Source organism: Nocardia sp. NPDC059180 (genome assembly GCF_042754945.1).
Lineage (GTDB): Bacteria > Actinomycetota > Actinomycetes > Mycobacteriales > Mycobacteriaceae > Nocardia.
Genome location: NZ_JBHZBU010000008.1, coordinates 1 through 56,410, shown reverse-complemented (window position 1 = coordinate 56,410; position 56,410 = coordinate 1). Strand labels below are relative to the sequence as shown.

The following is a 56,410-nucleotide window of genomic DNA, read 5'->3' as shown; positions in this document are numbered from 1 at the left end:
ATCCAGCGGCCCGGACGACGACAGCCCCTCGGCCTCGACGGCGATCATGGATCCGTCGAGCTCGAGCACACCCTCGGTGATCCGGTAGCCCTCGAGCAACACCGGCTCGGCGATATGGACCGGATCACGGTCCAGGGGAGACACCGCCGCGGCGAGCGCACCGGGCAGTTGCACCCTGGCCGTGACGAACGGGTCGGCATGGTCGCCGACGCCGGCGCGCGCGTCGTCCCACAGCAGGTCGCCGCCCGCCATCACCGGCATTTCGGTCAGGTCGAGTGATCGGTGCTCGGCCAGGGCGGTGAGTAGCTGCGGGTGCGCAGTGAGCACCTGCCACACGGCCGGGCCGACCACGGTATCGACCTTTGGCGCCGAGACACTGATCCTGACTCGCCGCGCGGCTGTGGCGTCGGAAGGCTCGAACACCCCGTACACCTGCGCCTGGACCGCTGTCCCGTGCTCCTGCATATCGACACCGACGATGAACAATCGCCCGGAGACCGTGGCGCAGTTCGACGCTGCCGGAAGATCGGGCCCACGCCAGGTGAGCAGCATGGCCCGGCTCCACAGATCGGCCCAGCGCCGGACGGGAACACGCGGCAGTGTCGCGATCGGCACACAGGCACGCAGCTCGGCAGCGAATCCGTCGATCAGAAAAGCCAGACGACGCTGATCCGGTAGGGCGAGCAGAGTCCCGATTGCTTGATCGACAGCTGCCACCAGATCGTGATCGACGCCGCGCCAACCAGTGATCGCGAGCTCCTGGAGCCAGGACCGGCCGGCGAGGGCCGCACCGTCCGGAGCCGCACCGACGGCGGGCTCCGACCACACCAGGCGTTCACGCCCGGTGGCGGTGTCGAACCGGTCCAGCAGCGCATCGTGGATTGCACCGAGCAGTGCCGCACGGGCAGCGGCGAGCGCGGTGAGATCTTCGGGTGTCGGTGCGGCGGTACCGAGGGCCACCACCGCTGCTGCTGCCGCTGCGCCGAGCGGGGACCCGGCGACGGCACCGGCGAGCGCGTGCGCCGCATCGATGGTGCCCGCGTCGAGCCGGGCCAGCCCGTCGACCAGCGCGTTATCGAATCCGGCGACGAGCTCCAGCGCCTCGGCGACACCGGTGGGTGTTTCGGCGGTGAGTTCGCCCAGTTGGACGGCAAGCATCAGCGGTTGCCTCCCGTGGCCGGGAACCAGTGCATCTCCGGGATCGGTGCCGTGGTGCCCGGCAATTCGAGGTAGGCGAGGTGGCGCAGGAACCTGCTGAACACCACGGCGGCGGGCGCCGGTTCGTGGACGGGCGTGAGGGCCTGAGCGACGGTCTCGCCCTCGGCCACCTCGACACCGAGGTACCGCGCGACCCGATCGGCACCGTATTGCACGACCGCCTCGTCGATCAGCGCCTGCACATGTTTGCACGGGTAGGCACCGCGCAGGCCGCCGCACGGGCGATTGTTGTTCGTGCTGCAGCTGAGCCCGTGCGTGGCCGCCGACACCGACGACACGTAGACCCGCCCGATATCCGAACCGCTGGACACGACCCCCTGGAGCCGGCCGTCGGCGAGTTCGACGAAGGGCACCTTCGCGAGTTTGCGTGGCGCGACCGCGGGAACCACCCGCACCACCGACGCACGTTCGTACTCCTGGTCGGTACTCGATTCCGGTGGATTCACCACCGCGACACCAGACATCAACGCACTCCTCCCCGTCCGATCGACATGGCCATGAACCTACGTGAGCCCACTGACAAGTTTCTGGCCGCGCGGCGCACCGTCGCCGACCTGTGCGAAGCTTCCGGCTGGGCTCGATCCGTGCTATCGAGAAGCCATGACATCGACGCGCTCGACCTACGACGTGGTGATCGTGGGTGGTGGTCACAACGGCCTGGTAGCCGCCGCCTATCTGGCCCGTGCGGGCCGCTCGGTGCTCGTGCTGGAGCAACACTCCGAGGTGGGTGGGGCGGCGGTGTCGGCGCGCGTCTTCCCCGGTGTAGACGTGCGGTTGTCGCGCTATTCGTACCTGGTGAGCCTGCTGCCGCGGCAAATCGTCACCGACCTCGGCCTGCGGTTCGAGACCAGGCGCCGCAGCATCTCGTCCTACACTCCGGTCGGCGACAGCGGGCTGCTGGTCGACACCGCATCCGAGGCGCGAACCAGGGACAGCTTCGTCCGCCTGACCGGGTCGGATCGGGAATTCCAGGCGTGGCAGCGGTTCTGCGCAATGACGGGAACCCTGGCTCGGCGTGTCTTCCCGACTCTGACCCGCCCACTACCGACCCGCACGGAACTGCAACGCGCAGTGGATGATTCGCACACCTGGGACGCGCTGTTCGAGCAGCCGCTGGGTGAAACGATCGAGGCCTGGTTCGCCGACGACACCGTCCGTGGTGTCGTCTTCACCGACGCGTTGATCGGCACTTTCACCCACGCCCACGATCCGACGCTGCGCCAGAACCGGTGCTTCCTCTATCACGTGATCGGCAACGGCACCGGTGACTGGGATGTCCCCATCGGCGGAATGGGCGCTCTCACTACGGCTTTAGCCGACGCAGCTCGAAGCGCCGGTGCGCAATTGCGCACCGGGTGCAAGGTCACCGGCATCGACTCCGACGGCACACGGGCCGAGGCCCGGTGGGATGGGGGTGCGGTATCCGCGCGGCATGTGCTGGTGAACGCGGCGCCGTTGGAGCTGGCCCGCCTACAGGGTCAGGATGCCGACCCGAAACCCGAAGGTGCGCAGTTGAAGATCAACATGGTCTTGCGCAGGTTGCCCCGGTTACGCGACCCGGCCGTCGATCCCCGCGACGCCTTCGCCGGGACACTTCATGTGGCCGAGTCCTACTCGCAGCTCGAGCACGCTTACGCGGAGGCCGCCTCGGGCCGGATACCGTCGGCGCCACCCGCTGAGATCTACTGTCACACGCTCACCGATCCCAGCATCCTCGGTGCCGAGACAGCCGGCCTGCACACCCTCACCCTGTTCGGACTACAGACGCCCGCACGGTTGTTCGCGGACGCACCGACGGCCGCGAAGGGCGAATTGGTCGCGGCGACGCTGGCACAGCTGGATGCGGTGCTCGCCGAACCGATCCGCGACTGTCTTGCTGTGGACGCCGACGGCAACCCATGCTTGGAGGCGAAGTCACCGCTCGATCTCGAGGCTGAGGTCGGCTTGCCGGGCGGGCACATCTTCCACCGTGACCTGGCCTTCCCGTACCGGCCCGCCGACGACACGCGGGACGACCCGGCGGCCAGATGGGGTGTGGCCACCGGGCAGCCGAATGTATTCCTCTGCGGTGCAGGCGCGATCCGTGGCGGCGGTGTCAGTGGTATTCCCGGTCACAATGCCGCGATGGCTGTACTGGAAGCCACCAACGCCGGTAGGTAATTCGGTGAGAAGCAATTTCTTCCTATTATTTCCACCCGAGTATCGAGCCCGCGAATATAGCGGTATGGTTGGCGCCCGGGGCGGCGTGGATGCCGTCCGTTCCGTTGATCCGGCGCCGAGGAGAACAGGTGGAGCTCGATACCGTCCGTGAGGAAAAAGCGATACGGGACTTGGAGAATCGCCTGGTCGACAGCTTCACCGAGGCCCACTCGGCGGAGCAGGTCGGCAGTGCGGTGCAGGATGCGCACCAACGATTCGACGGGCGGCCGATCCGGGACTTCGTGCCCATTCTGGTAGAGCGGATCGTGCGCCGGGAACTCGACCCGGAACCGGTTGTGGAAAAGGTCGTCACGCGAATCGAAACGCCGCCGGAGAATTCCGATAACGAAATTGTCGACTCGAATTCTATTTCTCGTCACCTGCCGGAAACCTTGCGCGCGGCCCTGGTCTCGCGCGGTCGTCTGGTCCCGGTGCTCGGGGTCGTCGGCGTACTGGTGGTCGCCGCGGTCGCCGTAGCGGCAGTGCGCGATCCGGAGGCGGCGCCTGCTGCCGCGGCTGCGCCGTTGACGGTCGTGGAGGGTGTCGTCGGGTCGGAGAAGATGGCGTTCTTCGATGATCCGCGGGTGGTGGCCGCGCTGGCGAAACACGGCCTCGATGCCGACGTGCGGTCGGCCGGTTCTCGCCAGATCGCGACGTCGGTGGAACTCGACACCGTGGATTTCGCCTTTCCGTCGAGTCTTCCCGCCGCGGAACGGATTCAGCGTGAAGCCGGGGTGAGTGCGCAGTACACGCCGTTCTCCTCGCCGATGGTGATCGCCACCTTCCAGCCGATTGTCGATCTGCTGACCCGTGTGGGTGTGGTGAAGCCAGGGCCGGTACCGACCTTCGACGTGTCGGCCTACCTGGACATGGTCGCGCGCGGTGTGCAGTGGGATCAGATCGAGGGCAATACCACCTACCCGGTGCGTAAGAACGTCCTGGTGTCCACCACCGATCCACGCAGCTCCAACTCCGCGGCCATGTACCTGGCGGTCGCGAGCTATGTCGCCAACGGCAATGCCGTCGTACGTGGCGGAGCGGCGGAAGCGCATGTCCTGCCACTGCTTTCCCGTTTGTTCCTGGCCCAGGGGTACACCGAGAACTCCTCCGAAGGCCCGTTCGGCGAATACCTCGCCGCGGGCATGGGCCCCGCCCCGATGGTGTGGGCTTATGAGGCACAGTATGTCGCGGCGGCGGTCGATGACCGCATCAAACCCGAGATGGTCCTGCTCTACCCGTCGCCCACCGTATTGTCGCGCCATGCCCTGGTGCCGCTGAACGAGGACGGTGACCGGATCGGCCGGCTGTTGTCCACAGATCCGGAACTGCAGTCGCTGGCCGCCGAACACGGTTTCCGCACCGGTGACGCCGCGAAGTTCACCGCCGTCGCCGACGCCAACGATGTTCCCGTCACCCGCGAACTCATCGATGTCGTCGATATCCCGGCCTACGAAACACTCGAGAATCTCCTCACCGGGGTCGCGAACTCCTACAACTGACCGCCGCGTGATACCGGTTGCGGATGTTCCGCAGCCGGGTCGGCGACGCTCAGCGCGACGGGAAGCGAAGAATCCGATCGTCGCCGGTGCGGATATCCCCGCGGCCGTCGGTGTTGGATGTGGTGAGCCACAACGCACCGTCGGGCGCGACCACGACGGTGCGCAGACGACCGTATCCGTCACGGAAGTGATCAGCGGGCGTACCGGTGCCGCTGTCGGTCAACGGGACAGTCCACAGGCGTTCGCCGCGTAATGCCGTGACATACACGGTGTTCGCCGCAATCGCGATGCCAGACGGGGAGGCCTCATCGGTGGACCAGGTCACCAGCGGATCGGTGAATCCGCGACCGGACCCACCGGTGCCCTCGACAGCGGGCCAGCCGTAATTGCGTCCCGGCTCGATCAGGTTGAGCTCGTCGAAGGCGTTCTGCCCGAACTCCGCGGCGAACAGTCGTCCTCTCGAATCCCACGCCAGACCTTGGACATTGCGGTGACCGAGTGAGTAGACGGGGGAGTCGGCCCGGGGATTGCCCGGAGCGGCGCCGCCGTCGGGGGTGAGGCGCAAGATCTTGCCGTTGGGGCTGTCCGGGTCCTGCGAGTCGGCGCGCCGACCCGCGTCACCGGTGCCCACGTACAGCATCCCGTCGGGCCCGAACGCGATACGACCACCATTGTGGTTGCCCGCCTTCGCGATCCCGTCGAACACGACTTCTGGAGGCTCGCCCAGCCGGAACCGGACGATACGGTTGTCGGAGGCGGCGGTGAAATAGGCGTACACGTAGCGATCCTCGGTGTACCGAGGTGAGATCGCGAGCCCGAGCAGACCGCCCTCGCCACCCGCAACTACGCCGGGCACCTCGTAGACTTGCTCCGCGGGTCGGCCCGGGACGATCCGCAGGACTTGTCCGGTATCGCGCTCCGCGACCAGCGCGGCACCGTCTGGCAGGAAATCCAGGCCCCAGGGAACATCGATACCGCGGACCACTTCTTCGGCGGCTGCCAGATCCGGAGCACCCGCCGGTCGGCTCTCTTCTGTTGTGGTGGCAAGTGGTGGTGGCGGACTGCCGGGCTGATCGGTCGCTTCGTCACCACATCCGGCCACACCGCACGTCAGCAGAACGGACGCGAGAATCCAGCGCAGTGACACGGTCCTCCCGTGCGATCGCGCGGAGGTAATGGATCGGATCGGTAGTACTCGGCCCATCCGATGCCGTCCCGTGAGGTCGCGCCGCCGATGGCCCGACGCGGACAGGCCGCCGCTATCCGGGCCCCGCTCGCCGATCGGCGCGTCGGATGCCCTGCGTGCAGGAATGGTCGTTGTCGTCTGGAATGCGCGCATGATCTCTGACCTCCGGGCCGGGTAGCCGTCGGGTTCGATCGTGCCCGCAAGTGCGCCTCAGATCGAGCACCGGCTCGCCGTCGTCCTCGGCGGCAGGGCCAGTCGAGGGCGTCGGTCGGCTGTGTCGCCCGCAGCGTGCGTCAACCGACTCGCGTGATCTGTTTGTCCTCAACCACCTCGACGCTTGCGCCGGCTCGGTTCCTCCGCATCCGCGGCAATAGCCAGAACAACATGTACGTACTGATCAAGCTCAGCGCACAGATCCCGATCGCATAGAGACTGACCGCCACCGAGGATGAGCCCGCGGTCCAGAGCGCGGTAGCGATGAGCGGGGCTAGACCGCCGCCGAGGATGACCGATACCTGCACGATGAGCGAGGTGCCTGAGTAGCGGACGGCCGGCGGGAACAGCTCGGCCACGATGATGCCGCCGACACTGTGACTGATCGGCAGCACCACACCCATCCCGAGCAGCGCCACGTATACGACGACGGCGTTACCGGTGTTCAACAGCGGGAAGTAAGCCGCCGACCAGACCAGCAGTGCGGCCGTACCCGCGAGGAAGACGCGGTGGGTGCCGTAGCGGTCGGCCAGTGCACCCCACAGCGGCATGGTCAGACACCAGAGCACTGAGGACACGATCACTGCGAGCAGCAGGAAATCGCGGCTGAAATCCAGCTGCTTTGTGCCGTAGGTCAGCGTGAAGACCATGAAGATGTAGACCACCGCCGAGGTCGCGATCGCCGCGCACAAGATCAGCAGCAGCCGGGCCGGGCCGACTCGCAGCGCGTCCCGCAGTGGGAACGACGGCACCTCCCCACGCTGGACCAGGTCCGCGTACTGCGCCGATTCGGTGATGGTGAGCCTGACCGCGAGCCCGACGACCACCAGCACCACGCTGAGCAGGAACGGGATCCGCCAACCCCAGGACAGGAATGCGTTCTCGGGCATCAGCGCGCTGGTGCCGAGGAATACCGCGTTGGCCAGGATGAGTCCGGCCGGCGTCCCCATCTGGGGGAAGCTGGCGTAGCGGTTGAGCCGACCGCTCGGCGCGTGCTCCATCGAGAACACCACCGCACCCGCGCCCTCGCCGCCGAGCCCGACTCCCTGGATCAGCCGCAACACCACGAGCAGGACCGGCGCCCAGAACCCGATGGTGTCGTAGGTGGGCAGCACGCCGATCAGGGTCGAGCTCACGCCCATCAGGATCAACGACACCACCAGTGTGGTGCGCCTGCCGACCCGGTCACCGAAATGCCCGAACAGCAGCCCGCCGACAGGTCGCGCGCCGAACCCGACCGCGAAGGTGGCGAACGCGGCCAGCGTCCCGGCCGCCGGGCTCATCGAGGGAAAGAACTGCTTGCCGAGGATGAGCGCGGACGCGGTGCCGTAGAGCATGAAGTCGTACCACTCGAGTGTGGTGCCGACGAGGGTCGCCATCGCGACCTTGCGGTGGGTCGGCGCGACGGTCGAGCCGGAGGGTCCTTCGGTCACTACTATCCGTTCAGCGTGCGGCGCGAGCCGCGGTCATCGAGGGCGGGTCACTGCGACCCTCAGAGCTGCGCGCCCACCTGCTGTGCGATGAGCTCGAGGTGGTCGAGATCGGCCAGATCGAGGATCTGCAGGTAGATGCGCTCGGTGCCGAGTTCGGCGAAGCGGCCGATCGTGTCGACCACCTCGGCGGGGGAGCCTGCGAGACCGTTGGTCTTCAGCTCGTCCACCTCACGTCCGATCGCGTCGGCCCGGCGTGCGACTTCGGCGTCGCTGCTGCCGACGCAGGCAACCAGTGCATTGGAATAGATCATGCTGTCTGCGGGGCGGCCACGGTCGGCGACGGCGGCGCGGACCCGCTCGAATTGGGTGGCAGTCTCCTCGATCGAGGAGAACGGCACATTGAATTCGGAGGCGTAGCGCGCGGCCAGCCGGGGCGTGCGACGCGCGCCCGTGCCGCCGATCAGCACCGGAATGGGATCCTGCACCGGCTTGGGCAGCGCCGGCGACTCGGTGAGCTGGTAGTGGGCGCCCTCGAAGGTGAACTTATCGCCGAGCTTGGTTTCCCACAGGCCGGTGATGATGGCCAGTTGCTCTTCGAACCGCGCGAACTTGTCCTCGGGGAACGGAATCCCGTACGCGGCATGCTCTTCGGCGAACCAACCGCTGCCGAGGCCGAGCTCCACCCGTCCACCCGACATCTGGTCCACCTGCGCGACCTGAATGGCCAGCGGTCCCGGCAACCGGAACGTCGCGGCGGTGACCAGCGTGCCGAGCCGGATGCGTGTGGTCTCCCTGGCCAGTCCGGCGAGGGTGATCCACGCATCGGTCGGCCCCGGCAAACCGCTGGCATCACCCATCGCGAGATAGTGATCGGATCGGAAGAACGCCCCGTAGCCGAGGTCTTCGGCGGCCTTGGCGACCGCGAGGAGCGTGTCGTAGTCGGCGCCCTGTTGCGGCTCGGTGAAGATACGCAGTTCCATATCGCCATCGTGCCGCACATCAGGATCGCGGGTGCGGCCGGTACCGCGCCGGGTGTTCAGCTCCGGCGTTGCCCCGCCGTCATCATGGTCGGCCGGACCCGATCGGCCCATCCGCACGGTAACGAGCAGGTAGCCGTTACCCAGGTCTCTTCTTCGCCGTTGTCGAAGATGTGCTTGGTGGTCGCGGCGCGGGCGGGGTAGCCGCAGTCGCCACATTTACCGAAGTAGTTCAGGATCTCCTCGGTGTGGGTGATCGCCACGCGGCGATCGGGTTTCGTCATCACTTCTCCTTCGTTTGTTGTTCGGCAAATCCAGTGTGCCGAAAATGTGTCTGTCGTCACACCTGATCCGGTTGGGAGTTGTCATAGGGCTGGTCGGGCGGGTTTGGGGGAACGGCCAAGCGCGCGAACGGCTGTCGGCGCGAAAGCCGTGGTGAACATCGGGCAACAGGACTCGCGAGCGATTCCGGTGGCTCCGGCGACACCGAAAGGCAGTGGTGTGAACCACATGCCCGCTGTATTGTGACTGACGTTACACAGTAGCTACCCGCCGACCCGAGTTGTTCGTTGCGGGCCGACGAGAAGATGTACGCAGTTGGTTACCGACGTCATCGATGTGGTCGCTGAATTAGCGGCAAGCCGCGCGGCAGTATGGGATCTGCTGCTCGAAGCGCAAACCTATCCCCGTGTGTTCGCGGGTATCGGCGCCGCCGAACGGCTGGATGTGCCCGAACGGAATCCGGTCCTGGAACTGCGGGTCGGCACCCCCGACACCGGCATTCGCATCCATCAGATCCGAGTGGTCATCGGTCGCTGGTACGAGAGCATGGAACTACACAGTCCCATGCAGGGAAGTTTCGCCTCGGTCCGGTTGAGCGGGGAGGGCGAGCGCACCCGCGTCACCGTCACCTACTTCAGCCCGGCACGGATGCACCCGCGTCTGGCCGGGCTGTCCAACGGTGCCATCACCGAGTGGACCGAGAGCGGGTTGCGGCGCATCGCCGACATCGTCCGTGGCGCGCGCACCTCGGTGGTCGTCAACGGCGAGAATTCACCGGTCCGGCGGCAGGTCGGTGTGCTGCGACAGGTGATGACCACCGGCGTGGTGGCGACGACCCGGCCCGACGTCGCCGTGAAACAGCTTCGGTCACTGAACAAATGGGGTTTCAACCTGGCAGGCGGATACGCTGCGGGTGCCGCCCATTCACCCGACCGCATCGCCGTCGCCGACGACCGCGGCAGCCGCACCTTCGCCGAAATGCACGAGCGAACCAACGCCCTGGCAGGCGCCATGGGATCGCTGGGGCTCACCTCCGGCGACGCGATCGGGCTGCTGTCGAACAATCACGCGGGCATGGTGGAGACCATGGTTGCCGCGGGCAAGCTCGGCGTCGATGTCGCCCTGCTCAATTCGGGTCTGTCCGGCCGCCGCATCGAGGAGATCGTGCAGCGGCATCGTTTGTCGGCGCTGTTCGTCGACGGTGAGCTGGAACAGCTGGTCCGCTACCTGCACACCGATGTGCCCCGCTACAACACCGACGGCAGGCCGCCGATACCGGACCGCACCACCATCGACGACCTGATCGCCATGGGGCAGACCACGTTCCGGCGTCCGAGCCAACCCGGCCGGTTGATCGTGCTCACCTCGGGAACCAGTGGCCGCCCCAAGGGCGCGCGCCGTCCGCATCCCAAAGGCTTCGGCACCATTGCTGCACTTCTGTCCCGGATTCCACTGCGCATGGACGAGGCCATGCTCATTCCGGCACCCCTGTTCCATACCTGGGGTCTCGCGGGTTTGCAGTTGAGTACTGCCCTGCGCTCAACGGTGGTGCTGCCGGAACGGTTCGATGCCGAGGACTGCCTGCGCCGGATCGAACAGCATCGAGTGGTCACGCTGATCGTGGTGCCGACGATGGTGAACCGGATCATGGATCTGCCGGTGCATGTGCGGTCGCGCTACGACACCTCCAGCCTGCGTCACGTCGTCAGCTGCGGTGCGCCGCTGGCCGGGGCGACCGTGCTGCGGTTCATGGACCTCTACGGCGACATTCTGTACAACGTGTACGGCTCGACGGAGGTGAGCTGGGCTTCGGTCGCCACACCGGAGGATCTGCGCACTTCGCCGACCACGGCGGGCAGGCCACCGCTCGGTACGAAGGTCGCCGTGCTGGGTGAGAACCGCAAACCCGTCCCGATCGGCGCCGCCGGTCGCATTTTCGTCGGCAACCACATGCTGTTCGACGGCTACGTCAACGCGGCGCCGCCGGACGAGGCCGATGGCATGCTCGATACCGGTGACCTCGGCTATTTCGATGTGGCGGGCCGGTTGTTCATCGCGGGCCGTGACGACGAGATGATCATCTCCGGCGGCGAGAACGTCTTCCCGCGCCCGGTGGAGGAGGCGCTGTCGCATCTGCCGCAGATCAGCGAAGTTGCGGTGGTCGGCGTCCCGGACGATGAATTCGGCCAGCGGCTCGCGGCATTCGTGGTCAAGCGGGAAGGGGCCGGGCTGGATCCGGACATGATCCGCACCTACGTGCGGCACCGCCTCAGTCGTTTCTCGGTGCCACGCGATGTGACTTTCCTGAGCGCACTACCGCGTGGCGATACCGGCAAGATCCTCAAGCGCCTGCTGACCGACGCGGGCGGCCCCGGACGCCCACCTGCCATCGGAGGCCTGGCGCTACCCGGCCCGATGTAAGCGAGGTAGTTGCCCTCCGGACACGCGGGGGCATCGCGTAGGTTCGTCTACGCGAATGCCCGGCATGTTGGAAAGGCAGCAGTGATCGTCGTCTCGGTTCTGATGGGTCTCGTCGCGCTGGCGGTGCTCGGTGCACTGCACTGGTATCTGTGGCGACGCCTGGTACGCGACACCACCAGACCCGGATCGGTGGCCCGCTGGTGCGGGACGGGCGTGATCGTCGTCGGGGCCGTGCTGATGGTCGCCGCGTTGGTCGGACAATTGGCCCGGGCGCCAATGGGTTTCATTCGCATCGTGGCGTGGCCTGGGTTCCTGTGGGCCGCGCTGGTCATCTATCTGTTGATCGGTGTGCTGGTCGGTGAGCTGCTGCGACCGCTGGTGATGCGCTGGTACGACGGGGTTCGCGGCGATGGTGCGGATTCGACGCGCGCGCCTGCGGCCACGACAGGCGAGGATGCCGCCGACACTTCTCCGCGACCCGCTGATGTGCCCGCGACCGAACCAGCTGATCCGGCGTCTGCCGAACCTGCGCGCGCCGTGGAGGATTCATCGACGGAGTCAGATGTCAGCTCGGCGTCGGCCGCGAACTCGCAGGCAGAACCCACAGCAGAAGCGGGGACGGGTGAAGCCGCTCCCCTCGAGGGCGCGCCCCCGGTGTCCCGGAGATTGTTCGTCTCGCGGGTGCTCGGCGGTGCGGCAATAGCCGCCGCCGTGGGCACGGTCGGCCTCGGCACCTACAACGTGCTCAGCGGGCCCGCCGTCAAACGCATGACCGTCCTGCTGCCCAAGCTGCCTCCGGAAGCCGACGGGTTCCGGATCACGCTGGTCAGCGACCTGCATGTTGGTCCGGCGCTGGGGCGCTCGTTCACCCAGCGGGTCGTCGACGCCGTCAACCGCACCGAACCCGACCTGATCGCGGTGGCCGGCGACCTCATCGACGGCAGGGTGGCCGACCTACGGTCCACCGTCGCCCCGCTGGCGGACCTGCGCTCGCGGCTCGGCACCTATTACGTCACCGGCAATCACGAGTACTACTCCGGCGCCGACGAGTGGGTCGCGCATGTGCAGGAACTCGGGATGCGGGTGCTGATGAACAGCCGCGTCGAATTGGCGGGGTTCGACCTGGCCGGTGTCGACGATATCGAGGGCGAAGCCGAAGGCCGCGGCCCTGATGTGGCAGCGGCGTTGGCGGGCCGGGATCCGGCGCGGGCGGTGGTGCTGATGGCGCACCAGCCCGTCGTCATCCACGACGCCGTCGATCACGGTGTGGATCTGCAGCTGTCCGGCCATACCCACGGCGGGCAGCTCTTCCCCGGCAATCTGATCGCCGAACTGGCCAATCCGACGCTGGCAGGGCTGGAACGCTACGGCGACACCCAGCTCTACGTCACCCGTGGCGCCGGCGCCTGGGGCCCGCCGGTGCGCGTGGCCGCACCCTCCGACATCACCGTGCTCGAACTGCGCACCGTCCGCGACCGGATCAGTCCGTCGCCTCGTTGAGCAGCGCGCCGAGCCGGGCGATGCGGAGTAGCTGTTCCGCGTGGAACGACGGCGGATGATGCACCTCGACGCTCAACCGCTCGTCGAAGGTGGTGATGATGGTGGTGCCGCCGCCCGGTTGTTGCGATCGCCGCCCGGTGCGGTCGCGTTTGGCGATCATGGTGGAGCGGAAATCGGTGATGCGCAGCCCTTCCGGGGTGATCGGCGGCGGGATCCGGCCCCAGTTGGTGGCGATCACGGTGCCCGGCGGTGTCGCGGCCATCTCGGGGATCTGCAGCGGCGTCTGCTGGATGAACCCGGAGTCCAGGTCTGAGCGCAGTGCCGCGCAGATGCCGCGTGCCACACCGATCAGGGTGGGGTCGATGTCGGCGCCCGGCCGGTAGGAGGTGTAGCCGAGGACATTGGTGGCCTCGGTCGGGCCGACCGGCGGGACCAACCGGGGCCGCAGGTCGACCGAGTACGCGTAGTGCAGTCGCTCCACCGGTACCCCGCGCGTCTGGGCTTCGGTGAGCAGCAGTGCCGCCGACACCAACCCGTGCACGGTGACGCCGGTGCGGTGGCCGAGGTCGACGAGCGCGGCCGTCGCGGCCCGGCTGAGCCGGCAGCGAGTGGTGATCAGCGGGGGATAGGGGTCATCGGCCGCCGATGTCGGCACCGAGGCGGGTAGGGGCGCGGCCGTGGGGCCGCGAACCGGACGTTTCGCGATCCCGCGAGCACCGAGCAGACCCTCCACCGACACCGGATACGGACACTCCGCCACGTCAGGTACTCGCCCCGCTGCCGCTTCCCGATAGCAGCGCCATAACTCGGCGAATATCTCCAGCGAATGCGCGGCGTCGGCGACGCTGTGGTGAGTCAGCAGCGTCACGCTCGCCGTATCGCCGTCGCGGACCACGCACAGTGCGCACGCCGCGCGCCGCTGATCAGGATCGGCGCCGGTCAACAGCTTTTCTGGTGCGCCGTCGGTGATGGTGAGTTGCGGTGGATCACCCTCCGGCGCCAGCATCAGGTGCGCTGTGTCGTCGATCGGCGCCAGCCGCGCGCCGAGCATCGGATGGGCACGAACGACCGCATCGAAGGCGACCGCCAGTGCGGTCGGATCGAGCCGGCCCGACACCCGGGCCGAATATCCGACGAACACCTCCGCGAATGCGAAAATCTGCTCACTCGGCGCCAAAGGGCGTAGAACAGTGGCTGCGGTCATGTTGACGCCTTCCCCGGTGACCTGCTGTGAGACTATCCCAAAACCATGGGGTGGCCGGGGATTTCATCGGCCGGGCGCGGGGGAATCCGGGCCCGGCGGACCGTCGTGTATCGTTCGGTTAGGTAAACCTAACTTGCCGAGGGAGGCTGGATGGCCAGGAAGCGCACGACCTTGACCGTTGCCAGGACCGAGCAGATCGGCCCGCATTTCGTCCGGGTGTATCTCGGCGACCCCGGCTTCGATGATTTCACCGCGAACGAATTCACCGACGCCTACGTCAAGCTGCTGTTCGATCGTCCCGACGGTGAAGTGATGCGTACCTATACGGTGCGGTCGGTCGATCCGGTCGCCCGTCAGATCGCGATCGACTTCGTGGTGCACGGCGACGAGGGGATCGCCGGCCCGTGGGCGGCGAATGTGACTGCGGGCGAACAGATCACGATGTTCGGTCCCAGCGGCGCGTACGCACCGCGCGCGGATGCCGACTGGCATCTGCTCGCCGGCGATGAGTCGGCGCTGCCCGCCATCTCGGCGGCCGTGGAGGCGCTGCCCGACGGCGCGACCGCCAAGGTATTCATCGAGGTGGCCGATGCCGCCGACGAAATCGTGTTCAACTCCAAGGCTCAGCTCGAGGTGCACTGGATCCACCGCGGTGCCGCCGCCCACGAGGCGAGTGAGGACCGGGCCGGAGACAACGCTCCGATCATCGCCGCGGTCCGCGAGGCGGAATGGTTGCCCGGCCAGGTGGGTGTGTTCATCCACGGCGAGGCGCAGTCGGTCATGCACAACTTGCGCCGCTACATCCGCAGGGAACGCGGTGTGCCCGCGGAGTTCGCGTCGATCTCCGGATACTGGCGGCGTGGACGCACCGAGGAGGGCTTCCGGGTCTGGAAGTCCGAACTCGCCGCGGCCGAATCCGCCGGATAGATCCCGGCTCGGGCTGTACCCACGTCGCCCGACCCGGCAGGCCTACGTGGTGACGCTCCCGCCTTCGGTCCTTGACCGGGTCAGGCGGCGACGCAAGTGCTGTCGGACAGCACCGGAAGACAGATGCCGGCCGTTGCCGACACCAGCAGTCCCGCGCCGAGTGCGAGCGCGCCGAGGCTGACGGTCGCGAACACAAGCACCCACAGCAGTCCGGGCAGCCGGGTCAGCCGCGCGAGCTGATCGGCGTCGGTGGTCAGCTCACCCGACCGCCGCCCGGACCTGGTCCGTTGCAATTCGATGACCGGACGGATCCCGGCCAGCAGCAGCAACCAGGTCGCGAGATAGGCGAAACCGGCCTGGAGGGTGTCCGAGCCGAACCAGGAGACACCGAAAACCAATGCGCCGGTGACGAATACCGAGACCACACCGTAGATGTTGCGCACCATGATCAGCATGAGCGCCAGCGCGGCGATCGCGATCCACAACATGAGCGTGATCCTGTTCGCGCCGAGCAGCGCGGCGAAACCGAGGCCGAGCAACGCCGGAGCGGGATAGCCGGACAGAGCCGTGAGGATCATCCCGAACCCATAGGGCTTTCCGCTCGACACCGTCAGACCCGACGTATCCGAATGCAGCGTGATGCTGTTGAGCCTGCGCCCGGTCAGCAGCGCCATCAACGCGTGACCACCTTCGTGCGCGATCGTCACCACATTGCGAGTCAGGCGCCACAGCGGCCCGTACCCGACCAGTATCAGCGCTACCGCGGCGGCGCCGAGCACCAGCCACGACGGCGGCGCCGCCTGCGTCGTCGTCAGTCGATCCGCGATCGAGCTGCCACGGTCGACCAATTCGGCTGTATCCACCGCCGCACCCTAATCGACACGGCCGGGCTTCGCAGCTCGCCCGAGTCCGGGACTGCGCCGGTCGAGGGCCGGTCGGCGGCACTGTCGCAATGCCACGAACCGAGATATGTGTGAATGGGACGTTTCACAATTGTTCGGCGCGTCGATTCGGCGGATTGCCGAAGTCCGGGGGATGTGACCGGATGGCCGGATAGACCGGGATACGTTCGTCGTGTCGGTGGTGGTTCGGTGGAGGGAATGCGATGAACGAGGATGTCCCGTTCAACATGGCGGCACGGGACTCCCCGGTATCGCGCCGCGCGGAAAGCGATTTCGGCACCGTGCTCGGTCTCGGTCTCGATATGGCGTTGGTGTTGCTCGACGATTCGGATCCCTCGTCGCGGCGGGTCATGGCCCGGCTCGAGCGCGCCGCGGCCCGGTGCGCTCGCGAACAGGTGCCGCTGGAGGCGATCCAGCATGTGATCCACGACAGCGTCAAGACCGGCCTCGCGCTCGGTGATCCGGGACGGCGTCGCCTCGGATTCGGTTCCGGCGGCAGCGACGAATGCCTCATCGTCGACCTGCTCGACACACTGACCTCGGTGGTATCGCGTGCCTACGTGGCGCAGTTGCGATCGGCGTACGGGCACGCGTGATGAGCGGCGCAGGCATGGATGGCCGGACCGCCGCCCGCGAACCGATCAGGACGAACGATAGGTGCGGGCCACCAGAGCCGAACGCAGGTACCACAGACCCGATGGCTGGGTCGGATCGAAGCCGGTGAGTTGGGCGATCCGCTTGAGCCGGTAGTCGATGGTGTTGGTGTGGATATGCATGACCCTGGCGGTGCGCTGCCGGTTGAGGTTGTTGGAGATGTGGCGTTGCAGCGTCTCGAGCAGCTCCGGGTGATCGTCGAGCGGGTCGAGTAGCGAGCCGAGATACTCCCGGCCCGGCCCGGGTCTGGTGAGCTGGTATTCCAGCGCCATATCGTCGAACCGGTACAACCCACGCACGCAGCGCAGCCGCTGCACCATGTCCAGCAGTTCATGCGCCTGATCGGCCGCGCCGGGAATCTTCGCCGTCGGCGATTCCACCACCGCGGCGGTGATGGGCACCTGCGCCGCACGCGAGAGTTGCGCGACGAGTTCGTCGAGTTCATCATCGGAGAACGTCGTGCTCGGAACGAGGATGGTGCCACCGTCGACACTCAGCAGCGACAACGCGCGCTCCCCGCAGCGGGTGGCCAGTTCGGCCTGCACACGCCGCAGCTTGCGCCGGGCCACGACCTTGCCGTCCAGAGTCGCGTCCGCTTCGTCGGGATGGGCGGGGATCGCCATCGCCAGCACCGTGTAGGACTCGGCGATCTCGATACCGCATTCGCGGGCCATCGTCGAGGTGCTGTGCCCGCCGAGTAGCGCGGAGGTGAGGGTGTGTACCGCAGTGTGGTGCTCGCTGACGACGGCGCGCAGCTCCCGAACGTAGGCCATGGAGATCGCCGAGGTCATCCGGTCCAGCATCTCCACCACGAGTTTGGCGCCGTCGACCAGATTGGAGTAGTCGGTGACCGACGCGTTCGACACCACGAGGTCGAAGCCGAGCTTGAACCCTTCATGGATGGCGTGGTGGATGGTGTCGATCGGTACGCCCTCGCGTGCCCAGCCTGCGGCCGCGTTCTCCAGGCGGCGGGTCTTCTCCGGGATGTCACGCCCGTCGAGCATGCTCACGGCCAGCTCGAGACATACGCGCGTGATGGTGGTGACATCACCGTAGATCGCGTCACCCGGCAGGGTGCCGCAGGGCACCACATTCTCGACGAAGTGGCCGACCATCTGCCGCGATAGGTTGCGAACATCCTGCAGAGGCGCCGACATGGGCTGCCCGGAAACCGTGAGTGCTGCTCGCATCGCGCTGTCGACGGCCATAGTGACTCCTTCTACCCCCCGGTTGCGACTGTGCGGTAACACGCTAGCCAGCCCGCCACCGCAATCGGGAGGTTTTGCGAGTGGATTGGGCGGGCACGAGTCTATGAACGGCATTGTTTGTGAGCCGTCACAGGTGCGTGCCCTCGTAGTGTCGGTGAACTGCTCAGCCTGGTAGGGCGGGTGCGAGGATCGTGGTGATCTGCTCGACCCGGGTGCAGGCCGACTCCCCGCCGGGCGCGGCGCTGCGGTCCACCCGAATCCGCACCACTCCGTCGTCGGCGGTGCCAACGGCGAGTGAGCAGCTGGTGGCGGGGTCGCTGCCGGAGTTGTGGAAGCGCAGGGCAGGCCGGTCGGCGACAGTGGTGTCGGCGGGCTCGGCGATTCCGGGCTCCTCACGTAGTCGCGACAGCGCGGTGTCATCGGAGAACAGGATGCGCACGGCGGCATCGGCGCTGCTCCAACCGCATCCCGTCCATGAGTCGCCTGCGCCCGCGGCGACGTCCTTGCGTTTGGAACCGGCGGCGAAACCGGCCTCGGTGATCAACTGGTCGGAGACCGTGCATGGGTCCCAGGACGGCGCCGCCGGGGTGTCGGCTTCTTCTGAACCGCATCCCGTCGCGAAGATGCCCGCGCTGATCAGTACCGCCGCCAGTCGAATCATGGCGCGGATGCTAACGAGCCCGAGGCGCCGCGCACACCTCGCTTGTGCAGGTTCACAGGCGGTGGCACGGCGAGATTGATCCTGCAACAAAGGATACGGCGCATGCATGTTCGGCGCGATGACACAAGGCGCTTGCGGGACGGCGGCGGAATATCGGCGAAGTAGTTGAAATTGATACCAATTGAGCGATAGTGATGAGGAGGCCGTGATGACGAAGCCGATGCCGCGGGTGCGAGTCGTTCCGTCGGGCGAACGTGCCCACTGGTGGAACGAATGGCTCGACTCCAGGCAGTCGTTCCCGGCGACCGGCAATTTCGATCTCGAAGCCAACGCCCACGGCCTGCTGATGGTGCACAACGAGGACACCGTCGGCGCAGGTGAGGGCTTCGACACTCATCAGCATCGCGATATGGAGATCCTGACCTGGGTGCTCGAGGGTTCGGTCGTGCATCAGGATTCCGTCGGCAACTCCGGTCTCGTCTATCCCGGCCTGGCCCAGCGGATGAGCGCGGGTACCGGCATCATGCATTCGGAGAGGAACGGCGCCACCTGGTCCGAACGAACCCGGCTACGGGTGGTGCAGATGTGGGTGCCGCCGGATACGTCCGGGGTCACTCCGAGCTATCAGGAGATGGATGTCGATGGTGAGCTGGCCGGAAACGCTCTGGTGACCATCGCGTCCGGGATGGCCCGCGACCGCGACCAGACCGCCATCATCCTCGGCAACCGCTACGCTGCCCTGCACGTCGCACGCTTGGACGCCGGGAGTTCGATCACCGTCCCGGACGCACCGTACGGGCATGTGTTCGTTGCGGCGGGCAGCGCCGATTTCGAAGGTCACGGCGCACTCGAACAGGGTGATGCTGTTCGCCTCACCGCCACCGGCGGACACCGCGTCACCGCCACCGAACCCGCAGAGCTACTGATCTGGGAGATGCACGCGGGATTCGCGTGAACGGGACGCCGCGCCGCCACTGCGCAAGCCGACCGCCCACTCGACTATCGCGATTTACGCCAGAACCTGCGCTCACGCTTGGTCGGGCCGACTCGTTTGCGTCCAGTGTCGGCGGCCCTGGCGCTGCTCTCGGCCAGATGCGCGCCTTGTTCGCGCGCGGACGCAGCCAGTTCCGCGGCGCGATGACGGGCGGTTTCGGCCCATTCCGCACCACGGTGCTTGGCGACATCGGCGAACTCCGCACCTCGATGTTTGGCGACATCGGCGAATTCGGTGCCGCGTGACTTGGCGAGCTCAGCCCACTCGGGACCATGCTGCTGGGCGGTTCCGGCGAGCGCCGCGCCGCGCTGCCGGGCTGCCTCGGCGAACTCGGGGCCGCGCTGCTGGGCGGTCTCGGCCAGTGCGCTGCCGCGGTGTTGGGCGGCCTCGGCCAACGCAGCCCCGCGGTGTCGTGCCGCCTCGGCCAGTTCGGCGCCACGATGACGCGCCGTTTCGGCCCATTCCGGTGCGCGCTCCTGAGCGGTTTCGGCCAATGCGGCACCCTTGGTCGCTGCGATGCCTGCGAACTCCCGACCACGCTCGGCTGCGTGTTCGAGTTGGTGCCGCAGCACCTCACCACTGCCGTCCTGTGCCGACGCGCCGAACGGTAATGCCGCGCCGACAGTGGCCGCCGCACCCTTCGCCGCACGTCGTCCGCGCCACCCCAGCGACGGTTTGCCTGCCGTGTCGGCGCTCGCGATCATCAGACCGCCGAGCAGGCTGACGTCCTTGAGGAACGCGGTCCGTTTGGCGGCCCTGCGGTCGGGATCGGATTCGGCCCAGAAGTCCTGCTGGGTGACGGTGGCCGGGACGACGGTAGCGGCAAGCGCCAGCGCCGCCAGCCGCGGCGCCTTACCAAGTGCGAGCATCGCACCACCGGCGACCTGCGTCACTGCTGTCGCCTTGACCAGCACACTTGGATCGTTCGGCAGCTTCTCGGCCATATCCGATGGCAGCGACTGCTGGCCCTTCTGCACTACTGCCGACGCCGATTTCACCCGGGGCTCCGGATGCATGAGGGTGTCGACGCCGTCCACGACGAAGGCACTCGCCAGCAGTGGGCGAGCTAGCCTGCGGATCAGCATGATGGGAACCCCTTTCTTCGGGAGTGTCGATCGGCCGTGAGGTCATGCGGTCGAACTCGGGCGAAGCCGCGGCAACGGGTCGTCGCGGACCGGCGACGGGGCTCATGCGACAACGTCGTCGGCCCGCCGACCAGGTGATTCCGACCGTACCACCGCGTATACCCGCTATGGCCGAGCCGAATCGGCGCGTGCCGGGAAGCTGCTCGATGCACCGTGGTGTCGCCGTCATCGCGGGCGGCGCGGATTCGCCGGCTACGGGCGGGCTCGGCGGGTCGATTCGGGCCATGGCAGCCGACCGTGCCGAGTTCTGCGACTCGCGTGCAGTGCGCCGACAGTACACACGGCACAATGCTGTGAGTTTGCCAGATGTGTGGAAGATGTTCTGGGCCAGACTATTACGTGATATCGAGTGCCGTTTTCTGTCAGACCCCCCGACTATTCTGATGGGGTACGAAACAGTCGGCGCGGGGCCCGAACAGCAGGTGTGGGGCCCGGCGTCGACACCTGATGGAACGGGGGTTCTGTCCATGGAATTCAACGGACACGGTCGGCTGGTGCCGCCGCGCCAACACGGTGCTTCGTGGCGGGAATCGGAGTTCCGATTGCTCGCGACCCGGGTGCGGTCCGGTATCGGGTTGCGGGAAATCGCGGCCGAGTTGGGGCGCACGCCGTCGGCGGTGCAGGCGGCACTGCGTCATGTTGTTCCCCCAGGTGAGAGGGTGCGCGCGATTGATCGAGCGGGCTGGTTCCAGGACCGGCTGGCCGCGGAGCCCGAATGGGACTGGTGGTCGGTGGTGGTCGAGCATCATCAGCACAGCGCATCGGTGCTGTGGCTGACCGATGACGAGCACACCGCGCGCGAGGCCTGGCGCGACCGCACCCCGATGCCGGTGCTTGCGCAGCGTCTGCAGACCTCGGAACTCGCGGTCGCGGAATTCCTGCGGGCGCTGGGCCTGGCCGAAAGCCTGGCGGAGGTCGCCGACCGGCTCGGTGCGACACCGGGTCAGGCGCTGGCCAAACGGGTCCGTGCCGGTCGTGATCACGACACCGCCAGTTGGGTTCTCGTGGTCGACGGCGCGGAAGGCACAGTGCGCCCGCGCAGTGCGCCGGTGAAACGGCATGTGTCCGTATACGAATCCCGCGCCGCCGCTGAAGCCGGCCGAGATCGGGTGCTGCGCTGGCATCGGCGCAATGCCGGTGACAGCGCCGCGCCGGTGTGGTGGACCATTGCCCAGCGCGGGCTCGGCGATCTGGCGGGCCGCACTTACTGCGGCGTCTACGGCCTGCGCGATACCGAGGGCTGCGGCGTCCGCGCCGATGCCCTCATGGTGGGCGACCGCATCCGCGTCGCCTCGGCCGACGGCGTCGTCCTGGACGCGGTGGTGGAATCGGTCGAGCACGCTGCCGGCGTGGTAGTCGTCGATCTCGGCCCGATCGCCGACTCCCGAGTCCGGCGGGTGATCGAGTTCGATGCCTCCGAACGCGTCGAGGTGTTGGTGGAGCACGACGAACCGTGACGTGTGCCGTGGTGTCGCGGGTTTTCCTTGCGACACCACGGTTCGTCGACGTCATGATTCGTTCATCGCACGCTTCAGTGCAAGCTGCGGACCTATACCTGGGTTCAAGTGGAGGCTCGTCGAACTCGGGACGGGCAGGTCAGCTTGCGCTCTGCCGCTGTGGCGGCGGAGCAGTTGATCGATGGCTTGCGTAGGCACATCGACGGCGGCTGAAAACCCTCACATTCGCCCCGTCTGCGACTCAGTTCCGCAGATCGCACACGTTATCCACGGCGGTCCGGGCCGCTTGGCGGACGGACTCATGCGGATCAGCCAATTGACGTCCTCTCCGGCCTGAAGGCCGGAGATTCCTACCAGCGCCCTGACGGGTGCTCTCGGTGGGTTCCTGTTTCACAGGGACTCGCTTCCCGCTCGGCGGAAAGACTTACGGTCCCTCCGCAGGCGTTTAATCTCTCGGCGCGTCCCGCCGCGAGGATGTTGATCGCCGCGTTCAGATCGCGGTCGTGAGTGGTGCCACAGGCGCACCTCCACTGGCGCACCGACAGTGGCTTCGGCCCGTCGATCGCTGCACATACCGAACACATCTGCGACGACGGGAACCAGCGATTCACCTTGCCGAAGGTCCGGCCGTAACGGTTGGCCTTCGCTTCGAGCATGCGGGTGAACACGCCCCACCCGGCGTCGTGGACCGACTTCGCCAACCTCGTGCGTGCAAGACCTCTCACGCACAAATCCTCGACGTACACCGCTTGGTTGCCGCGGATGATCATCGTGGACTGTTTGTGGCCCCAATCCTTGCGTGTATCGGCCACTTTCGCGTGCGCCTTCGCGACTATAATACGCGCCCGGGCCCGGTTCGCCGAGCCTTTCTCCTTGCGCGACAGCGACTGTTGCGCCTTACGCAACCGGCGTTCGGCTTGCCGCAGGAACCGGGGCGCGACGATCGTCTTGCCGTCCGACAGAACCGCGAAGGTCGTCAGGCCCAGGTCGAGACCCACCTCGGAATCAACTGGCGCAAGCGGGTCGTCGTTCACCTGGACCACGAACGACGCAAAATACCGTCCCGCCGCGTCCTTCACGATTGTCACGCTCGACGGATCCGACGGCAGATCCCGAGACCAGCGGACCACAACATCGCCGATCTTCGGCAGCCGAAGCTTCCGGCCGGAACTCACCGCGAATCGGGCGTTCTTCGTGAACCGGATCGACTGCCGATTGTCCTTGCGGGAACGGAACCGCGGTAGCGCCACCTTCGCGCCTTTCCGCTTCCCGGTTACCGACGCAAAGAAGTTCCGGTAGGCGGTGTTCAGATCGGCGAGCGCCTGCTGAAGAACCACCGCCGACACTTCCCCGAGCCATTCCCGCTCAGGGGTGCTCTTGGCTTCGGTCAACCGTTTCGACAACTCAGTGTCGCTCACCCGCCGCCCAGCCTTGAACGCATCCTGCCGTGCCCGTAATGCGTCGTTGTACACCACTCGCGCGCATCCGAATGCCTTCGCCAACGACCGCTGCTGCCCCACAGTGGGATACAAGCGGAAGTTGTACCGAAGCTGCACACCCTGATAATACCAATGGTCTATCACCGAATATGGCGACATCCGCACCGGTAGACACTGCGTTTTCGTGCTGAACCCGCATTTGGATTTCGTCACGAAATACCGGCATCGCGTGTACACCGACCGACATCTGACGCGGATGGGCAGATCGTGCGCGCCGTCTGCGGAGACTTCGAAGTCGAGTTGGTCGAGTTCAACGGCGAAACCAAACACGTCCACCTGCTGGTGAACTACCCACCCAAAGTTGCCCTGTCGCGTCTGGTGAACTCCCTCAAAGGTGTGTCGTCGCGGCGGATGCGCCAAGAGTTCCCCCGAGCTGGTGCGTCACTACTGACGAGCATAACGACTCTGGTCGGGTTCCTACCTCGCCGGATCGGTAGGCAGTGCCCCGATTTCAGTGCTGCGCCAGTACATCGAGCAGCAGGAACCTCCAGTTCAGGGCACGCTCGGGCCATGGCGGCCCTCCCGCGTCCGCCTTCACCACCGCCCTGAAGGGCAGCGCACTAGCCGACATTCGGTAGCCAGCCGTAACCAGCGATGAGTGAGGTTCTGGGTTCTCGGACTTCAGGCGTGAATTGCTGCGCGGCGAGCTGTCCCAGCTCATGGCGATGCCGATTCAACCAGCTTCGTTGTGCACGCCAGCGACCCCTCCTGGCTGCGACGGCCACACATGTATCGTCCCGCGTGCTCGAGTGTCTGGCCGGACCGGCAAGCCCTGGCTCCTCTAGGGGAATCCCGAGTTCCTGTGCGAACTTTTGTCGATACTCGAACGTGACCTTGCGGGTGCCATTTTCGACCTGGCTGAGAAATTGTTGCGACACCCGAGCGCAGTCGCTACCGCCACCTGGTTCCGGCCACTCCCAAGCCGATACTCCCGCACCACCGGACCGACTGAGTCGATGCTGCCGTCACCGTCGTCGGAACGACGCAACCAGTGGTCCTTCGCACTGTCCACGCAGCTTCCCCAGATCGACAACCGCAGACCAGCTGGTTGTCGGGACTGCCCGTGCAGCATTCCCATCGGCGCGTTGGAGAGGACGTGCCACAGCATTGCAGGCCAAGGGTACGGGTGCCTGGCGACTGCAGCAGCGTTCAGGGAGCCGGAGGATCTCAGAGTTTGTCCCCGGACCGCCGCGGCATCATCGCGCACGCGATCACTGTCAGCACGGTCGCCACCAGGACCGCGATGAACACCAGATGCACCGCCGCGGCGAGCGTGTCCGGCGCTGGACTGTCGGTGTCGCCGATACGAGCGTTGACGATTGCGCCGAATACCGCCACACCCACCGCGCTGCCCAGCGATCGGGCGAACATGTTCGCCGAGGTGACGACACCACGTTCGTTCCAGTCGGCGCTGGTCTGCGCGGCAATCAGCGTAGGTGTGGCGACCAGGCCCATCCCGGATCCGATCACGAAACACGATGCCGCGACCTGCCATAACGGGCTCTGCGCGCCGATCAACAGCGTCGATGCCGCGCCGATGGCCGCCAGACTACTGCCGATCAATGCGGTCGTGCGGAAACCGAGCCGCAGGTACACCCGCCCGGCTTGCGACGCCGCCAGCGGCCAGCCGAGGGTGAGCGCGCCGACGGTCAGCCCGGCCACCAGGGCGCCTGTTCCCAGCACGCCTTGCGCGAAGGTCGGCACATAGGAAGTGAGCCCGAGCAGCAGCGCCCCGACCATCAGCGACACCGCGCTGCTGGCCACCACCACCCGTCGGGTGAACAGCCACAGCGGCAGGATCGGATGCGCGGCGCGGCGCTGCACCAGCACGAACAGGCCGATCACCACGGCACCACCGGCGAAGATCGCAATGCTGGTCGGCGACTGCCACGCCCACGCCTGTCCGCCCTCGAGCAGTCCGAGGATGAGCGCGCCGGCACCGACCGTGAGCAGCGTGGCGCCCAGGTAGTCCACCCGCTGCCGCCGACGCGGCGCGGTCTCGGTGAAGTTGCGCAGCAGCATCCATCCCGCCAGCGCTGAGATGGGGATATTGATCAGGAAGATCCACCGCCAGCCGATGTATTCGGCGAACACGCCGCCGAGCAGCGGACCCGCCACCGACGAGATCGCCCACACGCTTGCCAGATAGCCCTGCACCTTGGCTCGTTCGGCCAGGTTGTAGAGGTCGCCGGCGATGGTCATCGTCATCGGCTGGATGGCACCCGCGCCGACGCCCTGGATCGCGCGGAAGATGATCAGCCCGACCATGCTGCCTGCCAGACCGCACAGCAGCGACCCCAGCGCGAACACGCCGATTCCGAACAGGATCACCGGTTTGCGACCCACGACGTCGGAGAGCTTGCCGTAGATCGGCACCGTGACCGCCTGGGCCAGCAGGTAGATGGAAAACAGCCAGGGGAACTGAGCGAACCCGCCGAGGCTTTCGGTGATGGTGAGGACTGCGGTGGCGATAATGGTCGAGTCGAGCGCGACCAGCGAGGTGGCCAGCATCAGTGAACCGAGTACGGCGCCACGTTCGGAACGCAGGCCGACCGCCGATTCCGCTGTGTCGGTCACCATCGGCGGCCCCTATCGTTTGTTCGAGTAACCATCTCGAACGAACGCCGCCGCACCGGGAATATTCCGCACATACCTATCAGAAGCGAATCTTCAGCTGGTCGGTGCGTGGTCGCGCCTGGCAGCCGAGGATGTAGCCCGCCTCGATATCGTCCTCGTCGATGATCGCACTCGGCGGCATGTCCACTTCACCCTCGACGACGGTGCACGCGCACGAACCGCATTCACCTTCCCGGCACGAGTAGGGCACATCGAGGCCCTTGGACAGCATGACGTCGACGAGAGTCCGGGAGCGCGGCCAGTCCATCTGGTGCACTTCACCGTCGAGTTCCACCGCGACGCTGGCCGAATCCTCGTCGTCGGCGATGTCGTCGATATCGGCGAACGGGTCACCCGACAGCGAGGTGAACACCTCGGTGCGCACACGTTCACGCGGCCATCCGGCGCCGGTCAGCGCCTCGCTCACCGCGGTCATGAACGGTCCGGGACCACAGATGAACGACTCATATGCGCTGAACGGTTCGGCGAACGCGGCCAGTTGGGCGGGCGTAGGCAAGCCCTGCAGTGATTCCAGCCGGTGCACCACCGTCAACCGAGCGGGGTGGCGTTCCACGAGCTCACGCATCTCGTCGGCGAAGATCACCGAATCCTGGTCGCGGTTGGCGTAATACAGCACAACCCGACCTCCGCCCTCGGTCAGCGCGGAACGCAGGATCGACATCACCGGGGTGATACCGCTGCCTGCCGCCCACAGCAGGAAATCGGTATCGAGGGACGCGGGGGTGAAGGTACCCGATGGTGGCAGCACTTCGATGGTGTCGCCGACAGAAACGCTGTCGCACAACCAATTCGATCCGTAGCCGCCCTGCGTGCGCTTCACCGTCACCTTCGGTGCGTCACCGGTGAAGGGCGAGCTCGCCAGCGAGTAGCAGCGAGCCACCGACCCGGTCTGTTCGCTGGGAATACGCAAGGTGAGGAACTGTCCCGGACGGTAGCGGAAGCGGTCCGCGGCGTCGGCGGGGATATCGAATACCAGCGACCGGGCGTCGGCGGTTTCCTCGATCACATCCGCCACCCGCAGCATCACCGCACGCGAGCTGCGCGGTAGGTCAACAGTCGCCGTCGTCACTTCATCCTCCTGCGGTCACGAATCCGGTGGGCACCGACCGCAATGTTCGCCGATCCATGCGTGCCGGTGGGTCGCCGTTCCCGATGGCCGGGAGGCCGCCGCGGACCGCCCGCTCACCGGGACGTCGCATGTCACGGCGGTGGAGGCCGCCCTACCGTCACGCCGGTGAGCAGTCGATTTCCCGGGAGCACCCCATGAAACGCATGCAGGACAAGGTCGCGGTGGTCACCGGCGCAGCGAGCGGGATGGGCCGCACCCACTGCCGCAGACTGGCCGAAGAAGGCGCCGACATCATCGCGGTGGATCTGGCCGGCTCGGCCGATGGCCTCGCCGTCACGGCGAAGGAGGTCGAGGCGCTCGGCCGCCGGTGCGTCACCGGGTTCGCCGATGTGCGTGACCAGCAATCGCTCGATGCCGCGATCGCCGAGGGCTCGGAGCGGCTCGGCCGCCTCGACGTGGTCGTCGCCAATGCCGGAATCTATGCCGACCTCGGCCCGTCGTGGGAGCTGACCGATGCCGCCTGGCAGCGCACCCTCGACATCAACCTCACCGGTGTCTGGCACACAGTGCGCGCCGGCGCGCCCCACCTGTCGGCAGGGGCGTCGATCGTCATCATCAGCTCCACCAACGGCCTCAAGGGTGGTGCGGGTTCGGCGCACTATTCCGCCAGCAAGCATGCCGTGGTCGGCCTGGCCCGCACCCTGGCCAACGAGATGGGTCCGCTGGGTATCCGGGTCAATACGGTCCATCCGGGTTCGGTCGGCACACCCATGATCTTGAACGAGAGCGTGTTCGCGAAGCTGCGCCCGGATCTGGCGAATCCGACCGAGGAAGACGCGGCCGAGGCGCTCGCGCAACGCAATCTGCTTCCGGTGCCGTGGGTCGACCCGGTGGACGTCAGCAATGCGGTGGTGTTTCTCGCATCCGACGAGTCCCGATATATCACGGGAACCCAGCTCGTCGTGGATGCCGGACTGACTCAGAAGGTGTGACATGGGACGAGTTTCAGGCAAGGTCGCGCTGGTCACCGGCGCCGCACGGGGTATCGGTCGCGCACAAGCGGTGCGGCTGGCCGAAGAGGGCGCCGACATCATCGCGCTCGATATCTGCGCACCGGTCGACACGGTGATCATTCCACCGGCGACCCCGGACGATCTCGCGGAGACCGCGCGAGCGGCCGAAGCGGCCGGCGCAAAGGTCATCACCGCGACCGTCGACGTGCGTGACGGCGAGGCGTTGCGAGCGGCTACCGATGCCGCGGTGGCTGAACTCGGCGGCCTCGACATCGTCTGCGCCACCGCGGGAATCACGTCGAGCGCACCCGCTTTGGAGCTGAGTGAAGCGGCCTGGCAGACGATGCTCGACGTCAATCTCACCGGAGTCTGGCAGACCTGCAAGGCCGCGACCCCGCATCTCATCGAACGAGGCAGCGGGTCGATGATCCTCACCAGCTCGATCGCCGGGCTGCGGGGCCTGGTGGGCGTCGCGCACTACACCGCTGCCAAACACGGTGTCGTGGGCCTGATGCGTTCGCTGGCCAAGGAACTGGCGCCGCACCAGGTCCGGGTCAACTCAGTGCACCCGACCAACGTCGATACGCCGATGATCCAGAACGATATGGTGCGCAAAGTCTTCCGCCCCGACCGCGAACACCCGACCCGGGAGGAGTTCGCCGAGGCGGCCGTGACGATGAACATGCTCTCGATCCCGTGGGTGCAGCCGATCGATATCGCCAACGCGGCACTGTTTCTCGCTTCTGACGAAGCGCGCTACATCACGGCGGTCACCTTGCCCGTGGATGCGGGTAGCACTCAGCGGTAATAGTTCGACAAACGAGATTCGGCTCCACACCATGGTGTGGAGCCGAATCTCGTCGGAAGCTCCGATTCAGTCCTTACGCAGCAGGAACGCACGCACCGCGGACTCGAACGCGTCCTTCTGCTCGATCATCGCCCAATGCCCGCAATTGGGGAAGACGTGCAGCTCCGCGCGCGGGATCGTGCGCATCGGGATCAGCGCCATATCCAACGGGCTCACCCGATCATCGCGTCCCCAGGTCAGCAGTGTCGGCGCCTTGACCTTGTGCAGCATCGCCCACGGCGGGGGTGCATCCGACGCCTCCATGGCACGCACCATCGCGGTAAAGGCGGCCTTGCTGTACATCCTGCGCGCGCTGTCGAGGGTTTCCGGATCGGTGGCCTGAGTCCAGCGCTCCTCGATCAGTTCCTCGGTGACCATCGACGGGTCGTACACCATCGAGTGCAGCCACTCGATGAGCCGCGCGCGAGTCGGGTTTTCGGTGAACTCCTGCAGCAGCTTGATGCCCTCACCCGGGCCAGGGCTGAAGATGTTCTTACCGATGCCACCGATGGTGACCAGCTTGCCCACCTTGTCCGGGTGCGCGATCGCATAATTGAGCGCCACCCCGCCACCCATCGAGTTCCCGATGATGTCGACCCGATCCAGCCCGAGCGCATCGACGAACCGAGCCACCGCCTCCAACGCCGTAACCATCGGATGCCCGCCGAAGTCATCACTGACACCGAACCCGGGAAACTCCAGGATCAGGCATCGAAAATTCTCCGCGAACACCCCGAGATTCCCGCGAAAGTTCCGCCACCCGGTCACGCCGGGCCCGGAGCCATGCAGCAGCAACAGCGGCGGACCCTCACCGGCCTCGTGATAGCGCAGCACCCCGGAATCAGTACGAACCTCCCGAAGCGTGCCCGCATAGCTCAGGTCCGATGTCATCGCCCAACCTCCATCTCAGTCGTTCGCCCCCACGTTGCCATTCGCCGGGCGTGCCGGTCGGGTGTTCCTCCCAGTGAGTGGACGGACCTATCGGAGGACCGCGCCGACGGCGGGATCAGTCGAACACCGACCGCGGCCCTCGCGGTCACTCGCCCATGGCCGCGATGGTCTGGGAGAAGGCACGAATGAGTGGGGTTTCGGTCTTGGTACGCCACACGAGTGCCCATCGGCACGGCGGGGCGTCGCGCACGGGGACGAAGGTGAGGTTGGGCCAGGTGTAGAAGTCGGCGACTTCCGCGACCGTCGCCATGACGCACTGTCCGTAGCTGACAGCTTTCAGCTGCTCGTCCCAATTCGATACCACCGGGCCGCGGGGCACCGTGCGACCGGAGGGGGTGTGGAAGGGCTGGAACACCTGCTCCATGTACGGCGGGACCGGAGAGTTGTGGGCCACGAAGGTGAGGTCGGCGTAATCCTCGAGGCATAGCGATTCGCGTTGAGCGTAGGGATGATCGGCCGCGAGCATCACCGTGATGGGCGAGGTGTGCGTGACAGGGCCGACGGTCAGGTCGGGTTCACGCACCGGCAGCCAGACGTGTGCGATGTCGACCTCGCCGGCGCGCAACGGTGTCAGCGGGTCGACGGGGTTGATTTCGCGATGGGTGACCTCGACCGCTGGGTAGCTTTCGCGGAATGCTTCCACGGTCGTGTTCAGCATCCAGGCCTGCGCGCCCATGGTGCCGAGGAGAAGGGTTCCGGAGATGCCACGCGCAGCGGCGGAGACGTTCTCGATGCCGTCCATGATCTGCCGGTAACCCGCGGCGAGTTCCCGATGGAGCTGTTCACCCGCGGGAGTGAGGCGGACCGTGCGTGTGGTGCGATCGAACAGCGCAGCGCCGATACGCCGCTCCTGCTTCTTGATCGCTTGACTGACGCGGGCCGGGGTGACATGTAGCCGTTGCGCGGTGCGGCCGAAGTGCAACTCCTCGGCCAGCGTCAGGAAGATCTCGATATCGCGCAACTCCATGCATGCTCCACTGTGTAGCTCTCGCTTAATAATCCGTTGCCGACATTGTCGTTGATCGACGACCGCCACGCAGACAGAGTTGAGGGGAGCGCTTCGCTCGGCCGCATTCAGCCAGGTCTGTTGCATGCGGACAGCACTCGAGCCATGAAGCCTCACCGCCCCGAAGCGAGCGACTGGACGCAGTTGATCACACGGGAACTTCACCGACAGCTTGTCCAGTCAGGAGAGAAATATGTTCGCGCACACCGAGACGAAGACGACCCTGGTCATCGGGGGCACCGGCAAAACCGGCCGCCGGGTCGCGCAGCGGCTCACCGCGCAAGGCCGCCCGGTACGTATCGGATCGCGCTCCGGCGAGCCGCCTTTCGTATGGGAGGACTCCCGCACCTGGGAAGCCGCCCTCGAAGGAGTCGGTGCCGTCTACATCACCTACTACCCCGATCTGGCCTTCCCTGGCGCGGCCCAGGACATCGAGGAGTTCGCCGCGCTGGCGGTCTCCCGGGGCGCGCGCCGCCTGGTCCTGCTCTCCGGACGCGGCGAGGAAGGGGCCGTCGTCAGCGAGAACAAGCTGAAGGACTCCGGCGCCGACTGGACCATCGTCCGCTCCAGCTTCTTCAACCAGAATTTCGACGAGGCCTTCTTCCTGGAGCCCGTCCTGGCCGGCGAAATCGCCCTGCCGACCGGACAGGCCGCGGAGGCCTTCGTCGACGCCGACGATATCGCCGACGTCGTGGTAGCCGCGCTCACCGACCCGAAGCACATCGGCAAAACCTATGAGCTGTCCGGCCCCCGGCTGCTCACCTTCGGCGACGTCGCACATGAGCTCAGCACGGCCACCGGCCGCGAGATCCAGTACATACCGATCACCAAGGATGAGTACCGTGCGGCCCTCGTGGAACACGGATTGCCCGAGGACTTCGCCGAGCTGTTCGATAACCTCCTCGACGGCCGCAACGCCCACCTGGTGCACGGAGTCGAGGAGGCTCTCGGCCGCAAGCCGAAGGATTTCGCCGATTTCGCCCGCGAGACGGCGGCACGCGGGGTCTGGAACGTCTCACCCGTCGCCGGCGAATTCGAAACCGCGGCGTCGTAGACCGCTGCGCGACGGCCGTGCAGGCCTTGCCACCACACATGCGGGGCAAGGCCTGCACGGCTCGTTGTGGCCGCCGCTGCCGCGAGGCCTCAGCCGTCGATATGCCTACGCAGGCTATCGATCAGCCGCTCCGCCGCCACAGCGCCCGGCCGATCGCTGACCTGACCGTCCCCGAGTTCGACGATCCGCCACTGCCCGTCGGCACGCTGGACGAAATCGGCGGTGACGAACGGCAGGCCGAGCCTCGCGATGTATGGGGCCGCCGCAGAAACATCGACCGGTGTGGCGGGCAAGTCATCCGGCGTATCCGGGTGCGGCCCAGTGAGGTGGCAAGTGCCGTGGATCCACCAGGTTCGGACTTCGGGTGAGGTGAAGGTCTCGAATCGGCGGATGACGTAGCCGCCGGTGATGTCGGGGCCGCGCAGTTCGCGGAATCTGGCGGCGATGGACCAGGCGGCGTCCTCGTCGTTCAGCTCCGGAATGAACGCGGCCTCATTCCAGTGGTGCTTCAGCGATTTCGTGTAGTCGCGCAGTACCGCTGGGCCGGGGCCGAGGGCACGGCAGGCATCGGTGAAGTCGGCACGGGCACAGCCGACGGTCCACGACGACCGTGGGGTCAGGTCGGCGAGTTCGGCGTACCAGCCTGGCAATTCGTGGGCCCGCCGGTATTGATCGTGACCGGTAGCGAGTGTCACGCCGCGCCGGCGCAGCGCTTCGTCGAACGCCCGATATTCGGCACGCCGGAGCATCCATCCGCGGTAGACGGCCGTCCCTTCCTCCTGGACGCGCCGCACCGCCGTATCGGCGCCGCCAGGAGAGGTGAGTGCATCATGATCCACCAGCCCGACGCCGATCCCCAGTTCACGCGCGGCGGCGGCCTCGGCCGCGAAATGTTCATCGGGTCGGCCGGGTCGCAGGACAGAGCTGGGAACCAGTAGAAGCACGGGGCGCATTGTCGCATCGGCTGATGCGGAAGGCCTCCTACTTTTCGGTGAGCCGGGCACGCGTGGACGCCGGCCTCATGTCCACCATGAGGCCGGCGTTCACGCATATCCCGCAATGGCGCGTCAGGCGCTCGCGAGCGAGGCGTCACGGCGTGCGCGGGCCGAGGCGCTGCGTTCGATTCGCCCAGCCAGTTCAGCCAGGAGGTCGACCAGCAGGTTCTGGGTGAATTCGTCGATCAGGGCACCGTCGGTGTCGAACCGTTCGTGCGCACGGAAAACGACGACTTCCGGCCTGGCCAGTACATCGGCGCCGACGCTGCCGAGGATCTGGCGCAGAGCCAGCTGGGCGCGTATTGCTCCCAGCGCGCCGGGCGAGGCGCCCGCGACGGCGACTGGTTTGCCTGCCATGCCCGCACCGTCGGGCATGCGACTCATCCAGTCGATCGCGTTCTTCAACGCCGCTGGTATCGACGCGTTGTGTTCGGGTGTCGCGAGCAACAATCCGTCAGCCGCGACGATGTGCCGGTGCAGCTCGCGCACAGCGGCCGGCAGATCTTGTTCGAGGTCCTGGCTGTACAGCGGCAAGTCGCCGAGGCCGGGATAGATCTGAATCGTCAGTGGTCCGGGATTGAGCTTGTCGGCCGCGCGCAGCAACGCAGTGTTGTACGAGTCGGCGCGCAGGCTTCCCGAAAGAGCCAGAACGCGGTATTCGTGTGACGGGGTGGTCATGTGGAGCTCCTGTTCATGGATTGGCCCGCGACGAGAGCGACGAGGGCGATGGTGAATCCGGTGATTTGCCATGGGGTGAGCGCTTGGCCGAGGAAGAGGAATCCGGCCAGCGTGGCGACAAGTGGGTTTGTGGTGGACAGCAGCGATACCGATGTGGGGGCGAGTCGCTGTATTCCGCGAAACCACAGCGTGTAGGCGAGTGCGGTGCCGATGAGTCCGACGTACGCGAAGCCGATCAGGTTCGCGGCGGTGAAGGTCGCAGGCAGCCCTTCGACGACGAGTGTCAGCGGCGCGAGGGCGAGTCCACCGATGGTGAGCTGCCATCCGGTCATGGTCAGCGGCGGAACCGGTGATCCCCATTTCTTTCCGAGCACGATCGCCAGGGCCATCAACGAGACCGCAGTAAGCATGGCGGCGAGGCCGATCGGGTCCGGTGCAGTGGCGGCGGTTGTTGTCATCAGTGCGACGCCGCCCGCGACCACGACACTCGCCATCACCATTGATCGTGGAGTGCGGGTTTTCAGCAGTGGCAGCGCCAGTGCCGCGACGATGAGCGGCTGTACCGCTCCGAGGGTGGCGGCTATCCCGCCGGGCAGGCGGTATGCGGCGAAGAACAGCAGCGGGAAGAACGCTCCTATATTGAGTGTCGCGAGCACGATCGTCTTCGGCCACCACGTCCCGCGAGGCAGCGTTCGGGTGAACGCCAGGATGAGCAGCCCCGCAGGCAGCGCACGCATCGCGGCGGCGAGTAGGGGCCGATCCGGCGGCAGCAGCAAAGTTGTTGCGACGTAAACGGTTCCGAAGCTCACGGGTGCGATCACAGTGAGCAACAGGTCGCGCAGCGGCGCTGGTTCGCGAGTAGGTGTTCCGGGCTTCGGTTCGGCGGTGGTGACCATGTCGCGTCCTCCCCTCCATCAGATAATCTCGACATCGAGATAAAATCAGGGAGCAATGTTGATGTCAAGTCTCTCGACATCGAGATAAGGAGGAGATGTGGCGGATACCGTCGACGTGGTCATGGATCTCTGGCGTCAGGAAGCGCCCGAACTCGCAGATCAGCTGTGGCCGGTGGCGATCGTGGGACGAGTGCAGCGGCTGTCGCGCATACTCGACCGCGCGTTGAAGGATTTCTATGCCGAGCACGGCCTCGAGGTGTGGGAGTTCGATGTTCTCACCACCCTGCGCCGATCAGGCCCGCCGTACGAGTTGACCCCGGGTGCCCTGTTGGAGGCGGCGATGATCACTTCGGGCACGGTCACCAACCGTGTCGACCGGATGGAAGCCAAGGACCTGGTCGAACGGGTTCGAGATCCGCACGATCGCCGCTCGGTGCGCGTACGCCTGACGGCGAACGGGGCCGATATCGTCGACCGGGTCTTCCGTCTGCACCTCGCCAATGAGGCGCGGTTGCTCCCGGACTACCAACCCGACGAGTACCAGCGCTTCACCGACGAACTTCGGCGCCTGCTCGAGCATTTCGGAGATCGGCTCGACCGTGCCAGGGCCACCGGCACGCCTGCCGAGACGGCCTGAGAACTGCGGAAACGACCGAGCCGGCCGCGCAATCCACGCGACCGGCTCGGCTGACACCACTCAGTGAGCGAACACCAGCCCTTCCTCCCCGGAGTCCGCCACCTTGCTCGGCGCGGACAGCTGAACGATCCGGCGCGGCAGTGCGACGGCGACCACCGCACCGATGACCGCGGCCACGGCGCCGATCAGGAACGCGATCGTGAAACCGCGATCGAGGTAGAACACCGCACCCTGGGTCATTTCCAGCGGAATCGGCGCGATGTAGGAGTTGTTCATGACCGTGAAGGCGATGACCGGCAGGACGGCGGGGAACACGCTTTGCGAGACCCCGACGATGCTGGCGGTGCTGGCCTGCAGTTGGGGCGGAACCGCCTCGATCAGCAGGTTGGGGATGGCCGCGTAGGCCATGCCCATGCCGGTGCCGAAGATGCCCGCGAAGATGATGAGCAGCGGCTTGCTGTCGTGCACGGCGGCGGTCAGCGTGAACCCGGCGGCCATCAGCAGCATGCCGCAGGTCATCAGGATGCGGGGCCGGACATCGCGACGGCCGACGAGCAGGCCGACGAGCACGCCGCCGACCACCACCATCAGCCCGACCGGCGCCTGGAAGATGGCGAAACCCTCAGCGGAGACCCCGAACCCGTAGTCCAGGCCGAGCACGGCAGGTGTCATGGCGAGCATCGGCAGCAGGATGGTGAACAGACCGCTGGACCCGTAGCAGAGTCCGGCGCCGATCGTGGTCAGCAGCACCGGGCGGTTGCCGAGCACATCGAGGTCGATCAGCGGTTCCCGGATCATCCGTGCGGTCGCCAGCCAGGCAAGCAGCAGTACGACGCCGCCAACCAGGTAGGCGAGGGTCGATCCGTCACGCCAGCCCCAGGTCGGCCCGAAGCTGACGGCGATGAGGATGCCCGCGATACCGCCACCGAGCAGCACCGCCCCGAGCAGATCGATCCGTGAACGCAGCCGCACCGGGGATTCGGCGGTGGTGAAGTAGATCAGCGCACCCAGCACCGCGAGGCCGATGACGAAGAACCAGAAGATGCTGCGGAACCCGAAATCGTCGATCAGCCATCCGGTGAGGAACGGCGCGGGAATCGCGATCAGCCCCATCCCGCTGGTCGCGATGCTGACCGCCAGCGCGATCGTCTTCGCCGGGAACACATCGCGGATGAGCGAATAGCTCAGGAACAGGCAGGGGACCAGCAGGCCGGTCAGTGCGCGGCCCGCGATCAGGACCGCGTAGCTGCCCGCGATCGCCGAGACGAACGAACCGAGCGCTGCCACGGCGACGCAGCCGAGCAGCGCTTTGCGCTTGCCGTACATATCCGCCAGCTTGCCGATCAGCGGCGCGGTGACGGCGCCGACCAGCAGGAACGACGTCAACAGCCAGGCGCCCTGGGTGGTCTGGTAGTGCGCGGCGATCGACGGCAGTGCCGTGGAGATCATCATGTAACTGACCGCGAGCATTTCCAGGAGCAGCACGATCGAGGCGAGCGAGAAGATCAGCCGTGGGGTCCAGCGCTGTGCGGTATCGGGTGGAGAGGTGGGAGAGACCATGAGCGGTCCTTTCGGGATGGTTCTCGCATTCGCCGATCGATTCGGAATGCGTAACCGACATCACACGTTCTCCGGGCGTGTCGCAGAGCTGGAAATCCCACCCAATGGGAGATGAATATGTCTGGTAGGCATGTTGCTGATGTGAAAACCATTGGTGATCAGCAATTTCTTCGTGTATCACATTGTTGGAACTCGCGCTTTCAGGGCGAAACGCCGAAGCCCCCGTGGACAGTGATGTCCACGGGGGCTTCGTGATGCGTGCACCCAGCCGCCGGATCCCGTTCCGCAGGGCGGCATTACGAGATCAGTGCGGGATTCGGGTCAGGCGTGTGTACCTCCGTCGATACGGATCTCGGTACCGGTGATGAAGGCGCCGTCCTCGGAGACGAGCATGGCGATCACGCCTGCCACGGCCGTCGGGTCGCCCATTCCGGCGCCACCGGAGGTGAGCTCGGTCGGCAGCACCGGCGACAGCTTGGCGAACAACGACCAGTCCGCATCTGTCGGCACGTATCCCGCTGTGGCCTCGGTGATTCCGGACTTGATGCTGCCCGGCGCCACACACACCGCCCGCAGTCCCTTGCCGCCGAATTCGAGCGCCAAGGCGTGGGTGAAGGACTGGATGCCACCCTTACTCGCGGCGTAGGCCGCCATATAGGGATGGGCGAAGGCCGCTGAGGTGGAACTGAAATTGACCACGGTCGCGCGCGGATTCGCCAGCAGCGCAGGTAACGCTTCGCGAACCACAAGGAACGTGCCGGTGAGGTTGACGCCGATGATCTGGTTCCACAGATCCAAACCGGTCTGCTCGGTATGCGAGGCGCGCAGGATGCCGGCTGCGTTCACCACCGAGTCCAGGCCGCCGAGCGTCTCCACCGCCGTCCGGACGCCGTCGATGACCGACCGTTCGGTGCCGATGTCCATGGTGAGAGTGGTCAGGCGGTCCGCGGTGCCGCGCTCTCCGGCACCTTTCTGGGTCGCCGCGAGGCCGTCGGCGGACACATCCGCGGCAACCACCGTGGCGCCTTCATCGAGCAGCCGCAGGGCGGTGGCCTGCCCGATGCCCGACGCCGAACCCGTCACCAGGGTGCGGTGGCCTTCCAATCGCTTCATGATTCTCCTCGTCTTATGTGGCGGATCAGCCGATCCGGCCCGGGACCGGTTCGTGCCGTAGTTCGTCGGTGGCCAGCGCACCGGTGGTGACGGCGCGTTCGATGGAATCGCGCAGCGCCGCGCAGGTCGGAATCCAATTACTGTGCTCACCGAGCGCCGCGCGGCGCGCGAATTCCGGGCACGACGATTCGGCCTCGTCGAGCCATTGCACGCTGGTGTGGCTCGGACTGAACTTCTCCACCAGGACGCGGTTACCGCATGTGCCGCACTGTATCGCCTGCATCTCGATCCTCCTTGTCAGCGTATGCCCGCGGCGTGCCGGGCGCCGACGTAGCCGAAGACCATCGCGGGGCCGATGGTGGCGCCCGCACCTGCATAGTCGTTGCCCATGACCGCCGCCGAGGTGTTGCCGGTGGCGTAGAGCCCGTCGATGACGGCCCCGTCGCCGCGCAGCACCTGCGCGTTCTCGTTGTAGACGAGCCCGCCCTTGGTGCCGAGATCGCCGATGCGCACCCGCAGCGCGTAGTAGGGCGCCTTGTCGAGGACGTCCAGCGCGGGCTGCGGCAGGGTGGGGTCACCGTAGTAGTTGTCGTAGGCGCTCGCGCCGCGGTCGAAATCGGCGTCGCGGCCGTCGCGGGCGAAATCGTTGTAGCGCCGCATCGTCTCCCGCAGGGAATCGACGGGCACCTCGATCGCGGCAGCCAGTTCGTCGACGGTGCCCGCGGTGCGGATCAGGCCGCTGTCCAGCCACGCCTTCGGGAACTTCTGGCCAGGCATGATCCCGCCGATGGGGTAGCGGTTCTTGGCCTTGGCGTCGAAGATCAGCCACGCCGGCTCGTGTCCGCCTGCCAGCTGCGCGTGCACGAACGTCACATACGGCGAGGCCTCGTTGGTGAACCGCTCACCCGCCCGGTCGACGATGATCGAACGCGGAATCGACCGCTCCGACACCAGCACCTGATTGATGCCGTCCGGGCGCTGGAACGACGGCATCCACCAGGCGTCGTCCATCAGATCCACCGCGGCGCCGACCTGCTCACCGGCGACGATGCCGTCACCGGTGTTGTCGGCGGAGGCGGCGCTGAAATTGTCGCGTCCGCCTTCGGGCAGGTACTGCTTGCGCATGGCCTGGTTGTATTCGAATCCGCCGGTGGCCAGCATGACGCCGTTGCGGGCGCGGATCCGGATCTCGCGACCGTCGCGTTCGGCGACCGCGCCGACCACGGCGCCGGAATCATCGGTGATCAGCGACCGCATCGGGGTGTCGAGCCAGAGCGGCACTCCGGCGTCGTGCAGCGCCAGTCGCAGCCGGGCGATGAGAGCGCGGCCCAGGGTGTCCATATGGCGGCGCAGCAGGATCGCCTTGACGGCGCGCAAGCCGGTGAGCAGTGCGGTCCAGCGTGCCTTCCAGGTGCGCGTCACCATATTGAGCTGGACGAAGTCCTTGGACGTGATGAACAACCCGGGCGGCGTCGCCAGCGCGGCGGGCCGCAGCAGGTCTTCGTCTTCGCCGAGCTGTTTGAGATCGACCGGCAACGGTTCGATCGAGCGGCCTGCGGGCCGTCCGCCTGGGGCCTCGGGATGGTAGTCGGAATAGCCGGTGCACCACTGGAACCGCAGGTGCGGGCTGGTCTCCAGGAACTCGAGCATGCGCGGGCCCTCATCGATGAACCGGTCGAGGTTCTGCGACGGGACCCGGTCACCGACAACGGCGTCGAGGTAGGCGCGAACATCGGAGCGGCTGTCGCCGAGCCCCTCACGCAGCAGTGTCGGGTTGTTCGGCACCCAGATCCCGCCGCCCGAGAGCGCGGTACTGCCGCCGTAGACCGGCGCCTTCTCGATGACGAGGGTGTCGCCGCCGCGGTCGGCGGCGGCCAGCGCGGCGGTGAGGCCGCCGGCGCCACTACCGACGACCAGGAAGTCGACCTCGTGGTCCCAGTGTTGTTCGGCTGCAGGCACGTCCGTCTCTTTCTGCTGCACTCGGCAGGCTCAGCCGAGGCTGATGTCGTCCTGCGACCAGAACGCCCGCATGCTGGTGATCTGTGCGTTCTCGTCGAAGGTCATGACATCGATGGGTTCGATGGTGATGGTCTGGTCGCCGGTGTCGGTGACCACGCGGAAACCGAACGCGGCGCTGTCGCCCGCGACGCGGACGTTGTGCAGCTCGGTACTGACGCGCACCGAGGCCAGTGCGCTGTAGAACTTTTCGATCGCCGCCCGGCCGACGTGCGGGGGAGTGCCCACCGGGTCCTCGACGGTCCCGTCCTCGGCGTAGAGGGCCGCGATGTCGGATGCCGACCCGTTCGCGACGGTGTCGAGGTAGCGGCGAACCGCCGAGCGGATGTCATCTGGTGAGGCCATCGAGGCTCTCCTCCGGGAGTTCTTGGTGATGGATGGTTGAACGGAACCACGCGCGGCGCCGGCTGACCGAGGCGCTTCCCAACCAGTGGGAAGCGCCTCGACTGGAGTCAGTTGCCGAGCAAATCGCGCACGGCGAGGTGGCTGAACAGCATGGATGCGCCGATCGGGTTGCCGCCGCCCGGATAGACGGTGCCGCTGACAGCCGCCATCGTGTTTCCTGCCGCGTACAGCCCGGGAATCGGCTCGCCGTCGCGTCCGAGCACCCTTGCCGCGCTGTCGGTACGCAGTCCGCCCTTGGTGCCGAGATCGGAGATGCCGAAGGCGGCCGCGTGGTACGGACCCTGGTCGATGGTCACCAGCGGCGGCTCACCACCGGAGAACGCACGGTCGTAGGCCTCGTCGCCACGCCCGAAGTCCGGATCGACGCCCGAGTCGACGAAGGAGTTGAACCGCTGCACCGTCGCCACGAGCTGCTCGGCGGGAACGCCGATCTTTGCCGCGAGTTCGGGGAGGGTGTCGGCGGTGTGCCAGAGCCCGGCCGCAACATACTTCTCCGACTCGACCATCGAGACGTTGGTGGCCTTGATCGGCGGCACCTCGCCCTCTTTGTCGTCGTAGATCATCCAGTAGGGCAGGGTGGCCGAACCGTCGTCGAGCTTGCTGATGATGTCGCGTCCGAGCCGGTCATAGGGCGCGGATTCGTTGACGAAACGCTTGCCGCTCTGGTCGACGAAGATGCCGCCGGTGAACCACAGCGCGAACGCCGACCGGCCGTCCGGATGCGTCAGCCCCGGCGACCACCAGGCCTGATCCATCAGATCCGTGTCCGCGCCCGCGGCGATGCCCGCCTGGTGCGCCTTACCCTGATTGCCCCACGGGCCCATGGTGTCGCGTGCCTGCCCGGGCACACCGTAGTGCGCGCGCAGCTCGTCGTTCTGTTCGAAACCACCCGCCGCGAGCACCACGCCCTTGCGGGCCCGGATCGCGAACGGTTTCCCGTCGCGCTCGGTGATCGCGCCGATGACGGCGCCGTCCTCGACCACTAGCTCCACCAGCGCGGTGTTCAGGTACAGCCGGACATCGGGGAACGACGACAATGCGAGCAGGAACCGCCCGATCAACGCTTGACCGCCGATCAGCATGTCCGGCAGCGGCGCGCCGAGCCGGTCGGTGTCGAGCGGCCCGCGCAACTGCTCACGCATCTCGCCCAGCGCCGACGCGGGCAGCGGGGTGGGCATGGTGTGACGCTGCCCGTCCAGCCTGGCCTTGGGAGCCTTACCGAAATAGTCCGGCCACGGCAGCATCTCGAACGCGAAATGCTCATCGGCTTCGAGGTATTCGATGAGGTCACTGCCACGGCGCACGTAGGTGTCCTGCAGCTCGCGCGGCGTGCGATCGCCGACGACGGCGTGGTAGTAGGTCAGCGCGTCGTCGATGGTGTCGTCGGTGCCGGCGCGGCGCAGCACCGGATTACACGGGAACCACACGCCTCCGCCCCCGGAATAGGCGGTCGTGCCGCCGAACTTGTCGGTCGCTTCGACCACCGCGACGGTCAGCCCTTCGCGGGCCGCGGTGTAGGCGCCGGCCAGGCCGCCGCCCGAACCCGCGACCAGCACGTCCACCTCGTCGTTCCAGTCCACCACTCTGTGTTCCTCCTGTGCCTTTGCTCACCATCGACGCTAGGCCCGACCATCCCCTTCGGGGCACGGCTCGTCCCGGTCACCGGGAACGTGCCGACGCTGGTGGCGAACGTGCCGGTCAGCGGGAGAACGCCTGCTCGAGAGGCCTGCCCAGTCCCTAGCGTCGCGGGGAGAACCTGATTTCATCGAAAGGTAGGCACGTGAACGCCGAGACGCCAACGTCCGCAGAGACCGTCCCGACCAGCGTCGACGTGGTGGTCGTCGGCGCCGGCATCGCCGGGCTCTACGCACTGCACAAGTTCCGCTCGCAGGGTCTGACCGTGCGCGTGTTCGAGGCCGCCGACGGGGTGGGCGGGGTGTGGTACTGGAACCGCTACCCGGGCGCGCGCTGCGATGTCGAGAGCGTCGACTACTCGTACTCCTTCGACGAGGCGCTGCAGCAGGAATGGAACTGGAGCGAGAAGTACGCCACCCAGCCGGAGATCCTCGCCTACCTCGAGCACGTCGCCGACCGGTTCGATCTGCGTCGCGATATCGAGTTCGGCGCGCGCGTCACCGACACCGTGCTCGACGAGTCGACACTGCGCTGGCAGGTGCGCACCGACACCGGCACTGTGGTCTCGGCGCGTTTCGTGGTGCTGGCGGTGGGTCCGCTGTCGAATGCGAACACCCCGGCCATCGAGGGCCTGGAATCGTTCGACGGGCCGGTGCTGCACACCTCGCATTGGCCGCATGAGGGCGTCGACTTCAGCGGCCGGCGGGTGGGCGTGATCGGCACCGGATCCTCGGGGATCCAAGCGATTCCGTGCATCGCCGAACAGGCCGATCAGCTGCACGTGTTCCAGCGGACCCCCAACTACAGCGTGCCCGCGGGCAATGTGCCCCTGGACGAGGCGACCCGTAGCGAGCAGAAGGCGGACTACGAGCAGCGGCGCCGCATGTCCATGACCAGCGGCGGCGGCTCACCCCATCTGCCGCATCCGAAGTCCGCGCTCGAGGCATCCGAGCAGGAGCTGCGTGATGCCTACCAGGAGCGTTGGGAGCTCGGCGGTGTGCTGTTCAGCAAGACCTTCCCGGACCAGATGGTGACCCGCGAGGCCAACGACACCGCGCGACTGTTCTGGGAGGAGAAGGTGCGCGCGGTGATCGACGATCCCGAGGTCGCCGAACTGCTCATCCCGAGCGACCATCCGATCGGCACCAAACGCATCTGCACCGATACGAACTACTACCAGACCTACAACCGCGACAACGTCGAGCTGGTGAACCTGCGCGCCACGCCCATCGAGCGGATCGATGCCGACGGCGTGCACACCGCCGAGGCCCACTACCCGCTCGATGCCCTGGTACTGGCCACCGGTTTCGACGCGATGACCGGTTCGGTGGCCCGGCTCAATATCGTCGGCCGCGACGGGCGCACGCTCAACGAGGCGTGGCAGGAGGGCCCGAAGACCTATCTCGGCCTCGGCGTCACCGGCTTCCCCAACATGTTCAACCTGACCGGCCCCGGTAGCCCTTCGGTGCTGGCGAACATGGTGCTGCATTCGGAACTGCACGTCGACTGGGTGGCCGACGCCATCGCCTACCTCGACCGCAACAGCGCGGTGGCGCTGGAGGCCCGTCCCGACGCAGTGGCGGCGTGGGTGGCCGAATGCGTCGAACGGGCCGCGGGCACCCTCATGCCCACCGCGAACTCCTGGTACCTGGGCGCGAATGTGCCGGGTAAGCCACGGGTGTTCATGCCGTTCGTCGGCGGGTTCGGCGTCTACGGCGAGATCATCGCCGAGGTTGCGGCTGCCGAATACAAGGGATTCGACGTCATCGAGGGCTGACCGACAAACGAAACGGGTGGTTGCGCCGGTCCTGCCGGTACAACCACCCGTTTGCTGTCTGCGGGATCAGTCGGCGAAACCGCCGAAGGCGCCCTTGAAGAACAGCAGCGGCCGTCCACCGTCGTCGGCAGCCAGTTCGGTGACGCGGGCGAGCGCGATCGTGTGGTCGCCTGCCTCGTGCTCGAATTCGAGTGAGGCCTCGATATGGGCCAGCGCGCCGTTGATCGCGGGTGCACCGTTACTGCCGTGCGTCCAGTCGATGCCTGCGAACTTGTCGCCGCCGCTGATCGCGAACTGGCGGCAGATCTCGCGCTGGTCGTGGGCGAGCACGTTGATGCACAGCGAGCCCGCGGTCCGCAGCAGCGGCCAGCTGGTTGAGCTCTTGGCCGGGCAGAACGACACGAACGGCGGATCCAGCGACACCGACACCACCGACTGACAGGTGAAGCCGAGCGGCCGTGTGCCGTCGTGGGCGGCGATCACCGCGACGCCGGTGGCGAAGTGCCCGAGCACCTTGCGTAGGGCGGCCGGGGCCGGGCAGCCCGGTTCGATGACGATGTTGTCTGCACTCATGCGTGGGGTCCTCCCGAAGATCTGTCGAACTCCAGCATCGAGTGTGCCGGGTGCTGTCTCAATGCGGCGTCCCGTTCAGCGGTAGTTCGGCGGCGACGGGTGATTTGCCTGGTTGCTAGCATTTGCCGGTGGCATCAAGTGAACCGGAAATCGGCCTGGTCAATCTCCCCCCGACCAGTTGGGCCGTGCTCGCCATGCTCTCCTACGAGGAAGAGATCTCGGGCTACGACCTCAAGAAGTGGGCCGATTGGAGTATCCGGTACTTCTACTGGAGCCCTTCGCACAGCCAGATCTATTCCGAGCTGAAGAAGCTCGAGCGGCACGGTTTCGCGACCTCACGGGTCGACAGCGACAACGCCATGCGCGGACGCAGGCTGTACCGGATCACCGACGAAGGCCGCGCCGCGGTCACCCTCTGGTGCAATGAGGCGCCTGTCGACAAGCCGGTCCTGAAACACCATGTGATGCTGCGGATCATGTTCGGGCATCTGAGTTCACCGGACCGGCTCAAAGAGATTCTGCGCGACCATATCGACGATATCGACCGTCTACGCAAGCGCGCCGCGATCGATTCCGCCGCGGCCAAATCCGAGCCCGGGTGGGCGTACTCGCAGATCGTGCTGCAGTGGGCCGAGCGCCACTACGCGGCCGAACGCGATCTGGCCCAGGAGTTGATCGATGAGATCGACGCGGCCGACTCGATTCTGGTCAAGGCCGAGCACGATGACACCTCGGAATACCCGCATCCGACGCCCGGCCGCTGGCGCGAAGTCGAACAGCGGGTCCAGGAAGCCGACGAGGGGCTCGAGGAAGCCGAGGGCTAGCACAAACAGCTCGGCCACCGGTTCGGATGTGTCGGGCATCCGAAGCCGGTGGCCGAGGGCCGCGCGGTATTGACCGCGAGTCTGGATTTACACGTATTCCAGCGGCCGGGGCGCGGCGGCGGGGGTGCGCATCGCCGGACCGCCACGCAGCGGACGCGACTGCTGCAGCGTCGGATGCACCCGCGACATGCCGTCCTCGATATTTCGCCAGATGCCGAGCGCGGTGGTGCGCACCGGTGCGGTGAGGCGGTAGTCGAAGTTCATCCGATCCACCGGGCCACACACCGAGACCGCGGCGACGGCCTCGCCGATATTGCCGATGGGCGCCGCGACGCAGCCGAATCCCGGCAGGGATTCCTCGCGCTCATGGGCGATGCCATGGGCACGGACCTTGTCCAGTTCGGTACGCAGCTGCGCCTTGTTGGCGATGGAGAACTTGGTGCTGCGGTTGAGCAGACCCGAGCCGAGTGCGGAAATGCGCTCCTCGTCGGAGTAGGCGAGGATCGCCTTGCCCACGCCGGTACAGTGCGCCGGCCTGCGGCCGCCGATCCTGGTGGGCACCGCCGCCGACATTCGGCCGCCGATCTTCTCCAGGTAGACCACGTCGGGCCCGTCGAGGACGGCCAGGTGCACCACGAAGCCGGTGGCCCGGTAGAGCTCGTGTAAGAACGGCATCGCCGCGCGGTGCAGCCGGTCCTGGTGGACGGCGAGCGAGCCGAGTTCCACCAGGCGGATGCCCAGCTCGTAGTCGCGGCCCTCGCGGCGCAGCCAGCGCAATTGCACCAGCCGTTCGAGCATGCGATGCGCCGAGGACCGGGGTAGCCCGGTCCTGCGCACTATCTGGGCGAGGGTGAGCCTGCCCGGTCCATCGAAGGCGTCGAGGACCAGCGAGACGCGGTCCAGCACGGCGCTCGGGGTGGCGGCGTCGGCCTGTGTATTCATGTGGCCCTCCCTGCGGGTCTACGAGCTGATGCCCAACCGGATATTTCTATTAGGCATATGACTATTCATACCATGACCTTGTGGTCGCTGTCACATGAATCTGAAGGTGTGATGAAAATCACAACGACCCCGGGGTTTCAGCCGTGATGACTGAAACCCCGGGGTCGGGGGAGGGGAGATGTGTTGTGGCTACATCGCGGCCAGCGGCTCGCTACCGGACCAGTCGTGGCCCCAGTAGCTGTCGGCCGTGATTTCCTCTGCGGTGTAGTACTTCTCGTCGACGCGCATGCCCTCGGTGCCGAACTCGATATCCCAGCCGCCGGGGGCGCGGACATAGAACGACACCATCTTGTCGTTGGTGTGGCGGCCCAGCGTCGACGAGACGGAGAAACCGTCCTTGACAACCCGGTCCAGCGCCTGGCCCACCGCGTCGAGCGAATCGACCTCCACCATGATGTGCACCAGACCCGGCGCACCACCGTGCGGAGCCGGGCACAGCGCGAGGCTGTGGTGGCGCTCGTTGACACCCATGAACCGCACGCGCATCGGTCCGAACTCCGGCGGTGCCGGGATCCGGAACGCGCCACGCGGCAGGAACCCGAGCACCTCGGTGTAGAAGGAGAACGCCCCGTTGGGGTCCATGGTCGGCAGCACGACGTGGCCGAGGCCCTGCGCGCCGGTGACGAACTTCGCGCCGAACGGCGTCACCACCGGGCTGTGGTCGAGCACCGCGCCGTGGAAGATCTCGAGGGTGGCTCCGGTCGGATCCTCGAAGGTGATGACCTCCTCGACCCGGCGCGCGTCGGCCTCCTCGACCGACAACGGCTTGACCGCGATGCCGGCCGCGGTCACTGCTTCCTGCACCCGCACCAGGGCGGCGTGGTCACGCACCTCCCAGCCGATGGTCACCACTCCATCGGACTCGCCGGGCACCACGACCATGCGCGCGGCACGCTCGTCCATCCGCAGGTAGAGCGCGTCCTCGTCCGGCCCGCTGCCCTCGGCGAAACCGAGCACCTCGAAGGCGAACTTGCGCCAGCGGTCCATGTCGCTGGTCTGGACCTTGACGTAGCCCAGACCCTTGATATCAGTCATTGCTGTAGTCCTTCTCGGGTATTCGAAATCAGATCATCGAGCGCAGATGCTGCGGCGGCTCCACCCCGAGCGAGCCGAGCGCCGCGGCATGGAACACCGTGCTCGGCACGTGGATCGCATGGTTGAGGCCGGCGTGCGCGTCGCGCCAGAATCGCTGCAGCGGCTTGTCCATCCGCAGTGCGTTGCCGCCGGAGCGGGCGAAGATCTGGTCGACGGCCATCACCGCGCGCCACGCCGCCCGCACCTGGGTGCGTCGTCCGGCGGCACGATCGGCGAAGGAGACCTCCTTGCCCGCGTCGACCAGGTCCCACATCTTGTCGACGTTGGCCAGCAGCTCCTGACGGGCGGCGTTGATATCGGCGGCGGCCTCGCTGATCGCGAACAGCACGTACGGGTCGTCCTTGACCGCGGTGCCCTGGGCGCCGACACGGTCACGCTGGTAGTCCAGATGCGCGGCCAGCGCGCCCTCGGCGATGCCGATCACCGCGGAGGTGATGCCGAGCGGGAACATGTTGGACCACGGCATCTTGTACAAAGTCTCGGTGACGCCGTATTCCTTCTGGGCGGTGCCGTCGATGACGTGATCACCGTTCATCACCCGGTAGGACGGCACGAACGCATCCTTGACGATGATGTCCTTGGAGCCGGTGCCCTTGAGACCCACCACATTCCACGAGTCCTCGACGATCTCGTAGTCGCTGCGCGGCAGGATCATGTGCAGCATGGTCGGCGGCATGGCGATATTGCCGTCGGTGTCGCCGAGCATGGCGCCGAGGAAGATCCAGTCACAGTGGTCGGTGCCGGAGCTGAACTGCCAGCGACCGTTGAAGATGTAGCCACCGTCCACCGGTCGGGCGATACCGGTCGGCGCGTACGGCGAGGCCATCCAAGTGTCGTTGTCGGTGCCCCACACCTCTTCCTGCACCTTCGGGTCGGCGAAGGCCAGCTGCCACGGGTGCACGCCGACGATGCCGCAGATCCAGCCGGTGGCCGGATCCAACGATGCGGCGGCCATGACGGTTTCGGCGAAGTCCCTGGGGTGCGCCTCGAAACCGCCGTACTTCTTGGGCTGCAGCAGCTTGATCGGGCCGGCCGACTTCAGCATCTTGGCGGTCTCGTCGGGCAGCCGACCGAGGGTTTCGGCCTCGGGGGACTGCTCGCGCAGCTGATCGGCGATGGCCGTGATGTTGTCGAGAACCTTGTTCATCGGGGCTCTAGTTCCTGTCGTATGCGCGAACGGATTAGGTGGTGATGACGGCGCCGCGGGCGATGTTGTCGGCCACTTCGGCCTCCCAGCTCGTGACGGCGCGCTCGGTATCGATTTCGAACTCGAACCGCTTGGTCATGTCTTCGGTGATGTCGTCGACGTCGACATAGAACTGCTTGTACCAGCGGCGCAGCTGGTAGACCGGCCCGTCTTCCTCCGACAGCAGCGGGTTGTCGATGGGCGCCTTGTTCTTCCAGATCTCGATGTCCTGCTCGAAGCCGACCTCGACGCCCTGGGCGAACTGCGCGGCCATCGCGTTGGCGGCCTCATCGGACATGCCCTGCGGCTTCTTCACCATGGCGCCGTACTGCAGCACGAAGGCGTTGTCCGAGACGGGGTAGTGGCAATTGATCAGGACCGTCTCGATCGTCATGCCCTGTGCCTCGCTCCACAGCCAGTCGATCATGTAGGACGGGCCGAAATACGAAGCATCCGAACGCAGAGTGGAGTTCGGGTCGTCGTAGTTGGTGCCGACCTCGATGTCCTGGCGCGGGGTCGAGCGCATGTACTGGGTGGCGACATGGCCTTCGAAGACGTTCTTGAAGTAGCGCGGGAAGGCGTAGTGCACGTAGAAGAAGTGCGCCATGTCCACGACGTTGTCGACGATCTCGCGGCAGTGTGAGCCCTCGATCAGCATCGAGTTCCAGGTCCAGTCGGTCCACTCCGAGCTGCCGTAACCCTCGATCTCGGGGATGGTCACCTCATCGGTGGGCTTGCTGCCCTGCGGGTCGTGCCAGACGTAGAGCTGGCCGTTGCGCTCGAGCGTCGGCCAGGACCGGGTCTTGGCCAGCGGCGGGACGCGGCGCGCGTACGGGATGCCGGTGCAGCGGCCGTTACCGCCCCACCGCCAGTCGTGGAACGGGCAGGCGATCGAATCGCCCTTGACGCTGCCGTGGGCGAGGTTGCCGCCCATATGCCTGCAAAACGCGTCGAGCACGTTGAGCTTTCCGTCCGACTCGGACTGGAAGACCACCAGCGTCGTGCCGAACGCCTTGATCTCGTGTGGCTTGCCGTCCTGGAAAGATTTCAGGAGACCGAGGCAGTGCCAGCCGCGGGCGAACCGGGTGGGCGCCGCCGCCGCTTCGATCGTCCTGAATTCGTCCGCGCTCTGGGCTGAGCCGTTCGGTGATAGACCCGGCATCGAAACCTCCATGTTCCACCGGATGACTGTGATCTGAGTCAAATACTGGACCCGATATGGCCCGTGCGAACGGTGTCCTCCCGGTCAGCGGACAGGTTTCGGCGGTCACGAACGTGCTGGCTGCGCCGCTCCCGGTGAGTGGGAGCGACCGCTCGCGGTGGGTGGGAGCGGCGGGCCGATCACGGCGCGGACAGCAGGGCGGTATCGAGTGCGCAGAAGCTGTGGCAGAGCCGGGTCACGATCTTGGTCCCGTGTTCGGGGTCGAACCAACGGTCGATATGGGCCCAGTGGTACGGGTGGGTCATATACGGCCCGGTCAGCCCGCCTATATCGGTGAATTCCTGCTCCCAGATGTGCGTCCATCCATGTCCGCCGGGGTCGCTCACTCGGCTCAGCAGGGAGGCGCCGATCGCCTGGATGTAGTCCGGCATCGCCGCCGTCTCGGTTTCGAACCGATCGACCAGCGCGCGGTCGGCCAGCGGGTCGACCGCCACGAGCAGCGCCCGGTAGACGCCGGGTGCCGCCGAATGCTGTCCCGGTTGCGCAGTGCCGGTGAAGGTGGCTGTCTCCACGCGTTCGATGGATGGCTCGCGGGACCAGTGGCCGAGGGCCTTTTCGGCTGCCCGCCGACCGGATTCGTCGTCGAACCGGAGCCGGATGATGAGGTCTCCGGCATCGATGCCGGCCGGCAGCGTCGGGGCGATCAACGTTCGGCGCGCATACGGTTCGACGAGGTCGCGTACCTCGGCCGCGAGCTCGTCGCGCCTCGACGGCTCGGCCAGATGAACGAGATGGACCACTTCAGACATCGGCCAGTTCCTCCACATCCTCGTAGGAGCAGCTGGTCGTCCGCCGACGGCTGACGAGCAGATCGTCAGCGGTGCGCCACCACGCCGCCACCTCCGGATCCCGGCTCGCACCCAGCCGCTGCCGCCACCACTGTTCGGCGCCGCGAACCGTCCAGCTGACGGTGATCGTGTTCGATTGCTCGTCCAACCACACCGGCGGGCTCACCAGCACCCGGTCCAGCACGAGCCCGCGGTCCCGCGCACCCGGTGCGTACTCCCGCAGGTAGCGGTCCAGGAAGGCCCGCCCCAGACCGGGTGGGACCACCATCTCGTCGACGATGTAGATCGCCGGTTCGCTCGTTCCGGTCGCGGGTTCGTCGTACAGCCCTGTACCCATGGTTCAGCCTTCCCGATGCCCGCCGAGCCGGGCGCGACCTGCGCCATAGGCCACGCCCGTCGCTTCCGCCACCTCGCGGCGCGCCCGTCTCACCGTCCTGCTCATCGCACTCCTCACCCAGGGATTCCGGTGCGGAAATACACCGGCACCGTGCGATGGTCTGCGGACTGCAGGACCCTGGGAGGCACCGTTCCCGATCAGTGGGAACAGGGCAGGTCACCGGGCCCGGACCGGCTCTACCGTGGCGGCAGGCTCTAGAGAAGGGATGTGGCGATGGTGCACGTTGCGACGGTCGGTGGTCGACTCGACTTCGAAGTGGACGCGGCCGGGATCCGCGAGTTCGCTGCTGCCACGCGGTCGCGGGCGGCGGCGCACACGACGGCCGACGTACCTGTCGTCCCGCCGACATTCCTGCCGGCCCGACTGGCCCCGGCAGGGGAGCCCACCGCAGCCGACCATTGGCCGGGCGTCCCGGTCGAACAGGACTACCGCTTCTTCGGGCCGCCCCCGCGCGCCGGTGAACGGCTCACCGCGCAGTCGCGGATCGAACGCGTCTACGAGGTGCTCGACGACAACGACAGCCCCGTGACCATGGTCGCGATGGTGACCCAGTACTTCGACCCCACCGGCCGCCTGGTCGCCGAATCATGGATGACCGGCACCCGTCCCGCCTCGCAGGAGCCCGCATGACCGCCACCACGCCCGCTCCTGCCACGTTCGGCCCACTCACCGAAGCCGATTTCGCCCAATACCTGGACGCTGCGCGCGGACCGGTGCCCTCGACCGACAATGACCCGGCCGCCCCGGATTTCACCGCTACCTCCGGCCCGCTCTCGGCGGCGCTGCTGTCCACCTACGCGACCGAATGGCTCGGCGCCGACACCGTCCGCCGCTTCCGCACCCGATGCACCCGCCCGCTGTGGCCGGGGGACACGCTCACCTGCTCGGGATACGTTGTGCAGCAATATGTTCTGGATGGAGAGTCGTGCGTCGACGTCACACTCGTCGGCACCGATCAGGACGGACGTGTCGCAGTGCGTGCGTGGGCGACATTCGTCTGCGAGTAACGCCCCGAGCGAGCAACAAATGTCACGACCGGTTGTGACCGACGTCGGCGCCGGCCGCCAGCAGCTCTCGCGATGGCCGAGTCGCTGCGATTCGGTCGGCGAATTCGGGCTGGATGCCGACGGTCCCGCCGTTACTGTCGCTGCTGTTCCTACCGCGAGGGCGGCGACGGCAGCGCGGACGGGGTCAGCCGCGGACGCGAAGAACGCGATCGACGAAGGCCGCCAGCGGTTTGTGCAGCGCCTCGTGTAGCTCGTTCAGTCCATGTGCGTCGATGTGTTGGACGCACAGCTCGTTGATGCCGCCGAGCAGCATGGTGATCTCGGCATCAGACAGCTCGGCGATGGGAAGTCCCGCCTGCCTGGCTTCGCCGAAGGCTTGTTGCAGCGCGGCGGTATAGCGAGCGATCGCCTCCGTGCGCGCGCTACGGATCGCCGGGGTCGCGCCGAGCGGCTGGAACAGCAGCATCTCGGTAACCTCGGGCGCCAGTTGTAGGACACCCAGATAGCTGTCGATCATGGTGTCGAGGAGCCGATCGAGGTCTGCGAAGTCGATGCTGTCGCGCACGCCCGCGATGACAAGCTCATTGACCTCGAATGCGGCCAGAAACGCTTCTTCCTTAGACGAGAAGTGCTTGTAGAACGTCTTTTTCGACACTTTGGCCGCGTCGACGATCTGCTGGATGGTGGCAGGCCAGTAGCCGTGGGTCGCCACCACATACGCCGTGGCGCCCAGCAGACGCCAGCGTTGATCGGTCCGGACGTCCTCGTCGGAGAGTCCGCCGTGCCGCCGGGACTCGGGTGAGAGCTTGTCCAGCGGCACGCCGCTGCGCAGCCTGGCCACCAGCTCCGCGAGTCTGCTCGCCGATTCCACGCCCACCTGTTGCGCCTCCATTCCTGCCGACTGTACTGTTCATAGATGGAAACTGGTTGGTTTCCACTTGCCGGTGCCTGCTGGTCGAGGAGCGGAAATGCAACGATTCGAGTTCGAGGACACCCATGTCGCCTATCTCGAACATGGCAGCGGACCAGCGGTCGTGTTCCTGCACAACGCGGGGTCATCGCACGTGATCTGGCGCTCCCAGATCGAGGCCCTGGCGCGCAGTCGTCGCGTGTACGCACTCGACTTGTTCGGCTACGGCGAGTCCGGACGGCCGGACGACGGCTACTCCCTCGACCGCTACGCCGACATGATCGAGCTGTTCCTCGCGGATCGGGGGATAGCGTCCGCGGCGTTCATCGGAAACTGTCTCGGCTCGGCTATCAGCCTCACCGTGGCACGTCGCGCACCGGAGCGGGTCGACGCCGTCGTCGCATGCAACCCGCTGACCGAGTCCACCGCGTTGGCCGGCGACCTCGGCCCACTGGCTCGCCTCGCGCGCCACACACCGTCGATCGGTGTCCGTGCGGTGAGTGCCGTGAGCATGCCGCACTGGTCGGTGGGCGCGATCGTCCGGTTCTGGTTCTCCGACGGGAAGGCATTCGCCGCCGCTCGCTCGACCGTGGACGACATCGCCGGTTGGCCCGCGCGCGCACTGCTCGGTTTGGTCAAGGATTTGAAAGCCTATGCGGCTCTGGATGAATGGTCCGATGACGACCGCGCCGCGCTGCCGCCGGTATGCACGATCTGGGGCGAGGGCAACCGGGTGCTCAGCGCCGGGGCGGGGCGAGCCCTGAATCAGAAGCTGCGACCTGCTCGCGCGGAGTTCCTTGCGCGATGTGGTCACGTCCCGATGCTGGAAAACTCGCGTGAGGTCACGGCGATCATCACCGAGTTTCTCGACGAGCATGTTCCCGTCGCCGCGTCGGAAATGCCGGACACCGATCGCGGCGGCAGCTAGCCGTCGGGCCGAGCCGGCACCGGATGTCTGCTCCTGTCACACAGCCCACAGCCCATAGCCAGCGGGCGGCGGGCGAGCGGAGTCGGGCCGTCGGCTGCTCAGGCCTTCGGCCGCGAGGCTGTCCCCGACCCGAGGATCGGCAAGTGCGATAGCGGCCGCAGCCGATGAGCTCAGTTCTCGGTGAGCTTGCGGATCAGCTCGAAGGACCGCGCACGGGCCTCGATGTCGTAGACGAGAGTGTTGAGCATGACCTCGTCGGCCTTCGTCTCCTCGACGAGATCGCTGAGCTGACGCCGCACGGTATCGGGGGAGCCGAGCAGCTGACCGGCGCGACGTTGCGCGGCGAAATGACGTTCGCGATCGTTGGCGGGGAAGTCGGCGGCCTCCTCCGGAGTGGGCAGCCTGCGCGGGCGCCCGGACATCAGATGCAGAAACGCCATCTCGCGCGGACGGGACAACAGCTCGGCCTGCTCATCGGTGTCAGCGCAGATCGCGGCGGCCGCGACCATCGCATGCGGGCGTTCCAGCTGCTCCGACGGCCGGAAGTTCTCGCGATACAACTCGAGCGCCGCGACGGTGTTGTTCGGGCTGATGTGATGCGCGAAGGCGAACCGCACGCCGAGGATGGCCGCGACCTGCGCGCTGTACCCGCTGGAGCCGAGCAACCAGATCTCCGGTTCGTCGTCTCGACCGGGCGTCGCCGCGATGCCGTCCGGACTGGTGCCGCGGAAGTAGGCGAGCAGGGCGGCCAATTCCTGCGGAAACGTCTCCGCCGACAATCCATCCTTGGTCCGGCGCAGCGCGAGGGCCGTGGCCTGATCCGTCCCCGGCGCTCGTCCTATACCGAGGTCGATGCGTCCCGGGTGCAGTGCGTGCAGTGTCCCGAACTGTTCGGCCACCACGAGCGGTGCATGGTTGGGCAACATCACGCCGCCGGAACCGACCCGGATGCTCGAGGTCGCCGCGGCGAGGTGGGCCAGCAGCACGCTCGGCGCGGCGCTGGCGATCCCCGGCATGTTGTGGTGCTCGGCCACCCAGAACCGCGAGTACCCCATCGCCTCGGTCCGCTGTGCCAGTTCGGTCGTGGCGGCCAGTCCGTCGCCGGCGGTGCTGCCTTCCTGCACCGGCGCCAGATCCAGCACGGACAGCGGGATGTTGATCATGAGGCTCCTTCGCGATTGCGTTCCTCTGTCCGAACGCATGGTCCTCCCGAGGTATTTCGCCGGGCTCACGAATGTGGCGATGCGCAATGGCAGGTACCGACGAACTGACTAATTGGTAAATTACGATGAGGTCAATTGATTAGGATCGTTGATGCGACCACCCATCGAGAGGAGTCCAATGGCAACCGGACGTTTCGGAACGGCCCTGTTGAACCCGCCTGCGCTCATGCGCACGGTCACCACGCTGCTGCGACCGGGGAGCGGCCAGGACATCGCCGGTAAGACTGTGCTGCTCACCGGCGCGTCGTCGGGAGTGGGCAAGGTCGCCGCGCACCAGCTCGGTGCGCACGGCGCGAACCTCGTGCTCGTCGCCCGTGGAGTGGAAGCTTTGGACGAGGTGTGCGACAGCGTCCGCGCCGCAGGTGGGAAGGCGGAAGCCCTGGCTTATGACCTGTCCGACGGTGACGCCATCGACGCGCTCGCCGAACAGGTCGTCGCCGAATTCGGCACCGTCGACGTCCTGATCAACAACGCGGGCCGCTCGATCCGGCGCCGCGCGGGCGATGCCACCGACCGCTTCCATGACTACGAGCGCACCATGGCCCTGAACTACTTCGGCGCCACGCGGCTCACCATGGCGCTGCTGCCGTCGATGCTGGAAGCCCGTCGCGGGCACATCATCAACATCGCCACCTGGGGCGTCGCGGCCGGTTCGATGCCGATGTTCACCGCCTACCACGCGTCGAAGGCGGCGCTCGGTGCCTTCGGCCGGAGTCTCGGTGCGGAGACCCGACGGCACGGCGTCCACGTCACGACCATCGGATACCCGCTCGTCCGCACGGAGATGATCGCGCCGACCACCAAATACGACGACGCCCCCGCGCTGTCCGCCGACGAGGCCGCCGATTGGATCCTCACCGCCATCCGAACTCGACCGATCGAGCTCTATCCGCGCTACGCGCGGCTCTTGCAAGCGATCGGCATGGTGTCGCCGCAGACCGTAGATGCGCTCGTCTGGCGGATGGGGATCTGAGGTTCGGAAGGGCCATCAGGAATTGATCTTGGTGGCCTGAGTCACATTCGTGTGATTCGGCGCGATTTCGAGCCTGATCCGATGCCTCTGACCAGCGGAAACACCATGGCGACGTGCGGATTTGACGTGGCGTTGTCCGCCGCGTAACTTATTCCAAGTCAGAGCGACACGGACACCGACCCGGAGCCCACAGGGCCTGGGAAACGAGGTAGGACGAGGAGCGCCTGACAAACCGGTCGAAGAGCGGATTTGACTCTGAGCCACTGATCGGTAAGCTAGAGCACCTGCCTCACTGAAGCTCCTGATTAAAACCGGGTTCGGATGTGTGTGCGCCTGTTCTTTGAGAACTCAATAGTGTGTCGATGAATGTCAGTGCCAATTATTATATTGGTTCCGGCCTCTCATACCCCCCGG

At 66.6% G+C, this 56,410-nt stretch carries 52 protein-coding genes and 1 pseudogene (1 of these 53 cut by a window edge); 19 read left to right on the top strand and 34 right to left on the bottom strand.

The genetic code is table 11. The features are described from left to right. Nucleotides 1–1,158, bottom strand: the 5' portion of a protein-coding gene (locus tag ACFXNW_RS23080; protein ID WP_379419831.1) for a hypothetical protein. The gene continues 234 nt to the left of window position 1, outside the view; 1,158 of the gene's 1,392 nt are visible here — the first part of the coding sequence; the start codon lies at nucleotides 1,156–1,158; its stop codon lies beyond the left edge, outside the window. After that, a complete protein-coding gene (locus tag ACFXNW_RS23075; protein WP_379419830.1) occupies nucleotides 1,158–1,682 on the bottom strand; it encodes a hypothetical protein in 525 nt (174 codons plus the stop codon). Before ACFXNW_RS23075 ends, ACFXNW_RS23080 begins: the two co-directional genes overlap by 1 nt. Nucleotides 1,683–1,818: 136 nt before the next feature. On the opposite strand from ACFXNW_RS23075, the gene ACFXNW_RS23070 reads away from it, so the two are divergent. Both ACFXNW_RS23070 and ACFXNW_RS23065 read left to right on the top strand, forming a co-directional pair. Continuing rightward, nucleotides 1,819–3,378 carry a phytoene desaturase family protein gene (locus ACFXNW_RS23070; protein WP_379419829.1) on the top strand — a complete coding sequence of 520 codons (1,560 nt, stop codon included), beginning with the start codon at nucleotides 1,819–1,821 and terminating at the stop codon, nucleotides 3,376–3,378. A gap of 128 nt (nucleotides 3,379–3,506) precedes the next feature. Continuing rightward, entirely contained in the window at nucleotides 3,507–4,916 is a 1,410-nt protein-coding gene (locus tag ACFXNW_RS23065; protein WP_379419828.1) for a three-helix bundle dimerization domain-containing protein, read from the top strand. Between the two features lie 49 nt (nucleotides 4,917–4,965). Here the strand turns inward: ACFXNW_RS23065 and ACFXNW_RS23060 are convergent, their stop codons facing one another. The 4 genes from ACFXNW_RS23060 to ACFXNW_RS23045 all read right to left on the bottom strand — a co-directional run bounded on the left by ACFXNW_RS23060 (nucleotide 4,966) and on the right by ACFXNW_RS23045 (nucleotide 9,009). Beyond that, nucleotides 4,966–6,063, bottom strand: a complete 1,098-nt coding sequence (locus ACFXNW_RS23060; protein ID WP_379419827.1) for a PQQ-dependent sugar dehydrogenase — start codon at nucleotides 6,061–6,063, stop codon at nucleotides 4,966–4,968. A 332-nt stretch (nucleotides 6,064–6,395) separates the two neighbouring features. Beyond that, a complete protein-coding gene (locus ACFXNW_RS23055) occupies nucleotides 6,396–7,748 on the bottom strand; it encodes an MFS transporter (protein WP_379419826.1) in 1,353 nt (450 codons plus the stop codon). A 59-nt stretch (nucleotides 7,749–7,807) separates the two neighbouring features. Beyond that, on the bottom strand, nucleotides 7,808–8,728 hold the full coding sequence (locus ACFXNW_RS23050) for an LLM class F420-dependent oxidoreductase (RefSeq protein ID WP_379419825.1): 921 nt from the start codon (nucleotides 8,726–8,728) through the stop codon (nucleotides 7,808–7,810). 56 nt (nucleotides 8,729–8,784) lie between these two features. Further along, a complete protein-coding gene (locus ACFXNW_RS23045) occupies nucleotides 8,785–9,009 on the bottom strand; it encodes a hypothetical protein (protein WP_379419824.1) in 225 nt (74 codons plus the stop codon). A gap of 313 nt (nucleotides 9,010–9,322) precedes the next feature. On the opposite strand from ACFXNW_RS23045, the gene ACFXNW_RS23040 reads away from it, so the two are divergent. Together ACFXNW_RS23040 and ACFXNW_RS23035 are read left to right on the top strand one after the other, a co-directional pair. After that, on the top strand, nucleotides 9,323–11,428 hold the full coding sequence (locus ACFXNW_RS23040) for an AMP-binding protein (RefSeq protein ID WP_379419822.1): 2,106 nt from the start codon (nucleotides 9,323–9,325) through the stop codon (nucleotides 11,426–11,428). 81 nt (nucleotides 11,429–11,509) lie between these two features. Further along, entirely contained in the window at nucleotides 11,510–12,928 is a 1,419-nt protein-coding gene (locus tag ACFXNW_RS23035) for a metallophosphoesterase (RefSeq protein WP_379419820.1), read from the top strand. Here the strand turns inward: ACFXNW_RS23035 and ACFXNW_RS23030 are convergent. Next, nucleotides 12,909–14,132, bottom strand: coding sequence for a hypothetical protein (locus ACFXNW_RS23030; protein WP_379419818.1), 1,224 nt, complete (start codon nucleotides 14,130–14,132; stop codon nucleotides 12,909–12,911). The genes ACFXNW_RS23035 and ACFXNW_RS23030 overlap by 20 nt on opposite strands. A gap of 150 nt (nucleotides 14,133–14,282) precedes the next feature. Here ACFXNW_RS23030 and ACFXNW_RS23025 point away from each other — a divergent pair, with 150 nt between their 5' ends. Then, a complete protein-coding gene (locus tag ACFXNW_RS23025; protein ID WP_379419817.1) occupies nucleotides 14,283–15,059 on the top strand; it encodes a siderophore-interacting protein in 777 nt (258 codons plus the stop codon). Between the two features lie 80 nt (nucleotides 15,060–15,139). Here ACFXNW_RS23025 and ACFXNW_RS23020 read toward each other — a convergent pair whose 3' ends face one another. Next, entirely contained in the window at nucleotides 15,140–15,922 is a 783-nt protein-coding gene (locus ACFXNW_RS23020) for a M50 family metallopeptidase (RefSeq protein WP_379419816.1), read from the bottom strand. Between the two features lie 242 nt (nucleotides 15,923–16,164). On the opposite strand from ACFXNW_RS23020, the gene ACFXNW_RS23015 reads away from it, so the two are divergent. Next, the gene (locus tag ACFXNW_RS23015) at nucleotides 16,165–16,557 is read left to right on the top strand and encodes a hypothetical protein (RefSeq protein ID WP_379419815.1); all 393 of its coding nucleotides are present in this window, start codon (nucleotides 16,165–16,167) and stop codon (nucleotides 16,555–16,557) included. Between the two features lie 45 nt (nucleotides 16,558–16,602). Here ACFXNW_RS23015 and ACFXNW_RS23010 read toward each other — a convergent pair whose 3' ends face one another. Next, a complete protein-coding gene (locus ACFXNW_RS23010) occupies nucleotides 16,603–17,823 on the bottom strand; it encodes a PucR family transcriptional regulator (protein ID WP_379419814.1) in 1,221 nt (406 codons plus the stop codon). Nucleotides 17,824–17,986: 163 nt separating this feature from the next. Then, a complete protein-coding gene (locus ACFXNW_RS23005; RefSeq protein WP_379419813.1) occupies nucleotides 17,987–18,484 on the bottom strand; it encodes a DUF3558 family protein in 498 nt (165 codons plus the stop codon). A 208-nt stretch (nucleotides 18,485–18,692) separates the two neighbouring features. Between ACFXNW_RS23005 and ACFXNW_RS23000 the strand changes: the two genes are divergently transcribed. Continuing rightward, the gene (locus tag ACFXNW_RS23000; RefSeq protein WP_379419811.1) at nucleotides 18,693–19,439 is read left to right on the top strand and encodes a pirin family protein; all 747 of its coding nucleotides are present in this window, start codon (nucleotides 18,693–18,695) and stop codon (nucleotides 19,437–19,439) included. 44 nt (nucleotides 19,440–19,483) lie between these two features. Here the strand turns inward: ACFXNW_RS23000 and ACFXNW_RS22995 are convergent, their stop codons facing one another. Then, nucleotides 19,484–20,563 (bottom strand): DoxX family membrane protein, encoded by a 1,080-nt coding sequence (locus ACFXNW_RS22995; RefSeq protein ID WP_379419810.1) that lies wholly within the window; start codon nucleotides 20,561–20,563, stop codon nucleotides 19,484–19,486. Nucleotides 20,564–21,006: 443 nt separating this feature from the next. Here ACFXNW_RS22995 and ACFXNW_RS22990 point away from each other — a divergent pair, with 443 nt between their 5' ends. Then, a complete protein-coding gene (locus ACFXNW_RS22990) occupies nucleotides 21,007–22,080 on the top strand; it encodes a hypothetical protein (protein WP_379419809.1) in 1,074 nt (357 codons plus the stop codon). A gap of 350 nt (nucleotides 22,081–22,430) precedes the next feature. Here ACFXNW_RS22990 and ACFXNW_RS22985 read toward each other — a convergent pair whose 3' ends face one another. Continuing rightward, nucleotides 22,431–23,678 (bottom strand): RNA-guided endonuclease InsQ/TnpB family protein, encoded by a 1,248-nt coding sequence (locus ACFXNW_RS22985; protein WP_379420095.1) that lies wholly within the window; start codon nucleotides 23,676–23,678, stop codon nucleotides 22,431–22,433. On the opposite strand from ACFXNW_RS22985, the pseudogene tnpA reads away from it, so the two are divergent. Next, nucleotides 23,659–24,069, top strand: a pseudogene (gene tnpA, locus ACFXNW_RS22980) (IS200/IS605 family transposase); the annotation flags it as partial. The gene ACFXNW_RS22985 and the pseudogene tnpA overlap by 20 nt on opposite strands. A gap of 677 nt (nucleotides 24,070–24,746) precedes the next feature. On the opposite strand, the gene ACFXNW_RS22975 reads toward tnpA, so the two are convergent. Both ACFXNW_RS22975 and ACFXNW_RS22970 read right to left on the bottom strand, forming a co-directional pair. After that, a complete protein-coding gene (locus ACFXNW_RS22975; protein ID WP_379419808.1) occupies nucleotides 24,747–26,159 on the bottom strand; it encodes an MDR family MFS transporter in 1,413 nt (470 codons plus the stop codon). 76 nt (nucleotides 26,160–26,235) lie between these two features. Continuing rightward, a complete protein-coding gene (locus ACFXNW_RS22970) occupies nucleotides 26,236–27,240 on the bottom strand; it encodes a 2Fe-2S iron-sulfur cluster-binding protein (protein WP_379420093.1) in 1,005 nt (334 codons plus the stop codon). A gap of 239 nt (nucleotides 27,241–27,479) precedes the next feature. Between ACFXNW_RS22970 and ACFXNW_RS22965 the strand changes: the two genes are divergently transcribed. After that, entirely contained in the window at nucleotides 27,480–28,277 is a 798-nt protein-coding gene (locus ACFXNW_RS22965; protein WP_379419807.1) for a mycofactocin-coupled SDR family oxidoreductase, read from the top strand. Between the two features lies 1 nt (nucleotide 28,278). Further along, the gene (locus ACFXNW_RS22960) at nucleotides 28,279–29,106 is read left to right on the top strand and encodes a mycofactocin-coupled SDR family oxidoreductase (protein ID WP_379419806.1); all 828 of its coding nucleotides are present in this window, start codon (nucleotides 28,279–28,281) and stop codon (nucleotides 29,104–29,106) included. 66 nt (nucleotides 29,107–29,172) lie between these two features. On the opposite strand, the gene ACFXNW_RS22955 is transcribed toward ACFXNW_RS22960, so the two are convergent. Both ACFXNW_RS22955 and ACFXNW_RS22950 read right to left on the bottom strand, forming a co-directional pair. Next, nucleotides 29,173–30,036, bottom strand: a complete 864-nt coding sequence (locus ACFXNW_RS22955; RefSeq protein ID WP_379419805.1) for an alpha/beta fold hydrolase — start codon at nucleotides 30,034–30,036, stop codon at nucleotides 29,173–29,175. A gap of 145 nt (nucleotides 30,037–30,181) precedes the next feature. Next, nucleotides 30,182–31,063 (bottom strand): LysR family transcriptional regulator, encoded by an 882-nt coding sequence (locus ACFXNW_RS22950; protein ID WP_379419804.1) that lies wholly within the window; start codon nucleotides 31,061–31,063, stop codon nucleotides 30,182–30,184. 232 nt (nucleotides 31,064–31,295) lie between these two features. Between ACFXNW_RS22950 and ACFXNW_RS22945 the strand changes: the two genes are divergently transcribed. Next, complete coding sequence (locus ACFXNW_RS22945; protein ID WP_379419803.1) at nucleotides 31,296–32,156, top strand: NmrA family NAD(P)-binding protein; 861 nt, start codon at nucleotides 31,296–31,298, stop codon at nucleotides 32,154–32,156. 89 nt (nucleotides 32,157–32,245) lie between these two features. On the opposite strand, the gene ACFXNW_RS22940 is transcribed toward ACFXNW_RS22945, so the two are convergent. From ACFXNW_RS22940 to ACFXNW_RS22930, 3 genes are all read right to left on the bottom strand, one after another. Next, nucleotides 32,246–33,100, bottom strand: coding sequence for an ATP-grasp domain-containing protein (locus ACFXNW_RS22940; protein ID WP_379419802.1), 855 nt, complete (start codon nucleotides 33,098–33,100; stop codon nucleotides 32,246–32,248). 123 nt (nucleotides 33,101–33,223) lie between these two features. Next, a complete protein-coding gene (locus ACFXNW_RS22935; protein ID WP_379419801.1) occupies nucleotides 33,224–33,829 on the bottom strand; it encodes an NADPH-dependent FMN reductase in 606 nt (201 codons plus the stop codon). Then, on the bottom strand, nucleotides 33,826–34,725 hold the full coding sequence (locus tag ACFXNW_RS22930; protein WP_379419800.1) for an EamA family transporter: 900 nt from the start codon (nucleotides 34,723–34,725) through the stop codon (nucleotides 33,826–33,828). Before ACFXNW_RS22930 ends, ACFXNW_RS22935 begins: the two co-directional genes overlap by 4 nt. A gap of 97 nt (nucleotides 34,726–34,822) precedes the next feature. Between ACFXNW_RS22930 and ACFXNW_RS22925 the strand changes: the two genes are divergently transcribed. Beyond that, nucleotides 34,823–35,362 carry a MarR family winged helix-turn-helix transcriptional regulator gene (locus ACFXNW_RS22925; RefSeq protein WP_379419799.1) on the top strand — a complete coding sequence of 180 codons (540 nt, stop codon included), beginning with the start codon at nucleotides 34,823–34,825 and terminating at the stop codon, nucleotides 35,360–35,362. A 60-nt stretch (nucleotides 35,363–35,422) separates the two neighbouring features. Here ACFXNW_RS22925 and ACFXNW_RS22920 read toward each other — a convergent pair whose 3' ends face one another. The 6 genes from ACFXNW_RS22920 to ACFXNW_RS22895 all read right to left on the bottom strand — a co-directional run bounded on the left by ACFXNW_RS22920 (nucleotide 35,423) and on the right by ACFXNW_RS22895 (nucleotide 42,039). Then, nucleotides 35,423–36,922 (bottom strand): MFS transporter, encoded by a 1,500-nt coding sequence (locus ACFXNW_RS22920; RefSeq protein WP_379419798.1) that lies wholly within the window; start codon nucleotides 36,920–36,922, stop codon nucleotides 35,423–35,425. A gap of 321 nt (nucleotides 36,923–37,243) precedes the next feature. Continuing rightward, nucleotides 37,244–38,035 carry an SDR family NAD(P)-dependent oxidoreductase gene (locus tag ACFXNW_RS22915; protein ID WP_379419797.1) on the bottom strand — a complete coding sequence of 264 codons (792 nt, stop codon included), beginning with the start codon at nucleotides 38,033–38,035 and terminating at the stop codon, nucleotides 37,244–37,246. Nucleotides 38,036–38,060: 25 nt separating this feature from the next. After that, on the bottom strand, nucleotides 38,061–38,318 hold the full coding sequence (locus ACFXNW_RS22910) for a hypothetical protein (protein WP_379419796.1): 258 nt from the start codon (nucleotides 38,316–38,318) through the stop codon (nucleotides 38,061–38,063). A 14-nt stretch (nucleotides 38,319–38,332) separates the two neighbouring features. Continuing rightward, nucleotides 38,333–39,994, bottom strand: a complete 1,662-nt coding sequence (locus ACFXNW_RS22905) for an FAD-binding protein (RefSeq protein ID WP_379419795.1) — start codon at nucleotides 39,992–39,994, stop codon at nucleotides 38,333–38,335. 30 nt (nucleotides 39,995–40,024) lie between these two features. Then, the gene (locus ACFXNW_RS22900; RefSeq protein WP_379419794.1) at nucleotides 40,025–40,396 is read right to left on the bottom strand and encodes a nuclear transport factor 2 family protein; all 372 of its coding nucleotides are present in this window, start codon (nucleotides 40,394–40,396) and stop codon (nucleotides 40,025–40,027) included. Nucleotides 40,397–40,503: 107 nt separating this feature from the next. Continuing rightward, nucleotides 40,504–42,039, bottom strand: coding sequence for an FAD-binding protein (locus ACFXNW_RS22895; protein WP_379419793.1), 1,536 nt, complete (start codon nucleotides 42,037–42,039; stop codon nucleotides 40,504–40,506). A 197-nt stretch (nucleotides 42,040–42,236) separates the two neighbouring features. On the opposite strand from ACFXNW_RS22895, the gene ACFXNW_RS22890 reads away from it, so the two are divergent. Further along, nucleotides 42,237–43,868, top strand: a complete 1,632-nt coding sequence (locus ACFXNW_RS22890) for a flavin-containing monooxygenase (protein WP_379419792.1) — start codon at nucleotides 42,237–42,239, stop codon at nucleotides 43,866–43,868. A gap of 66 nt (nucleotides 43,869–43,934) precedes the next feature. Here the strand turns inward: ACFXNW_RS22890 and ACFXNW_RS22885 are convergent, their stop codons facing one another. Then, entirely contained in the window at nucleotides 43,935–44,441 is a 507-nt protein-coding gene (locus ACFXNW_RS22885) for a flavin reductase family protein (RefSeq protein ID WP_379419791.1), read from the bottom strand. Between the two features lie 194 nt (nucleotides 44,442–44,635). Between ACFXNW_RS22885 and ACFXNW_RS22880 the strand changes: the two genes are divergently transcribed. Beyond that, nucleotides 44,636–45,265, top strand: coding sequence for a PadR family transcriptional regulator (locus ACFXNW_RS22880; protein ID WP_379420091.1), 630 nt, complete (start codon nucleotides 44,636–44,638; stop codon nucleotides 45,263–45,265). 87 nt (nucleotides 45,266–45,352) lie between these two features. Here the strand turns inward: ACFXNW_RS22880 and ACFXNW_RS22875 are convergent, their stop codons facing one another. From ACFXNW_RS22875 to ACFXNW_RS22850, 6 genes are all read right to left on the bottom strand, one after another. Next, entirely contained in the window at nucleotides 45,353–46,207 is an 855-nt protein-coding gene (locus ACFXNW_RS22875) for an IclR family transcriptional regulator (protein ID WP_379419790.1), read from the bottom strand. Between the two features lie 189 nt (nucleotides 46,208–46,396). Next, nucleotides 46,397–47,302 carry a biphenyl-2,3-diol 1,2-dioxygenase gene (gene bphC / locus ACFXNW_RS22870; RefSeq protein WP_379419789.1) on the bottom strand — a complete coding sequence of 302 codons (906 nt, stop codon included), beginning with the start codon at nucleotides 47,300–47,302 and terminating at the stop codon, nucleotides 46,397–46,399. A 28-nt stretch (nucleotides 47,303–47,330) separates the two neighbouring features. Next, the gene (locus tag ACFXNW_RS22865; RefSeq protein WP_379419787.1) at nucleotides 47,331–48,509 is read right to left on the bottom strand and encodes an acyl-CoA dehydrogenase family protein; all 1,179 of its coding nucleotides are present in this window, start codon (nucleotides 48,507–48,509) and stop codon (nucleotides 47,331–47,333) included. 34 nt (nucleotides 48,510–48,543) lie between these two features. Beyond that, nucleotides 48,544–49,722: a Rieske 2Fe-2S domain-containing protein gene (locus ACFXNW_RS22860; RefSeq protein WP_379420090.1), complete on the bottom strand. Its 1,179-nt coding sequence runs from the start codon at nucleotides 49,720–49,722 to the stop codon at nucleotides 48,544–48,546. A gap of 167 nt (nucleotides 49,723–49,889) precedes the next feature. Continuing rightward, on the bottom strand, nucleotides 49,890–50,519 hold the full coding sequence (locus tag ACFXNW_RS22855; RefSeq protein WP_379419786.1) for a Dabb family protein: 630 nt from the start codon (nucleotides 50,517–50,519) through the stop codon (nucleotides 49,890–49,892). Then, nucleotides 50,512–50,895, bottom strand: coding sequence for a hypothetical protein (locus ACFXNW_RS22850; protein ID WP_379419784.1), 384 nt, complete (start codon nucleotides 50,893–50,895; stop codon nucleotides 50,512–50,514). The genes ACFXNW_RS22855 and ACFXNW_RS22850 overlap by 8 nt, the downstream gene beginning before the upstream one ends. 273 nt (nucleotides 50,896–51,168) lie before the next feature. Here ACFXNW_RS22850 and ACFXNW_RS22845 point away from each other — a divergent pair, with 273 nt between their 5' ends. Both ACFXNW_RS22845 and ACFXNW_RS22840 read left to right on the top strand, forming a co-directional pair. After that, the gene (locus ACFXNW_RS22845; protein WP_379419783.1) at nucleotides 51,169–51,585 is read left to right on the top strand and encodes a MaoC family dehydratase N-terminal domain-containing protein; all 417 of its coding nucleotides are present in this window, start codon (nucleotides 51,169–51,171) and stop codon (nucleotides 51,583–51,585) included. After that, nucleotides 51,582–51,962, top strand: a complete 381-nt coding sequence (locus ACFXNW_RS22840) for a hypothetical protein (RefSeq protein WP_379419782.1) — start codon at nucleotides 51,582–51,584, stop codon at nucleotides 51,960–51,962. Before ACFXNW_RS22845 ends, ACFXNW_RS22840 begins: the two co-directional genes overlap by 4 nt. 184 nt (nucleotides 51,963–52,146) lie before the next feature. Here the strand turns inward: ACFXNW_RS22840 and ACFXNW_RS22835 are convergent, their stop codons facing one another. Continuing rightward, on the bottom strand, nucleotides 52,147–52,803 hold the full coding sequence (locus ACFXNW_RS22835; protein WP_379419781.1) for a TetR/AcrR family transcriptional regulator: 657 nt from the start codon (nucleotides 52,801–52,803) through the stop codon (nucleotides 52,147–52,149). A gap of 127 nt (nucleotides 52,804–52,930) precedes the next feature. Here ACFXNW_RS22835 and ACFXNW_RS22830 point away from each other — a divergent pair, with 127 nt between their 5' ends. Further along, nucleotides 52,931–53,800 carry an alpha/beta fold hydrolase gene (locus ACFXNW_RS22830; protein ID WP_379419780.1) on the top strand — a complete coding sequence of 290 codons (870 nt, stop codon included), beginning with the start codon at nucleotides 52,931–52,933 and terminating at the stop codon, nucleotides 53,798–53,800. Between the two features lie 170 nt (nucleotides 53,801–53,970). On the opposite strand, the gene ACFXNW_RS22825 is transcribed toward ACFXNW_RS22830, so the two are convergent. Continuing rightward, a complete protein-coding gene (locus ACFXNW_RS22825) occupies nucleotides 53,971–54,963 on the bottom strand; it encodes an LLM class flavin-dependent oxidoreductase (protein ID WP_379419779.1) in 993 nt (330 codons plus the stop codon). A 178-nt stretch (nucleotides 54,964–55,141) separates the two neighbouring features. Between ACFXNW_RS22825 and ACFXNW_RS22820 the strand changes: the two genes are divergently transcribed. Then, nucleotides 55,142–55,996: an SDR family oxidoreductase gene (locus tag ACFXNW_RS22820; RefSeq protein ID WP_379419778.1), complete on the top strand. Its 855-nt coding sequence runs from the start codon at nucleotides 55,142–55,144 to the stop codon at nucleotides 55,994–55,996. Nucleotides 55,997–56,410 lie beyond the last annotated feature (414 nt).

Bases quoted from the DNA above. Each gene is read 5' to 3' on its own strand.
- ACFXNW_RS23075 (WP_379419830.1), bottom strand. From the start codon at position 1,682: ATGTCTGGTGTCGCGGTGGTGAATCCACCGGAATCGAGTACCGACCAG.
- ACFXNW_RS23070 (WP_379419829.1), top strand. From the start codon at position 1,819: ATGACATCGACGCGCTCGACCTACGACGTGGTGATCGTGGGTGGTGGT.
- ACFXNW_RS23050 (WP_379419825.1), bottom strand. From the start codon at position 8,728: ATGGAACTGCGTATCTTCACCGAGCCGCAACAGGGCGCCGACTACGAC.
- ACFXNW_RS23045 (WP_379419824.1), bottom strand. From the start codon at position 9,009: ATGACGAAACCCGATCGCCGCGTGGCGATCACCCACACCGAGGAGATC.
- ACFXNW_RS23030 (WP_379419818.1), bottom strand. From the start codon at position 14,132: ATGACCGCAGCCACTGTTCTACGCCCTTTGGCGCCGAGTGAGCAGATT.
- ACFXNW_RS23025 (WP_379419817.1), top strand. From the start codon at position 14,283: ATGGCCAGGAAGCGCACGACCTTGACCGTTGCCAGGACCGAGCAGATC.
- ACFXNW_RS23015 (WP_379419815.1), top strand. From the start codon at position 16,165: ATGAACGAGGATGTCCCGTTCAACATGGCGGCACGGGACTCCCCGGTA.
- ACFXNW_RS23010 (WP_379419814.1), bottom strand. From the start codon at position 17,823: ATGGCCGTCGACAGCGCGATGCGAGCAGCACTCACGGTTTCCGGGCAG.
- ACFXNW_RS23005 (WP_379419813.1), bottom strand. From the start codon at position 18,484: ATGATTCGACTGGCGGCGGTACTGATCAGCGCGGGCATCTTCGCGACG.
- ACFXNW_RS23000 (WP_379419811.1), top strand. From the start codon at position 18,693: ATGACGAAGCCGATGCCGCGGGTGCGAGTCGTTCCGTCGGGCGAACGT.
- ACFXNW_RS22995 (WP_379419810.1), bottom strand. From the start codon at position 20,563: ATGCTGATCCGCAGGCTAGCTCGCCCACTGCTGGCGAGTGCCTTCGTC.
- ACFXNW_RS22990 (WP_379419809.1), top strand. From the start codon at position 21,007: ATGGGGTACGAAACAGTCGGCGCGGGGCCCGAACAGCAGGTGTGGGGC.
- ACFXNW_RS22985 (WP_379420095.1), bottom strand. From the start codon at position 23,678: ATGTCGCCATATTCGGTGATAGACCATTGGTATTATCAGGGTGTGCAG.
- ACFXNW_RS22975 (WP_379419808.1), bottom strand. From the start codon at position 26,159: ATGGTGACCGACACAGCGGAATCGGCGGTCGGCCTGCGTTCCGAACGT.
- ACFXNW_RS22970 (WP_379420093.1), bottom strand. From the start codon at position 27,240: ATGCTGCGGGTGGCGGATGTGATCGAGGAAACCGCCGACGCCCGGTCG.
- ACFXNW_RS22965 (WP_379419807.1), top strand. From the start codon at position 27,480: ATGAAACGCATGCAGGACAAGGTCGCGGTGGTCACCGGCGCAGCGAGC.
- ACFXNW_RS22960 (WP_379419806.1), top strand. From the start codon at position 28,279: ATGGGACGAGTTTCAGGCAAGGTCGCGCTGGTCACCGGCGCCGCACGG.
- ACFXNW_RS22955 (WP_379419805.1), bottom strand. From the start codon at position 30,036: ATGACATCGGACCTGAGCTATGCGGGCACGCTTCGGGAGGTTCGTACT.
- ACFXNW_RS22950 (WP_379419804.1), bottom strand. From the start codon at position 31,063: ATGGAGTTGCGCGATATCGAGATCTTCCTGACGCTGGCCGAGGAGTTG.
- ACFXNW_RS22945 (WP_379419803.1), top strand. From the start codon at position 31,296: ATGTTCGCGCACACCGAGACGAAGACGACCCTGGTCATCGGGGGCACC.
- ACFXNW_RS22935 (WP_379419801.1), bottom strand. From the start codon at position 33,829: ATGACCACCCCGTCACACGAATACCGCGTTCTGGCTCTTTCGGGAAGC.
- ACFXNW_RS22930 (WP_379419800.1), bottom strand. From the start codon at position 34,725: ATGGTCACCACCGCCGAACCGAAGCCCGGAACACCTACTCGCGAACCA.
- ACFXNW_RS22920 (WP_379419798.1), bottom strand. From the start codon at position 36,922: ATGGTCTCTCCCACCTCTCCACCCGATACCGCACAGCGCTGGACCCCA.
- ACFXNW_RS22915 (WP_379419797.1), bottom strand. From the start codon at position 38,035: ATGAAGCGATTGGAAGGCCACCGCACCCTGGTGACGGGTTCGGCGTCG.
- ACFXNW_RS22910 (WP_379419796.1), bottom strand. From the start codon at position 38,318: ATGCAGGCGATACAGTGCGGCACATGCGGTAACCGCGTCCTGGTGGAG.
- ACFXNW_RS22900 (WP_379419794.1), bottom strand. From the start codon at position 40,396: ATGGCCTCACCAGATGACATCCGCTCGGCGGTTCGCCGCTACCTCGAC.
- ACFXNW_RS22885 (WP_379419791.1), bottom strand. From the start codon at position 44,441: ATGAGTGCAGACAACATCGTCATCGAACCGGGCTGCCCGGCCCCGGCC.
- ACFXNW_RS22880 (WP_379420091.1), top strand. From the start codon at position 44,636: ATGCTCTCCTACGAGGAAGAGATCTCGGGCTACGACCTCAAGAAGTGG.
- ACFXNW_RS22875 (WP_379419790.1), bottom strand. From the start codon at position 46,207: ATGAATACACAGGCCGACGCCGCCACCCCGAGCGCCGTGCTGGACCGC.
- bphC (WP_379419789.1), bottom strand. From the start codon at position 47,302: ATGACTGATATCAAGGGTCTGGGCTACGTCAAGGTCCAGACCAGCGAC.
- ACFXNW_RS22865 (WP_379419787.1), bottom strand. From the start codon at position 48,509: ATGAACAAGGTTCTCGACAACATCACGGCCATCGCCGATCAGCTGCGC.
- ACFXNW_RS22860 (WP_379420090.1), bottom strand. From the start codon at position 49,722: ATGGAGGTTTCGATGCCGGGTCTATCACCGAACGGCTCAGCCCAGAGC.
- ACFXNW_RS22855 (WP_379419786.1), bottom strand. From the start codon at position 50,519: ATGTCTGAAGTGGTCCATCTCGTTCATCTGGCCGAGCCGTCGAGGCGC.
- ACFXNW_RS22850 (WP_379419784.1), bottom strand. From the start codon at position 50,895: ATGGGTACAGGGCTGTACGACGAACCCGCGACCGGAACGAGCGAACCG.
- ACFXNW_RS22845 (WP_379419783.1), top strand. From the start codon at position 51,169: ATGGTGCACGTTGCGACGGTCGGTGGTCGACTCGACTTCGAAGTGGAC.
- ACFXNW_RS22840 (WP_379419782.1), top strand. From the start codon at position 51,582: ATGACCGCCACCACGCCCGCTCCTGCCACGTTCGGCCCACTCACCGAA.
- ACFXNW_RS22830 (WP_379419780.1), top strand. From the start codon at position 52,931: ATGCAACGATTCGAGTTCGAGGACACCCATGTCGCCTATCTCGAACAT.
- ACFXNW_RS22825 (WP_379419779.1), bottom strand. From the start codon at position 54,963: ATGATCAACATCCCGCTGTCCGTGCTGGATCTGGCGCCGGTGCAGGAA.
- ACFXNW_RS22820 (WP_379419778.1), top strand. From the start codon at position 55,142: ATGGCAACCGGACGTTTCGGAACGGCCCTGTTGAACCCGCCTGCGCTC.